Origin of the sequence: Pelagibius sp. (genome assembly GCF_965249265.1) — a bacterium.
Lineage (GTDB): Bacteria > Pseudomonadota > Alphaproteobacteria > Kiloniellales > Kiloniellaceae > Pelagibius.
Map to the genome: position 1 here is coordinate 1292689 of NZ_OZ252224.1, position 57245 is coordinate 1349933.

At 63.8% G+C, this 57245-nt stretch carries 47 protein-coding genes (2 of these 47 only partly in view); 27 read left to right on the forward strand and 20 right to left on the reverse strand.

Going from position 1 to position 57245, the window contains the following annotated elements; translation table 11 throughout:
- On the reverse strand, positions 1-533 hold the 5' portion of the coding sequence (locus tag ACP146_RS06255) for a transporter substrate-binding domain-containing protein (protein WP_422365907.1). Its footprint begins 301 nt before the window's first position; only the first 533 of its 834 coding nucleotides appear in the window; it begins with the start codon at positions 531-533; its stop codon lies beyond the left edge, outside the window.
- 275 nt (positions 534-808) lie between these two features.
- On the opposite strand from ACP146_RS06255, the gene putA reads away from it, so the two are divergent.
- Positions 809-3979, forward strand: a complete 3171-nt coding sequence (putA, locus tag ACP146_RS06260) for a bifunctional proline dehydrogenase/L-glutamate gamma-semialdehyde dehydrogenase PutA (RefSeq protein WP_422365908.1) — start codon at positions 809-811, stop codon at positions 3977-3979.
- Positions 3980-4013: 34 nt separating this feature from the next.
- Here the strand turns inward: putA and ACP146_RS06265 are convergent, their stop codons facing one another.
- A complete protein-coding gene (locus ACP146_RS06265) occupies positions 4014-5072 on the reverse strand; it encodes a Glu/Leu/Phe/Val dehydrogenase dimerization domain-containing protein (protein ID WP_422365909.1) in 1059 nt (352 codons plus the stop codon).
- Between the two features lie 217 nt (positions 5073-5289).
- Positions 5290-6483 (reverse strand): iron-containing alcohol dehydrogenase, encoded by a 1194-nt coding sequence (locus ACP146_RS06270; protein WP_422365910.1) that lies wholly within the window; start codon positions 6481-6483, stop codon positions 5290-5292.
- Between the two features lie 328 nt (positions 6484-6811).
- Here ACP146_RS06270 and ACP146_RS06275 point away from each other — a divergent pair, with 328 nt between their 5' ends.
- Positions 6812-7789 carry a hypothetical protein gene (locus ACP146_RS06275; protein ID WP_422365911.1) on the forward strand — a complete coding sequence of 326 codons (978 nt, stop codon included), beginning with the start codon at positions 6812-6814 and terminating at the stop codon, positions 7787-7789.
- A 174-nt stretch (positions 7790-7963) separates the two neighbouring features.
- Here ACP146_RS06275 and ACP146_RS06280 read toward each other — a convergent pair whose 3' ends face one another.
- On the reverse strand, positions 7964-8563 hold the full coding sequence (locus ACP146_RS06280) for a 2-hydroxychromene-2-carboxylate isomerase (protein WP_422365912.1): 600 nt from the start codon (positions 8561-8563) through the stop codon (positions 7964-7966).
- A 146-nt stretch (positions 8564-8709) separates the two neighbouring features.
- Between ACP146_RS06280 and ACP146_RS06285 the strand changes: the two genes are divergently transcribed.
- On the forward strand, positions 8710-9258 hold the full coding sequence (locus tag ACP146_RS06285) for an NMCC_0638 family (lipo)protein (RefSeq protein WP_422365913.1): 549 nt from the start codon (positions 8710-8712) through the stop codon (positions 9256-9258).
- On the opposite strand, the gene ACP146_RS06290 is transcribed toward ACP146_RS06285, so the two are convergent.
- A complete protein-coding gene (locus tag ACP146_RS06290) occupies positions 9255-10874 on the reverse strand; it encodes an acyl-CoA synthetase (RefSeq protein WP_422365914.1) in 1620 nt (539 codons plus the stop codon). The genes ACP146_RS06285 and ACP146_RS06290 overlap by 4 nt on opposite strands.
- Positions 10875-11021: 147 nt before the next feature.
- On the opposite strand from ACP146_RS06290, the gene ACP146_RS06295 reads away from it, so the two are divergent.
- From ACP146_RS06295 to pgmG, 11 genes are all read left to right on the forward strand, one after another.
- Positions 11022-11861, forward strand: coding sequence for an SDR family oxidoreductase (locus ACP146_RS06295; RefSeq protein WP_422365915.1), 840 nt, complete (start codon positions 11022-11024; stop codon positions 11859-11861).
- A gap of 19 nt (positions 11862-11880) precedes the next feature.
- The gene (locus tag ACP146_RS06300; RefSeq protein WP_422365916.1) at positions 11881-12471 is read left to right on the forward strand and encodes a hypothetical protein; all 591 of its coding nucleotides are present in this window, start codon (positions 11881-11883) and stop codon (positions 12469-12471) included.
- Positions 12472-12581: 110 nt separating this feature from the next.
- Entirely contained in the window at positions 12582-13628 is a 1047-nt protein-coding gene (locus tag ACP146_RS06305) for a hypothetical protein (RefSeq protein ID WP_422365917.1), read from the forward strand.
- Complete coding sequence (locus ACP146_RS06310) at positions 13625-14614, forward strand: lysylphosphatidylglycerol synthase transmembrane domain-containing protein (protein WP_422365918.1); 990 nt, start codon at positions 13625-13627, stop codon at positions 14612-14614. Before ACP146_RS06305 ends, ACP146_RS06310 begins: the two co-directional genes overlap by 4 nt.
- 24 nt (positions 14615-14638) lie before the next feature.
- Positions 14639-15844, forward strand: coding sequence for an acyltransferase family protein (locus ACP146_RS06315; RefSeq protein WP_422365919.1), 1206 nt, complete (start codon positions 14639-14641; stop codon positions 15842-15844).
- A 114-nt stretch (positions 15845-15958) separates the two neighbouring features.
- Positions 15959-18037: a molybdopterin oxidoreductase family protein gene (locus tag ACP146_RS06320; protein WP_422365920.1), complete on the forward strand. Its 2079-nt coding sequence runs from the start codon at positions 15959-15961 to the stop codon at positions 18035-18037.
- Between the two features lie 152 nt (positions 18038-18189).
- Positions 18190-18891 carry a VWA domain-containing protein gene (locus ACP146_RS06325; RefSeq protein ID WP_422365921.1) on the forward strand — a complete coding sequence of 234 codons (702 nt, stop codon included), beginning with the start codon at positions 18190-18192 and terminating at the stop codon, positions 18889-18891.
- Positions 18892-18903: 12 nt separating this feature from the next.
- Positions 18904-19626 carry a hypothetical protein gene (locus tag ACP146_RS06330; RefSeq protein ID WP_422365922.1) on the forward strand — a complete coding sequence of 241 codons (723 nt, stop codon included), beginning with the start codon at positions 18904-18906 and terminating at the stop codon, positions 19624-19626.
- A 111-nt stretch (positions 19627-19737) separates the two neighbouring features.
- Positions 19738-20619: a UTP--glucose-1-phosphate uridylyltransferase GalU gene (gene galU / locus ACP146_RS06335; RefSeq protein WP_422369624.1), complete on the forward strand. Its 882-nt coding sequence runs from the start codon at positions 19738-19740 to the stop codon at positions 20617-20619.
- A gap of 23 nt (positions 20620-20642) precedes the next feature.
- Positions 20643-21971, forward strand: a complete 1329-nt coding sequence (locus tag ACP146_RS06340) for a UDP-glucose dehydrogenase family protein (RefSeq protein WP_422365923.1) — start codon at positions 20643-20645, stop codon at positions 21969-21971.
- A complete protein-coding gene (pgmG, locus tag ACP146_RS06345; protein ID WP_422365924.1) occupies positions 21968-23374 on the forward strand; it encodes a phosphoglucomutase/phosphomannomutase PgmG in 1407 nt (468 codons plus the stop codon). The genes ACP146_RS06340 and pgmG overlap by 4 nt, the downstream gene beginning before the upstream one ends.
- A 25-nt stretch (positions 23375-23399) precedes the next feature.
- Here pgmG and ACP146_RS06350 read toward each other — a convergent pair whose 3' ends face one another.
- Positions 23400-24680: a D-alanyl-D-alanine carboxypeptidase family protein gene (locus ACP146_RS06350; RefSeq protein ID WP_422365925.1), complete on the reverse strand. Its 1281-nt coding sequence runs from the start codon at positions 24678-24680 to the stop codon at positions 23400-23402.
- 308 nt (positions 24681-24988) lie between these two features.
- Between ACP146_RS06350 and ACP146_RS06355 the strand changes: the two genes are divergently transcribed.
- Positions 24989-25702, forward strand: a complete 714-nt coding sequence (locus ACP146_RS06355; protein WP_422365926.1) for a hypothetical protein — start codon at positions 24989-24991, stop codon at positions 25700-25702.
- Here ACP146_RS06355 and ACP146_RS06360 read toward each other — a convergent pair.
- Positions 25699-26466, reverse strand: a complete 768-nt coding sequence (locus tag ACP146_RS06360; protein WP_422365927.1) for a peptidase — start codon at positions 26464-26466, stop codon at positions 25699-25701. The two genes, ACP146_RS06355 and ACP146_RS06360, sit on opposite strands and share 4 nt — an antisense overlap.
- Positions 26467-26929: 463 nt before the next feature.
- On the opposite strand from ACP146_RS06360, the gene ACP146_RS06365 reads away from it, so the two are divergent.
- From ACP146_RS06365 to clpA, 3 genes are all read left to right on the forward strand, one after another.
- Entirely contained in the window at positions 26930-27658 is a 729-nt protein-coding gene (locus ACP146_RS06365; RefSeq protein ID WP_422365928.1) for a phasin family protein, read from the forward strand.
- Positions 27659-28031: 373 nt separating this feature from the next.
- Complete coding sequence (gene clpS / locus ACP146_RS06370) at positions 28032-28355, forward strand: ATP-dependent Clp protease adapter ClpS (protein ID WP_422365929.1); 324 nt, start codon at positions 28032-28034, stop codon at positions 28353-28355.
- Positions 28356-28362: 7 nt separating this feature from the next.
- On the forward strand, positions 28363-30708 hold the full coding sequence (gene clpA / locus ACP146_RS06375; RefSeq protein ID WP_422365930.1) for an ATP-dependent Clp protease ATP-binding subunit ClpA: 2346 nt from the start codon (positions 28363-28365) through the stop codon (positions 30706-30708).
- Between the two features lie 69 nt (positions 30709-30777).
- Here the strand turns inward: clpA and ACP146_RS06380 are convergent, their stop codons facing one another.
- The 3 genes from ACP146_RS06380 to ACP146_RS06390 all read right to left on the reverse strand — a co-directional run bounded on the left by ACP146_RS06380 (position 30778) and on the right by ACP146_RS06390 (position 35203).
- Complete coding sequence (locus tag ACP146_RS06380; RefSeq protein WP_422365931.1) at positions 30778-32145, reverse strand: CoA transferase; 1368 nt, start codon at positions 32143-32145, stop codon at positions 30778-30780.
- 847 nt (positions 32146-32992) lie between these two features.
- Entirely contained in the window at positions 32993-33949 is a 957-nt protein-coding gene (locus ACP146_RS06385) for a carbon-nitrogen hydrolase family protein (RefSeq protein WP_422365932.1), read from the reverse strand.
- Positions 33950-34045: 96 nt separating this feature from the next.
- The gene (locus ACP146_RS06390) at positions 34046-35203 is read right to left on the reverse strand and encodes a GNAT family N-acetyltransferase (protein ID WP_422365933.1); all 1158 of its coding nucleotides are present in this window, start codon (positions 35201-35203) and stop codon (positions 34046-34048) included.
- 227 nt (positions 35204-35430) lie between these two features.
- Between ACP146_RS06390 and ACP146_RS06395 the strand changes: the two genes are divergently transcribed.
- Positions 35431-35991: a hypothetical protein gene (locus tag ACP146_RS06395; RefSeq protein ID WP_422365934.1), complete on the forward strand. Its 561-nt coding sequence runs from the start codon at positions 35431-35433 to the stop codon at positions 35989-35991.
- Positions 35992-35999: 8 nt separating this feature from the next.
- Here the strand turns inward: ACP146_RS06395 and ACP146_RS06400 are convergent, their stop codons facing one another.
- The 3 genes from ACP146_RS06400 to ACP146_RS06410 form a co-directional block, all read right to left on the reverse strand.
- Positions 36000-37376, reverse strand: a complete 1377-nt coding sequence (locus tag ACP146_RS06400) for a glutamine synthetase family protein (protein ID WP_422365935.1) — start codon at positions 37374-37376, stop codon at positions 36000-36002.
- 78 nt (positions 37377-37454) lie between these two features.
- Positions 37455-37922 carry a RidA family protein gene (locus tag ACP146_RS06405; protein WP_422365936.1) on the reverse strand — a complete coding sequence of 156 codons (468 nt, stop codon included), beginning with the start codon at positions 37920-37922 and terminating at the stop codon, positions 37455-37457.
- A gap of 129 nt (positions 37923-38051) precedes the next feature.
- Positions 38052-39839, reverse strand: a complete 1788-nt coding sequence (locus ACP146_RS06410) for a DUF4153 domain-containing protein (RefSeq protein ID WP_425032331.1) — start codon at positions 39837-39839, stop codon at positions 38052-38054.
- 435 nt (positions 39840-40274) lie between these two features.
- On the opposite strand from ACP146_RS06410, the gene ACP146_RS06415 reads away from it, so the two are divergent.
- Positions 40275-42074, forward strand: a complete 1800-nt coding sequence (locus ACP146_RS06415; RefSeq protein ID WP_422365938.1) for an SLC13 family permease — start codon at positions 40275-40277, stop codon at positions 42072-42074.
- 129 nt (positions 42075-42203) lie between these two features.
- Here ACP146_RS06415 and ACP146_RS06420 read toward each other — a convergent pair whose 3' ends face one another.
- The 5 genes from ACP146_RS06420 to ACP146_RS06440 all read right to left on the reverse strand — a co-directional run bounded on the left by ACP146_RS06420 (position 42204) and on the right by ACP146_RS06440 (position 50339).
- On the reverse strand, positions 42204-45917 hold the full coding sequence (locus ACP146_RS06420; protein WP_422365939.1) for a vitamin B12-dependent ribonucleotide reductase: 3714 nt from the start codon (positions 45915-45917) through the stop codon (positions 42204-42206).
- 374 nt (positions 45918-46291) lie between these two features.
- The gene (locus ACP146_RS06425; protein ID WP_422365940.1) at positions 46292-47308 is read right to left on the reverse strand and encodes a DUF6352 family protein; all 1017 of its coding nucleotides are present in this window, start codon (positions 47306-47308) and stop codon (positions 46292-46294) included.
- Between the two features lie 45 nt (positions 47309-47353).
- Entirely contained in the window at positions 47354-48169 is an 816-nt protein-coding gene (locus tag ACP146_RS06430) for a carbohydrate ABC transporter permease (protein WP_422365941.1), read from the reverse strand.
- Positions 48159-49031, reverse strand: coding sequence for a carbohydrate ABC transporter permease (locus ACP146_RS06435; RefSeq protein WP_422365942.1), 873 nt, complete (start codon positions 49029-49031; stop codon positions 48159-48161). Before ACP146_RS06435 ends, ACP146_RS06430 begins: the two co-directional genes overlap by 11 nt.
- 72 nt (positions 49032-49103) lie before the next feature.
- Positions 49104-50339 (reverse strand): ABC transporter substrate-binding protein, encoded by a 1236-nt coding sequence (locus ACP146_RS06440; protein ID WP_422365943.1) that lies wholly within the window; start codon positions 50337-50339, stop codon positions 49104-49106.
- A 186-nt stretch (positions 50340-50525) separates the two neighbouring features.
- On the opposite strand from ACP146_RS06440, the gene ACP146_RS06445 reads away from it, so the two are divergent.
- From ACP146_RS06445 to ACP146_RS06475, 7 genes are all read left to right on the forward strand, one after another.
- Positions 50526-51533: a LacI family DNA-binding transcriptional regulator gene (locus ACP146_RS06445; protein WP_422365944.1), complete on the forward strand. Its 1008-nt coding sequence runs from the start codon at positions 50526-50528 to the stop codon at positions 51531-51533.
- 199 nt (positions 51534-51732) lie between these two features.
- Positions 51733-53331 carry a SulP family inorganic anion transporter gene (locus ACP146_RS06450; RefSeq protein ID WP_422365945.1) on the forward strand — a complete coding sequence of 533 codons (1599 nt, stop codon included), beginning with the start codon at positions 51733-51735 and terminating at the stop codon, positions 53329-53331.
- 225 nt (positions 53332-53556) lie between these two features.
- The gene (locus ACP146_RS06455) at positions 53557-53934 is read left to right on the forward strand and encodes an NADH:ubiquinone oxidoreductase subunit NDUFA12 (protein WP_422365946.1); all 378 of its coding nucleotides are present in this window, start codon (positions 53557-53559) and stop codon (positions 53932-53934) included.
- 133 nt (positions 53935-54067) lie between these two features.
- Positions 54068-54544, forward strand: a complete 477-nt coding sequence (gene mlaD / locus ACP146_RS06460) for an outer membrane lipid asymmetry maintenance protein MlaD (protein WP_422365947.1) — start codon at positions 54068-54070, stop codon at positions 54542-54544.
- 14 nt (positions 54545-54558) lie between these two features.
- A complete protein-coding gene (locus ACP146_RS06465) occupies positions 54559-55335 on the forward strand; it encodes a class I SAM-dependent methyltransferase (protein WP_422365948.1) in 777 nt (258 codons plus the stop codon).
- 95 nt (positions 55336-55430) lie between these two features.
- Positions 55431-55670 (forward strand): hypothetical protein, encoded by a 240-nt coding sequence (locus tag ACP146_RS06470; protein WP_422365949.1) that lies wholly within the window; start codon positions 55431-55433, stop codon positions 55668-55670.
- 38 nt (positions 55671-55708) lie between these two features.
- Complete coding sequence (locus tag ACP146_RS06475; RefSeq protein ID WP_422365950.1) at positions 55709-56095, forward strand: DUF2155 domain-containing protein; 387 nt, start codon at positions 55709-55711, stop codon at positions 56093-56095.
- Here the strand turns inward: ACP146_RS06475 and aat are convergent.
- Both aat and accC read right to left on the reverse strand, forming a co-directional pair.
- Positions 56029-56679, reverse strand: coding sequence for a leucyl/phenylalanyl-tRNA--protein transferase (aat, locus tag ACP146_RS06480; protein WP_422365951.1), 651 nt, complete (start codon positions 56677-56679; stop codon positions 56029-56031). The two genes, ACP146_RS06475 and aat, sit on opposite strands and share 67 nt — an antisense overlap.
- A gap of 114 nt (positions 56680-56793) precedes the next feature.
- On the reverse strand, positions 56794-57245 hold the end of the coding sequence (gene accC / locus ACP146_RS06485) for an acetyl-CoA carboxylase biotin carboxylase subunit (RefSeq protein WP_422365952.1). It continues 892 nt past the right edge of the window; 452 of the gene's 1344 nt are visible here — the last part of the coding sequence; its start codon lies beyond the right edge, outside the window; the stop codon is at positions 56794-56796.

Here is a 57245-nt window from a genome sequence, read left to right on the forward strand (position 1 = left end):
GCGGTCAGGGCTTCCGCCGTGCCCTTGAAGGCGACGATGGTGGCGCCGAATTCCTCCGACGTCTTGCGGTTATAGAAAGCGCCCTGAATGCCGCAGACCGGCGCACCCTTCAGGTCTTCCCAATTGGCGAAGTTGCCCTTGGTCAGGATGTTGGTGCCGGAGGAGTAGTAGTTCGGATCGACGATCTGCACCACTTCGCGCCGGTCGTTGCGGTCGGTCATGGTGGCGATCATCAGGTCGATCTTGCCCTGCTCCAGAAACTGCATGCGGTTGGAGGACACAACCGGCACCAATTCCAGCTCGACACCCAGGGTGTCGGCGACATCCTGGGCCAGGTCGGGCTCCAGCCCGATGATCTTGCCGCTGCTGTCGAGGAAGCCGTAAGGCGCGTAGTCCGCCTTCACGCCGACGATCAGCTTGCCGCGTTCGCGGATGTCGTTGATCACGTCCGCCGAGGCGCCGGACACCGCGAAGCCGGAGGCCAGGGCCGCGATGCCGGCGGCGGCTGCTGTCGTCTTGATCCACTTTCTCATGAGACTCCCCTTTTCTTCATTCATGTTCTTGCAATTCGGCGACCACCCTAATGCGGCTTGATCGGGCTGTCCACGCATGGGGTTTGCCGGATCGGCAGCCGCAGGTTGCGCCCGCCGGGGCCCTCTTTGTTGCGCTGCAAGAAGTGCCGGTGACGTAAATGCCGGAAGCTTTGATCCACCGCCCCCTCCACTGTGCTTGACGCTGCCCGCAAAGGGCGAGACAGTCGCTAAAGTCAACCGGAGAACCGGAAGCCCGTCCGATGGAAAGCCCCGCCATGATCGTCGACAAAGAACCCGCCAGCCTGGACCCCCTGCGTCAGCGTCTGCGCGACCATCTGATGAAGGATGAAACGGCTGTCGTGAAAGCGCTGCTGGACGCCGCGGCGATTCCCCACGACGCCCAGGACCGGGTGGCCGAGCGCGCCCGTGCCCTGGTGGCCCAGGTGCGGCGGGAGCGGGTTGGCCAGGGCGGGCTCGATGCCTTCCTCCACGAGTTCGAGTTGTCGAGCAAGGAGGGCGTGGTGCTGATGTGCCTCGCCGAGGCGCTGCTGCGGGTGCCCGACGCGCTGACCGTCGACAAGCTGATCAAGGACAAGATCGCCGAAGCGGACTGGCAGGCCCATCTCGGCCAGAGCCAGTCGCTCTTCGTCAACGCCTCGACCTGGGCCCTGATGCTGACCGGCCGGGTCGTGAAGCTGGATGAAAACGACGTGCGGGATCTCGGCGGCTCCCTGCGCCGCCTGGTGCAGAAGTCCGGCGAGCCGGTGATCCGCAGCGCCGTTACCCAGGCGATGCGTATCCTCGGCAAGCAGTTCGTCATGGGCCGGACCATCGAGGAAGCGCTGGAGCGCGCGAAGGCGGTGGAGAAGAAAGGTTACCGCTATTCCTACGACATGCTGGGCGAGGCGGCCCACACCATGGCCGACGCCAAGCGCTATTTTCAGGCCTACCGCGACGCCATCGCCGCCCTCGGCAAGGCTGCGGCGGGAAGGGGCCCGATCGACGCGCCGGGCATCTCCATCAAGCTCTCCGCGCTGCATCCGCGCTATGCCTTCGCGCAGCGGGCAAGGGTGCTGCGTGAACTGGTGCCGCAGCTGAAAACCCTGGCGCTCGACGCCAAGGCCGCCGACATCGGCCTGACCGTGGATGCGGAGGAGGCAGAGCGTCTCGACCTTTCCCTCGATGTCATCGAGGCGGTTTCCGGCGATCCCGAGCTTGCCGGCTGGAACGGCTTCGGGCTGGCGATCCAGGCCTATCAGAAGCGCGCCCTGCCGCTGATCGACTGGCTGGCCGACATGGCCAAGCGTCACAAGCGCCGTCTCATGGTGCGCCTGGTGAAGGGCGCCTATTGGGACAGCGAAGTGAAGCACGCCCAGGAATTGGGTTTCGAGGGTTATCCGGTCTTCACCCGCAAGGCCTCGACCGATCTTTCCTATCTCGCCTGCGCCAAGCGCCTCTTGGCCGAGCCGGAAGCATTCTATCCGCAGTTCGCCACCCACAACGCCCACTCCCTGGCCTGGGTGCTGGAGGCGGCAGGCAACCGCCCATATGGCCCTGGGGATTTCGAATTCCAGCGCCTCCACGGCATGGGCGAAGCGCTCTACGACCAGGTGGTCGGCGCCGACAAGATGAACCGACCCTGCCGGATCTATGCCCCGGTCGGCAGTCATGAAGACCTGCTGGCCTATCTGGTACGCCGCCTGCTGGAGAACGGTGCGAACTCTTCCTTCGTCAATCGCATTCAGGATGAGAAGCTGCCGGTTGACGACATTGTCGCCGATCCCGCCGCCAAGCTGCGTGGCACCACGCAGATCCCGCATCCGGCGATCCCGCTGCCGGCGGACCTCTTCGGCAGGGAACGCAGGAACGCCGCCGGTATCGATCTCAACGATCCGCGGGCGGTCTCGGAGCTTCAGCAGGCCATGGTCTCCGCTTCGGCGGAGCCCTGGAGCGACGGGCCGCTGGTCGGTGGGGTCGAACAGACGGCGGGCAGCCGGCGTCCCGTGGTGAACCCGGCCGAACGCGGCGAGACCGTCGGCGACATTGCCTGGGCCACGCCGGCGGAAGCCGAAGATGCACTCGCCCGCGCGCACCGCGCCGCCTATGCCTGGAACGCCACGCCGGCCAACGAGCGGGCTGCCTGTCTGGAGCGCGCCGCCGATCTGATGACCGCCCAGACGCCGCGTCTGATGGCTTTTTGCCAGCGCGAGGCCGGCAAGCTGCTGAGTGATGGTATCGCGGAGGTGCGCGAGGCCGTCGACTTCCTGCGCTACTACGCGGCCCGTGCCAGGGCCGAATTTGGGGCCCCGCTGCCGCTGCCCGGCCCGACGGGGGAGCGCAATGAGATTTCGCTCCAGGGCCGCGGCGTCTTTCTCTGTATCTCGCCGTGGAACTTTCCCCTGGCGATCTTCACGGGACAGATTTCGGCGGCGCTGGCCGCCGGCAATGCAGTGATTGCAAAGCCGGCGGAGCAGACCGGCCTCGTGGCCGCCGCGGCGGTGCGCATTCTGCATCAGGCCGGCATCCCTGGCGATGTGCTGCACCTGCTGCCCGGCGACGGGCCGACCATCGCCGCACCCCTGGTGAACGATCCGCGGGTCGCCGGTGTGGCTTTTACAGGTTCCACAGAGACGGCACGCATCATCAATCAGGCGCTGGCGGCGCGGCCCGGACCCATCGTGCCGCTGATCGCCGAGACCGGCGGCCAGAACGCCATGCTGGTGGACTCCACCGCGCTGCCGGAGCAGGTGACCGAAGATGTCATCACCTCGGCCTTCCAATCCGCCGGCCAGCGCTGTTCGGCGCTGCGTGTTCTCTTCGTGCAGGAAGACGTGGCCGACAAGATGCTGACCATGCTGAAGGGGGCCATGGCGGAACTGGTGATCGGCGATCCGGCGGAACTTGCCACCGATGTCGGCCCGGTCATCGACGACGAGGCCAAGCAGATGCTGGAGGCGCACAAAGCCCGCATGGCCCGCGAGGCCAAGCTGATCTACGAACTGCCGCTGCCTGGCGCGTTGGCCGAGGGCAGCTTCGTCACCCCGGCTGCCTATGAAATCACCGGGATCGACGTTCTGGAGCGGGAGGTCTTCGGTCCGATCCTCCACGTCGTGCGCTACCGCGCCGACCGCCTGGATGACGTTCTGGACAGCATCGCCAACACCGGCTACGGCCTAACCCTTGGCGTTCACAGCCGCATCGACGCGACGGTGGAGCAGGTCTGCAACCGCCTGCCGGTGGGTAATGCCTATGTGAACCGTAACATCATCGGCGCGGTGGTCGGGGTGCAGCCCTTCGGCGGGCAGGGGCTCTCGGGCACCGGCCCGAAGGCCGGCGGCCCGCGCTACCTGCACCGCTTTGCAACCGAGAAGACGATCTCGGTCGACACCACGGCGGCCGGCGGCAACGCTTCCCTCATGTCGTTGCAAGAGGGGCTGTCGCGCTGACGCGATCGGACAGGCAGGCTTGGCTCGGTAGCGGCTAAGCCGCTTCGGTCGCCCTGGCTGCCGGTTTACGGAAGCGCTCCTCGGCCAGACGGTCTGCGGCGTCGGAGGTTGCGAGCGTCCGCGCGTCGGCGCGGCGGAAGATTTCCAGCAGGGTGTCGTGGATCTGGGCGACATGGGCGAAGGCCTTGGCCTCGTCGTAGTCCGGGCCTTCGTGGCTGATGTTCACGATGCCGCCGGCATTGATGACGTAATCCGGTGCATAGAGGATACCGCGCTGGCGCAGCGCCTCGCCGTGTTGGGCCTCGGCCAACTGGTTGTTGGAGGAGCCCGCCACGATCTTCGCTTTCAGAAGCGGCAGGGTGTCGTCGTTGATGACGGCGCCGAGAGCGCAGGGCGCGAAGATATCGACGTCCGCTGCATAGATGGCATCCGGCGCCACGACCTTGGCATCGAACTCCGAGGCCACCCGGTCCAGGGAGTCCTTGGCGATGTCGGTCACGATCAGTTGCGCGCCTTCATCGAAGAGATAACGGCAGAGGTAGTAGCCGACATGGCCGACGCCCTGCACGGCGATGCGCAGGCCGCGCAGATCGTCACTGCCAAGCTTGTGCTTGGCCGCCGCCTTGATGCCCATGTAGACACCGTAGGCCGTGGCCGGGGAGGGATCGCCGGCGCCGCCCTTGGTCGCGCCCGCCACATAGGCGGTCTCTTCGCCCATCAGATCGACGTCCGGCACCGAGATGCCGACATCCTCGGCCACCGTGTAGCGGCCGCCGAGGCTGCCGACGAAGCGTCCCATGGCGCGGAACAAGGCCTCTGATTTGTTCTTGCGGGGATCGCCGATGATCACCGACTTGCCGCCGCCCATGGCAAGGCCGGCCAGAGCCGACTTGTAGGTCATGCCGCGCGACAGGCGCAGCGCGTCGGTCAGCGCTTCGGCCTCGCTGGCATAGGGCCACATCCGGCAGCCGCCGAGGGCCGGGCCGCGGTTGGTGTTGTGGATGGCGATGATGGCCTTCAGGCCGCTGTCGGCGTCGTGACAGAAGACCACCTGTTCGTGGCCGTCGAATTCATGGTGCCCAAAAACAGACATGAGGACCCCTATTCGCTGTGCGCCAAATCGGCGGATCGCCTTCCCGGCGATTGCTTGTCTGCCTTAAATGTCAGGGGTTCTGCTTAAGTATTCAATAAGAAGCGCGGCGTTCCGCCGAAATAGACGGATCGTTAAACCGCAAGACCGCAGGCCCTTAGGAACGGCTGCAGGCTGCCGCAGTTCGCGAAATAATATTACCCGGCCGGCGGGGTCGGATTCAGGCGAGTCGGCCGCTCAGGGCCGCTTCGAACATCTGGCGTATCTCCGGCGCCCCGACCGGGATCGGGTTGGTGGGCGCGGTCGGGTCATCGGCGGCCATCTGCGCGATCTCCTCGATACGTTCGTCGCCGACGCCGATGCCTTCCAGGCGTTCGGGGATGCCGACCTCGGCCCTCAGCGCCAGGACCCAATCCTGAATTGCCGAGAAGGAGGGGGTGGGCAGACCGAGCCAGGCGGCGAGGCGGGTCATCTTGTCCTCGATGGCCGGGCGGTTGAAGCCCAGGACGTAGGGCATCATCACCGCGTTGGTCAGCCCGTGGTGAGTGTCGTAGAGCGCACCGATGGGATGGCTGATGGAGTGGATCGCCCCCAGGCCCTTCTGGAAGGCGGTGGAACCCATGGAGGCGGCGGCCAGCATATGGGCGCGGGCCGTCAGGTTGCCGCCGTCCTTCACCGCAACCGGCAGCCAGTCCTTCACCAGCCGCATGCCCTCCACGGCGATGCCCTCGGCCATGGGGTGATAGCCCGGCGCGCAATAGGCCTCCAGGCAGTGGGCCAGAGCGTCCATGCCGGTGGCCGCGGTGATGTGCGGCGGCAGGCCGACCGTCAGTTCCGGGTCGGAGACCACAGTGCCGGGCATCATCTTCGGATGGAAGATGATCTTCTTCACGTGATCGCTCTCGTCCAGGATGACCGAGGCGCGGCCGGTTTCCGAACCCGTGCCGGCGGTGGTGGGCACCGCAACGATGGGGGCGACGCCGTCAGGGTCGACGCGCTTCCAGTTGTCGCCCTTGTCCTCGAAATCCCAGAGCGGCCGGGTCTGGCCGGCCATCAGGGCGATGGCTTTGCCGCAGTCCAGGGCGGAGCCGCCGCCGAAAGCGATGATCCCGTCGTGGCCCCCCTCGCGATAGGCGGCAACGCCGTCCGCGACGTTCTGTCCGACCGGGTTCGGCTTTACGGCGCTGAAGAGGCCGCTGGGCAAGCCTGCGGCCTCGTTGGCCGCAATGGCCTCAGCCACCATCGGCAGCTTGGCCAGCCCCGGGTCCGTTACCAGCAGCGGCCTGGCCATGCCGAGACCCTGGCAGGCCTTGCCCAGGTTGCGGATGCGCCCGGGACCGAAGATCATCTGGGTCGGGAATCCCCAGCTTGCTTTCAGATTTGCGGGGTCTTCGCTGAGAGCATCGGTCGGCATGGATTGAAAACCTTGAATGATGGGTGAAGCTTCCGGCCGGACGGCCTGAACCGCTGTTCATCTTCTGATAACCGTATTGACCATCCGGATTCAATCGCTTGTTCGGCGGAACCCTGGATAGCTGCCATTCCCGCAGCGCAGACGTTGCCGGCAAGCCGCCCGGCGCCAAGGCCCGCCCGGCCGCGTTTACCATTCCGGCTAAGAGTTCCTTCACCCCGCTTATCTAAAATCCAAGGTAACGCGATCTTTCCGGCGCAGCGTTGGGCAGGCAACCCATCCGGGTCGGACCCTGGAAGTGGTCCGGCGCGCCCCTCAGGAGGAGCATCAGATGTTTTCCGCATTGCCAGACCTCTTGCCCGGCATTTTTCAACGGGAGCCCGAGGCCCTTGGCGGCCAGGGCCGGCAGGCTTTTCTGGACAATCCGACCACGGCGGGCCGTGACCCGATCCGCCTCTCGCCGGAGGCCCAGGCGGTCGACGGCACAGAGTCTGTCGGCGAGGGCGCTGCCGCAGAGACCGATGCCAAGTCCCTTCTGGGCGAGGCGGGCGGCTTCGTGCGCAAGGCGCTGGAGACCATGCGCCGCGACCTCGGCCAGGTGCTGAAGGCCTTCGGTTTTGACTCCGAGGCGGTTCAGGACTTCACGAAGGCCTTTGTCGAGCCGGTTCTGACGGCGCTGAAGGAAGGCGTGAATTTCACGGCCGAGCTTTCCTTTGCCGCCTTCAGTCAGGTGACCGCGGTTTCCGGCTCCAGCTTCAGCCAGTCGACCTCCATGGTCGCGAAATCTCTTTCCATTGAGGTGAACCAGGACACGGGTGAAGTCTCCGTTTCCATGGCCAGCCTCTCCTTCGAGCAGGACATCCAAATCGGCGGCGGCGTCTCAACCGGCCAGACCCCGATTATGGTGATCGATCCGGAGAAGCTGGGCGATCCGACGGCTTTGGCCGAAAAGATCCTGAGCAGCGGTACTCCGGCGAACGACGAAACCGGTGGCCCGGGCAAAGCCGGCGTCGTGGTGCCGACGGACGATGACGACGCGGTTGAAATCGATGACGAAGATGACACCGCCGGCGTCTCCGAGCCTCTGAAGGAAACCCTGGCCGAGGTGCGGGAGCGCCTGGCCGAGGATGCAATCGACTTCCAGACCCGTTTGACGATTTATTCGGTCAGCAGCTACCGCAACGAAAATGGCGAGACCATCACCAAGCTGCTGCTCGACGCGCAGATCCGCATCTCCGGTTTCGCCAACGACAACAGTCACGATGCATCGGTTCAGGAGGAGGCCCAAAGCCTCGATCTCAAAGCCTAAAGCTGCGAGAAACCGATTGTACGGTGAGGGGCCCTTCGGGGCCCCTTACTCGTTTTTAGGCTTTCGACCTATGTCGAAGCGGTTCCAGCCCGCTCCCCCTCCCGGCCACCCAATGAGATTATCCTACTGGGTGGCCGGGAGGGGGAGCGGGGCGGTGCCGTCGAACAGAGATTGCTAGCGCGCAAGCGCGCGGTCGAGGAAGTCGAGCCGGTCCTGACCCCAGAACAGTTCGTCTTTATAGACATAGCTTGGGGCGCCGAAGACCCCGCGGGCAATCGCGGCTTCGGACTGCTCGGCGTAGCGCTGGTGCATTGCCGGGTCCTGGGCGCGGGCCAGCAGGTCTGCCGCATCGTGACCGGTTTCACGGGCAACCTCTTCGCAGACCGCCTCCTCGGCAATGTTGCGTTCCTGCTCCCAGATCGCACGGCCGAAGGCCTGGGCCAGCTCCAGCGGCCGTCCGCCGGTGTCTCCGGCGGCCATCACCATGCAGGCGGCCGTCAGTTCGGGCGCCGGAAAAAAGGCCGGCTCCAGATTGATCGGGATGCCGAGATGGTCTTTCCAGCGCTTCAGCTCCATCATCCGATAGGCTTGCCGTTCCGGCGCCCGCTTGGCCAAAGGCAGGCCGCCGGTGCGGGGAAAGATCTCGCCGTAGTTGACCGGCAGGACCCGTACCTCCGCGCCGTGGCGCCCGGCAATCTCGGCCAGGCGTGCACTGCCCAGATAGGCCCAGGGGGAGATGAGCGTGAGATAGTAGTCGATGGTCTTGCTGGCCATGTGATCCGGCTCCCGGCGGATAAAGATGAGGCAAGCTGCTTAGCCTGTCCTGGCGTCTTGGTCCAGCCTGCCGGACCTGTTAGGGTCCCGGCCGTTACAAACGGGCCTGCCGCCGCGGGCGGGCCTTCGCCAACGGGTTAAAGACCATGTCGACAATTCTGCGCCGGTTTGGCGCTCTTGCCGCAGTCCTGGCGCTGCCCCTCCTGCTCGCGGCGCCGGCCGCCCGGGCCGCCGATCCGGCGCGGGAAGTGGTAGGCCTCTTCGTCCAGTCCTGCCTGAAGTATGTGGAAGACCCGCTGGACCTGCGGGCCTGGATCGATTCGGTGCCGCAGTTGCGCAAGCTCTCCCAAAGCCAGTCCCAGGCCTTTCTCAGCGGCAAGGGCGGCGATGTCTGGTCGGCCTCCAACGATGCAGGTCTCTTCGCTCTCGTGGTTTTCAACGACGATACCTGCTCGGTAATGGCTCAATTTGCCAACGCCACCGAGGTGTCGCAGGTCTTCTCGGAGTATCTGCGGCGCAAGCAACTGCCGATCGACAAGGTCGGCGACCAGACCAAGTACACCCGCGGCATCGACCAACGTGAGGAAACCTATCGCTCCAGCGATGGCAGCATCCTCTACGAGGTGGTGGTGCTGACCTCGCAATCGCCGCGCGCCGAAGTGCAGGCGGTGCTGACCACGCGGCCCAACCGCTAGTCGGCGGAGGGTCCTTCCCGCAAGGCCTTGCGGATGATCTTGCCGGTGGCGGTCATCGGCAGGCTGTCGACGAAGGCGACCTCGCGCGGATACTCATGCGCTGCCAGCCGGGTCTTCACGAAGCCCTGGATCTCGCGCACCAGGGCATCGTCGCCCTTGCTTCCCTCTTTCAGTACGATGAAGGCCTTGACCCTTTCGGTCCGCAACGGATCGGGCACGCCGACGGCGGCGGCCATGGAAACCGCGGGGTGTTTCAGCAGGCAGTCCTCGATCTCACCCGGCCCGATGCGATAGCCGCCGGAGGTGATGACGTCGTCATCACGCCCGACGAAGTGCAGGTAGCCGTCCTCGTCGCAGGCGCCGGTGTCGCCGGTCAGCAACCAGTCGCCGCGGAACTTGGCGGCGGTCGCTTCCGCGTTGCGCCAGTATTCCAGAAACATCACCGGGTCGGGCCGCCGCACGGCAACGGTACCGGTCTCGCCGGGCGGCAGCACCGCGCCCGTGGCGTCGACAACCGCGACGTCGTGGCCGGGTACCGGGCGGCCCATGCTGCCGGGCTTCACCACCATCAGCTCGGCGCAGTTGGCGACCACCAGATTGCATTCGGTCTGGCCGTAGAACTCGTTCACCGCGATGCCGAAAGTCTCCTGCGCCCAGTCGAGCAGGCCGGCGCCCAGGGTTTCGCCGCCGCTGCCGATGGATCTGAGCGCATAGTTCCAGCGCGCCGCCGGGCTTTCCACTCCGCGCAGCATCTTCAGCGCGGTGGGCGGCAGGAATGCGTTGCGCACCTGATGATCGGCGAGCAGGCGAAAGGCTGCCTCCGGATCGAACTTGGCGAAGCGGTGTGCCAGTACCGGCGCGCCGTGATGCCAGGCCGGCAACAGCACGTCCAGCAGCCCGCCGATCCAGGCCCAGTCCGCCGGAGTCCAGAACAGGTCGCCGGGCTGGGGGAAGAAGTTGTGCGGCAGTTCGACACCGGGCAGGTGGCCCAGCAGAACGCGATGGGCATGGAGCGCACCTTTGGGCGGGCCCGTGGTGCCGGAAGTATAGATGATGAGAGCCGGATCGTCGGCGAAGCTCGCCACCGGCAGATAGCTGTCCGAGGCGCGTTCGAGGAGCATCCGCCAGTCCAGCGCATCCCCGGCAGGGCCGTCGATGGAAATCAGGTTCTCCAGCGCCGGCAGGCGGTCGCGCAGCGGCAGCAGTTTCGCCAGCCCGGCCTGATCGGTGATGACCGTGGAAGCGCCGGAATCGTTCAGGCGGTATTCCAGCGCCTCCTCGCCGAAGAGGGTGAACAGCGGCACTGCGATGGCGCCGATTTTATAAGCCGCGAGGTGAGCGACTGCGGTTTCCGCGCCCTGGGCCAGCAGGATGGCGACCCGGTCGCCTTCGCCGACGTCATGGGCCTCCAGGGCGTTGGCGAGGCGATTGGAAAGACGGCTGAGGTCGCGAAAGCTGTAGCGGTCTTCGCGCCCGTCGCCTTTCAGGTCGATCAGCGCCAGGCGATCCGTATCCGCCCATTTGTCGCAGGCGTCGACGGCGATGTTGTAGCGTTCCGGGATCTGCCAGCGAAAGCCTTCCCGCAGCGCCCGGTAGCTTCCGGTTCTCGTCAGCATGGCTTCGGCATTGCCGCGACCTTCCTCCCCGCCTTTTCTTGTTTTTGGCCTTTGGTCGGCTAGCATAGTCAAACTCGCACAGCGGCGGTACATCTCAGCCTGTTTATCCCACCTGAACGCGCGACTGCGGAACCGAAAGGCCCGACCATGTTTCAAAGCGACCTTCTGCAAGACAAGCGGATCCTGATCACCGGCGGCGGCACCGGCCTGGGTAAGACCATGGGCAGGCGCTGCCTGGAACTGGGGGCGAAACTGGTGATCTGCGGCCGCCGCGAAGAGGTTCTGGCCGAAACCCGGGCGGAATTCGACCAGGATTACCCTGGCCGCACCCTGGCACTGCCCTGCGATCTGCGCGAGGCGGCGGCGGTGGAGGCGATGGTCGAGGCGGCCTGGGAAGAAGGGCCGCTTGATGCTTTGGTGAACAACGCCGCCGGCAATTTCCTCGCCAAGACCGAAACCCTCTCGCCGCGGGCCGTGGATGCGGTGCTCTCCATCGTGCTGCACGGTACGGCCTATGTGACGCTCGCCTGCGGCAAGCGCTGGCTGGCCGACAGGCATCCGGGCAACGTGCTTTCCATCGTCACCACCTATGCCTGGACCGGCTCGCCCTTCGTGGTGCCTTCCGCCATGGCCAAGGCCGGGGTGCTGGCCATGACCCGTTCCCTGGCGGTGGAGTGGGGGCGCCAGGGCATACGGCTCAATGCCATTGCCCCCGGACCCTTTCCGACCAAGGGCGCCTGGGACCGCCTGGTGCCCAATCCCGATCTGGATGCGGCCTGGAAAAACAAGATTCCCCTGGGCCGTGTCGGCGAACACATCGAACTGGCCAACCTCGCCGCCTATCTTTTGGCCGAACAGTCCGGCTACATCACCGGCGAGGTGGTCACCATCGACGGCGGCGAGTGGCTGAAGGGCGCCGGCCAGTTCAGCCTGATGGAGGCGCTGAGCGATGAGGACTGGAATGCCATGCGCGCCCGCAAGGACTGAGCAACGGACGGGCTGGCCTGTGCGCGATCTGCTGCCGGCACACCTGATGACGGACCTGCGGCGCCGCTACGGCGAGCCGCAGCGTCACTATCACACCTGGGCTCATATCGAAGTCCTGTTAAAGCTGTTCGATGAAGTGAAATCGGATCTGGCCGACCCGGTCGCGGTCCAGGCAGCGATCTACTACCACGATGCAATCTACGATCCGACGGCAGCCGATAACGAAACGCAGAGTGCAGCCCTGCTGCGCCGTGAAGGGGACGGTGTTCTGACAGATACCAGCCTAGAAGCGGCAGTCCAGTTGATCGAGGCGACGGCGCGTCATCGACCGCCGGAGGATCTTGATGCGCCGGCATTGGAAGACGCAAAGCTCTTTCTCGACATGGACCTCTCCATTCTCGCGGCCCCCTGGCCGGCTTTCTGCACCTACGAAGCAGCCATCCGGCGGGAGTATGCCCACGTCGAAGAAGCAGACTTCCGCGTCGGGCGCCGTAAGATTTTGGAAGCCTTGCTGCAGCGCGACCGGCTTTTCCTTTCGCGTCGCTTTGCCCCCCGGTGGGAGGCTCCGGCGCGCGCGAACCTCAGGCGCAGCCTCGCGAACCTGGGCTGACCACTCCGTTTGGCTTTTCACTCCAATTGTTCACAATTTGTTCGTACTGAGATTTTTTTTACCTCTCGCAGGCATCATGCCGAAGCAAGTGCTGAAAGCGGGAGTTTTCAATGGTTTCGATGGCGGAAGCGACAGCGGCGCCGGCCGGTTGGCTGCGCGGTCGTCCCTTTGATCTGACGTTTATCGTCGGCATTACCGCGGTCGCATTGCTGTCCGGGGCCGTTGTCGTGGCTGATCCCCGCCTGTTCGGACCGATCCTGTTTCTCGATCTCTGGTTGCTTGGCTATCACCACGTAATCTCCACTTACACGCGTCTTTGTTTCGACAAGGAAAGCCTGCGCCAGCATCGCTTTCTCTTGTTCGGTCTGCCGCCTTTGGTTCTTGCCGGAGTGGTGTTGATCTTTGTCGGGCTGGGCGCATGGGCTATCCCCACCATCTATCTCTACTGGCAGTGGTTCCACTACACCCGGCAGAGTTTCGGGGTCTCTCAGGTATACCGCCGCAAAGCAGGCGAGTTGATCGACGAGAGTCCATGGCTCACCAAGGCGGCGCTCTATCTGTTGCCGCTTTGGGGCATTCTCTATCGCTCATACCAAGAGCCAGAGACTTTCCTTTGGATGGAAGTACGGGTTCTGCCGGTACCCGGCTGGCTCGTGGACGGCGCCGCCCTTGCAGCCCTTGCCGTCATGGGTTTTTGGTTCGCTCAGCGCATTGCCGCCTGGATGCGTGGAAGGCTGCCGATTGCCCACACGCTCTACATGATAAGTCACTTTGTGGTTTTCTATACCGGCTACATCGCCATCGACGACATCACGCACGGCTGGCTGGTCATCAATATCTGGCACAACGCGCAGTACGTTCTTTTCGTCTGGCTGTTCAACAGCAACCGCTTCAAAAACGGAATCGACCCAAAGGCGCGCTTCCTCTCCACCATCAGTCAGGCCGATAAAGCCTGGCTGTATTTCGGGGTTTGTCTGGCGCTGACCAGTGTTTTCTACCTCTCGGTCGACCTGGCCATTGACCAGTTCAGCCATTGGGCCTTGCCGCTGGCTCTGATCGTGTATCAGACAATCAACTTTCACCACTACATCGTCGACAGCTTGATCTGGAAAGTCAGGAAGAAACCGATGCAGAAAACTCTGGGGATCGCCCCTTGATCTCCAAGGTACTCTCGTTTTCCAGCTTGCCGGGTGGCATGGCGTCGGCGAAGGTCCGCAAAGGCCGGTTGGCCTTCGTGGTGAAACTGCTTCTTTCGGGAACCCTTCTGGCGGCTGTTGCCTTGAGTGTCGATCTGCCGGCGGTTGGGCAATTGTTGACGGCGCTGTCGCCAATCTCCGGCGCGGGCGCAGTGATATGTCTGGTTGGCGTCACCCTGGTGTCCGCTTTGCGCTGGAGCTTGGTGGTAGACGCAATTGCCACGCCGCAACCGCTTCGGCGAATGCTGAGCCTGATGTTCGTCGGCAATTTCTTCACGCAGATGCTGCCAACTTCGGTCGGCGGCGACGCTGTACGCATCTGGCAGCTTTCGCAGCATGGCGTAACCGTGGAACGCGCTTTTGCCGGTGTCTTGCTGGAACGGATCAGCGGGCTCCTTGCCCTGGTCTTCATGGTCGCCGGCGGTGTCTTCTGGCTGGGCGAATCCTTATCGCCGCCGGCGCTCCGTTACCTGCTGTTCGCGGCGCTGCCCGCGCTGCTGGCGGGGCTGCTTGTGTTCTGTTTTTTGAACCGGTTGCCCCGCTCTTGGCGCGATCTTCCAATGCTGGGGCGAGGCCTGCATCTGCTTGCGATGATGGCCGGGGATGCGCGCCAGATCCTTCTGGCGCCGGGCCGGTCTCTGGTTCTGTTTCTGCTTTCGGCCGCAGCCCATGGGCTGGCGGTTTTGGCTTTCTTCTCTCTGGCCCATGGGCTGGGCTTACCACTCAGCCTCCCGGCCGCGACCGCCGTGGTTCCGGCAATCATCCTCATCACCTTTCTGCCGGTTTCCTTCGCCGGCTGGGGTGTGCGCGAAGGCGCCAGCATTATCATGTTCGCTGCGGTCGGCCTTGGGGCCGACCAAGCCGTCACACTCTCCGTGCTCTTCGGGGTGGCTTTGATACTGGCTGGTCTGCCGGGCTGTCTCTTATGGCTGAGAGGCGCGCGCTAGGCGCTGAGCGCCTGCGCAACGGTCATGACCAGCCTCGCGAGCGACAACCGGCCGGGCACCCGTGACGCCTTTGTGAATTACTTGGCTATGAGGCGCAGCAGCAGCGCCATTGCTGCCCTCGATGGTTTGCGGGCCTTTGCTATTCTTCTCGTGTTTGCCCGCCACGCCATCCGGCCGTTCTACGATGGAAACACGCCGCTGCTGCCGCTGTTCGGATGGGACCTTGCCGTACCGTTGATCAATGGCTGGATCGGGGTGGATCTGTTCTTTGTACTCAGTGGCTTCCTAATCGGGCAGAGCTTGCTGCGTGACGGTGGAAGGGTGCGCGGCCGGCAGTTCCGACTGTATGTCGCCAAGCGTGCCCTTAGGATCGTTCCCGCCTATTTCGCCGTCCTCCTCGTTGTCGCTGCGGGTCTTGTCCCTCTGTTTGATGTGGATGGCCGGGCGCTCGGCTTGCGTGTGGGTTATCACATGCTGTTTCTGCAGGACTACCTGCCTGCCGATATCGTAGTTGTTTTCTGGTCGCTTGGTGTGGAAGAGAAGTTTTACCTTCTGGCGCCGCTGGTGGTCATGCTCGCCCTCAAGATGCATCGGCGAAGCCTGCAGTATGGTTTGATCGTTGGTTTTGTCTTACTGGGTTTGGTTGCTCGCTGTCTGACAGCGGCTGCGTATCCCGATATTGCCACTTATGATGCGTTTTTTCCGGTGTTCCGCAGTCCGTTCCATCACTGTCTGGATGCGCTCTTTGTCGGCCTTTTGGCGGCTTTCATCTATCGTGACCGCCACTGTTGGGCTTGGGCGACCAACCGGCTCTGTCTGAATGGCCTCTTTCTTTTGGGTTTATCGATCATTCTTTGGTTGATTTCCGGGGAGGCCATGATGGGACGTATCGACTACTTCGATAAAACTCTGCAGCCTTTCGTGATCGCTATCGGCATGGGCTTGGTGCTCCTCGCCACGGCCTTGGGCGGCGGTCCGCTTACGTTTCTTGGTTCGCGTCCTTTGTTCTATCTCTCAAAACTCTCCTATTCGTTGTATCTGGTGCATCTGCCCTTGCTCCCTCTGGCACTGGCGCTCCTTGGGTTACCCGGCGGCGACATGGCAGCCGTGAGGGGCGAGATTCTGCTGCTTTTCTTCGCTACCTATACCGCCTTCAGCCTTGCTGCTTCCATGTTGGTTCACTATGGCATCGAGAAGCCTTTTCTGGTGATCAAGGGCCGCTTGAGCTAACGTCGCAAGCGCTGTTCAGAGAGTAGAGAACTCTTCGTTGATGGCATTGCTGCCCCAGCGGCAGTGAGGGTAAGCTACGCAACTCTGCAAGCTGGAAATGTCAGGCGCGATAGCATGCCACTCGATACCTCGCAGTCACCGGTTTTCGTCCATTCCACCTGCCCGCATGACTGCCCCAGCGTCTGCGCGCTGGAGGTCGAGCGCCTCTCGGAGACGAAAATCGGTAAGGTGCGCGGCGCCCGCGGCAACGACTACACGGCCGGCGTGGTCTGCGCCAAGGTGGCCCGCTATGCCGAGCGGGTGCACCACCCGGATCGCCTGACCCGGCCGTTGCGCCGGGTCGGCGCCAAGGGCGACGGGATCTCCGCCTTCGAGCCGATTTCCTGGGAAGCGGCCTTGGACGCGGTGGCCGAAGGCCTGTTGCAGGCCGAACAGCGCCACGGCAGCGAGGCGGTCTGGCCCTACTTCTACGCGGGCACCATGGGCCTCGTCCAACGTGACGGAATCCACCGGCTGCGCCATGCCAAACGCTATGCGCGCCAGCACTCGACGATCTGCACGACCCTGGTGGCGACCGGCTGGAACGCGGCCTGCGGCAGCCGGCGCGGGGTCGATGCGCGGGAGATGACCGAATCCGACCTGATCGTGGTCTGGGGCGGCAATCCGGTCAGCACCCAGGTGAACGTGATGACCCATATCGCCAAAGCGCGCAAAAGCCGCGGCGCTAAGCTGGTGGTGGTCGATCCCTACCGCACCGGCACGGCGGAGCAGGCCGACATGCATCTCGCGCTGAAACCGGGGACAGACGGCGCGCTGGCGGCGGCGGTGATCTCCATCCTTTTGGCCGAGGGCTGCGCCGACCGGGACTATATGGCCAAATTCAGCGACTGGGACGCGGAGCTGGAGGCGCACTTTGCCGGCTGTACGCCGGCCTGGGCGGCGCAGATCACCGGCCTGGGCGAGGACGAAATTCGCGCCTTCGCAGCGCTCTACGGCGGCACCCAGCGCAGCTATATCCGGGTTGGCTACGGCTTCTCCCGGGCCCGCAACGGCGCCAGCGCTGTTCACGCCGTCGCCTGCCTGCCCACGGTCACCGGGGCCTGGCAGTACCCGGGCGGGGGGGCGATGCAGGGCCAGTCGAGCATTTACGGCCTGAATGAGACGTTGATCGAGGGGCTCGACGTGGCGGACCCCACCACACGCAAACTGGATCAGTCGCGGATCGGCCCCATCCTGACCGGCGACCGGCGGGATCTGGGCGAGGGCCCCCCGGTCGCTGCGCTGTTCATCCAGAACACCAACCCCATGGTGGTCTGCCCGGACAGTGCCAGGGTGGCTGAGGGGTTCGCCCGCGACGATCTCTTCACCTGCGTACATGAACAGTTCATGACCGAAACCGCCGCCATGGCCGATATCGTCTTGCCGGCCACCACCTTTTTGGAACATGACGATGTCTACGTTGCCGGCGGGCACACCTATATCCAGGTCACCAAGGCGGTGATCGAGCCCCTGGGCGAATGCCGCAGCAATCACGCGGTGATCTGCGCCCTGGCCAAGCGTCTCGGCGCGGCGCACCCCGGCTTTGAGATGACCGCCTGGGAGATTATCGATCGTACGCTGAAGGCTTCCGGCCTGCCGGACGCGGAGACCATCCATGCCGCCCACTGGCATGACTGTGCACTGCCGTACGAAGACATGCACTTCCTGAACGGCTTCGGCCACGCCGACAAGCGATTCCACTTCAAGGCCGACTGGGCTGCCTTCGGGCCGGATTTTGCCGCCATGCCGGCGCTGCCCGGTTACAGCGACCGCTACGACCGGGCTTCGGAGAATCACCCCTTCCGCCTTGTGGCGGCCCCGGCCCGCACGTTCCTGAACACCAGCTTCACCGAGACCCCCGGTTCCCAAAAGCGTGAGGACAGGCCGACCGTCATGATTCATCCGGAAGCCGCGGCAGCTCTGGGGGTCGGTGACGGCGACCGCCTGCGCATCGGCAACGACCAGGGGTCGCTGGTGATCGCGGTCGAGGTTTTCGACGGCCTGCAGCCCGATGTCGTGGTGGTCGAAAGCGTCTGGCCGAACGCGGCTTTCGAGGAGGGGCAGGGGATCAATTTGCTGGTTTCGGCCGATCCCGGTCCGCCCGCCGGAGGCGCGGTGTTCCACGACACCGCCGTCTGGCTAAGGCCCGTTTAGGGCCCACAGGCCGGGCGAGGCCATTGAATTGCCTGGGCTGCCGCGACAGGATGCTACTCTTTGTGGCAAAATCGCTGAACGGCACTAGGTAGAAGGAAGGGAAGAGGCTGTTGTAGCCTTTTCGCACTGCCAGCAGGAAGCGCCGAGGAAGCATGGCAAAGGACCCCAAGCTGCCGAAGGTATCGTCTGGGTCGGAGGTCGATGCCTTTTTGCGCAAAGTCGCCGCGACAACGCCGCCCAGCGGCGATGCGCGGGGCCGGCTGATCTTTGCCATGGATGCCACCGCCAGCCGCGAACCGACCTGGGACCAGGCCTCGCATCTTCAGGCCGAAATGTTCAAGGAAACCGAGGGTCTCGGCGGCCTCGAGGTGCAATTGATCTTCTATCGCGGCTTCGGGGAGTGCAAAGCGAGCCCCTGGGTGCGCCGGTCTTCCGAACTGCTGCGCTTCATGACCGGGGTTTTCTGTCTGGCCGGCCGCACCCAGATCGGCAAGGTCCTGCAGCGTGCGATCAAGGAAACCAGGGCACAGAAGGTCTCGGCCCTGGTTTTCGTCGGCGATGCCATGGAAGAAGACATCGACCACCTTGGACATCTCGCCGGTGAACTGGGCCTGCTCGGGGTGCCCTGCTTCATGTTCCATGAAGGCCAGGACATGGTCTCCCGCAAGGCCTTTCAGCAGATCGCCCGGCTCAGCGGCGGCGCTTTCTGTACCTTCGATGCCAGTTCGGCGCGGCAGCTTCGCGAGCTGTTGTCGGCGGTTGCAGTGTTCGCCGCCGGCGGACGCCGGGCGCTGGCCGACTACAGCCGCAAGACCGGCGGCCTGGTTCCGCAGCTCACCCACCAGGTCAAGTAACGAGCGTTAAGGATGCCGTATTTCTTTCTGGGAATTGCTCTTCTCGCTGCGGCGCTGCTCCTGGCGCGCTGGTTCGTCAGCGCGGAGCCGCAGAAGGTTGCCAGCGGTCTGAAGATTGGGGGCACGATTCTGCTGGGCCTGGTTTGCCTGCTGCTCTTGGTGACCGGGCGCATCTCGCTCCTGATGATGCTTTTCGCCCTGCTTTTCTTCGCGCGCAGGGCGCTCAAGGCCGGGCGCCTCAACGCACGTGCCGCAAGCGGGCCCAGCCCGGGTCAGGCCTCGGAAGTGCGCACACGCTACCTGCAAATGATGCTCGATCACGACAGTGGCGAGATGGATGGTGAAATCCTGGACGGCCGCTTCATGGGGATGTGGCTGTCGCAACTCGGCTTGACGGAGTTGCTGCAGCTCCTGGCCGATTATCAGTACGAAGACCCGCAGTCGGCCTCTGTGCTGGAAGCATATCTTGACCGCACCCGCGATGAGGACTGGCGCAAGCACACCCAGGACGGCACCGATGAGGGCGCCAAAGAGGGGACGGCAGAGGCACGCCCGGGCGGTGCGATGAGCCGGGACGAAGCGCTGGAAATTCTCGGCCTCCGGGAGGGGGCGACGGCCGCCCAGATTCGCGAGGCGCATCGCCGGCTGATGCAGAAGATCCACCCGGATCACGGCGGCTCCAACTACCTCGCGGCCAAACTGAACGAAGCCAAGGATTTGTTGTTGGGCACATGAATTTGACGCGGCAGCCCTGATTAGGGACCATTTGTGTCACTTGTCGCCTGCCCGGGCCTGTGGCAATACAGCCGCGTCTTCATGACACCCACACGCGAGGTTCTTACCCCCATGCATGGCACCATTCGCAAGGCGGTTCTGCCCGTCGGCGGTCTTGGCACGCGCTTTCTTCCCGCCACCAAGGCGATCCCCAAGGAAATGCTTCCCGTCGTCGACAAACCGTTGATCCAATATGGTGTCGAGGAGGCGCGGGCGGCCGGGATCGAAGAGATCATCTTCGTCACCAGCCGCGGCAAGGCGGCCATTGAGGACCACTTCGATCATCATTGGGAGCTGATGGCCAGCCTGGAGGAACGGGGCAAGACCGCGGAGCTGGAACTGGCCCGCTCGATGATGACCACCGCCGGCAAGATCAGCTATACCCGGCAGCCCGAGGCGCTGGGCCTGGGCCACGCCGTCTGGTGTGCCCGTAATCTGGTGGGGCGGGAGCCCTTTGCGGTGATTCTGCCGGACGATCTTGTGCTCGGCCAACCCGGCTGTCTTGCCCAACTCGTTGAGGCTTACGACAAGGTCGGTGGCAACCTGGTCGCCGTGCAAGACGTGCCGCGCGAACAGACCAATCTCTACGGCATCCTGGATGTGGTCTCGGACGACGGCAGTCTGGCCGAAGCCAAGGGACTGGTCGAGAAACCCCAACCCGATGTGGCGCCCTCGACCCTCTCCATCATCGGGCGCTACATTCTTCAGCCAGAAATTTTCGATGAGCTGGACCGCCAGGAACGCGGCGCCGGCAACGAGATCCAGTTGACCGACGCGATGGCCCGGACCATCGGGCCACAGCCCTTCCATGGCCTGCGCTTCAAGGGACGGCGCTTCGACTGCGGTACCAAGGTTGGGTTTCTGGAGGCCAACCTCGCCTATGCCCTGGAACGCGATGACCTGGGGGCGGCGGCCCGTGATATCCTGAGACGTTACAGCGCCGATCTCACCTGATCGTGCTCTAGAGGGGACCCAAGATGCGTATTGCAATGGTTGGTACCGGCTATGTCGGGCTGGTTTCCGGTGCCTGTTTTTCCGAGTTCGGCACCGATGTGGTCTGCATCGACAAGGATGCCGCCAAGATCGCCCGGCTGGAGAAAGGCGAGATCCCGATCTTCGAGCCTGGCCTCGACGTCCTGGTGGCCAACAACCGCGCCGCCGGACGGCTCAGCTTTACCACCGACCTGGCCGCCGCGGTGGCCGAGGCCGATGCGGTCTTCATCGCCGTTGGCACGCCGACCGGGCGCACCGGCGGCGAGGCCGATCTCAGCTATGTCTACGACGCGGCGCGGGAGGTTGCGGGTGCCCTCCAGGGCTATACCGTGGTGGTGAACAAGTCGACCGTGCCGGTCGGTACGGGGCGGGAGGTTCAGCGCATCATCGCAGAAGCCAATCCGGAGGCCGATTTCGAGGTGGCTTCCAACCCCGAATTCCTGCGCGAGGGCGCGGCGATCAACGACTTCATGCGTCCTGACCGGGTGATCATCGGCGCGGAGAGCGAGCGGTCGCAGGAAGTGATGCGCGCCCTCTACCGGCCGCTTTATCTCATCGAGACGCCGATTCTTTTCACCACGCTGGAAACCGCCGAGCTGACGAAGTATGCCGGCAACGCCTTTCTGGCGACCAAGATCACCTTCATCAACGAGATTGCCGATCTCTGCGAGAAGGTCGGCGCCAATGTTCACGACGTGGCCCGCGGCATCGGCCTGGACGGACGAATCGGGCGCAAGTTCCTCCATGCCGGTCCGGGCTACGGCGGATCCTGTTTTCCCAAGGACACGGTCGCCCTGGTCCACACGGCGCAGAAGGCCGGCTCGCCGATGCGCATCGTCGAAACCGTCGCCGACATCAACGACCGCCGGAAAAAAGCCATGGCCGGGCGGGTGATCGAGGCCTGCGGCGGATCGGTCGCGGGCAAGACCATTGCGGTTCTGGGTCTGACCTTCAAGCCGAACACCGATGACATGCGCGAAGCGCCGAGCCTGGAGATGGTACCGGCCCTGCAGGCCGCCGGGGCGACGGTGCGGGCCTTCGATCCGGAGGGTATGGATCAGGCCGAGCCCATGTTGCCGGATGTCCAGTGGTGCCAGAATGCCTATGAGGCGATGACGGGCGCCGACGCCGTGGCTATTGTGACGGAATGGAACGAATTCCGCGGCCTGGATATGGAACGCGTAAAGGAAGCGCTGAAGGCGCCGGTGATGGTTGATCTGCGCAACATCTACAATCCTCAGGATATGGTCGGCGCCGGTTTCGACTACTTCTCGGTGGGGCGGCCGCTTTCCTCCTACGGACGGGGGCAATGACATCGGCCGCGGCTCCGGATAGCGCTCGACACCGCTTCGACCCGACCATACTGCGCGAGTATGACGTCCGCGGCGTCGTCGGGGAGACGCTGTTTCCCGCCGATGCCTACGCCCTGGGCCGCGCCTTTGGAACGGTTGCCAAGAGGCGCGGCGCAAAGGCCATTGCGGTCGGCTATGACGGCCGCCACTCCTCGCCGGACCTTGCCGCCGCTTTGTCCTCCGGCCTCAGCGACTGCGGCCTCCAGGTTATCGACATCGGGCGCGGCCCGACGCCGATGCTCTACTTCGCCGCCTACACGCTGGATGTCCAGGGCGGTGTCATGATCACCGGTTCCCATAACCCGCCGGACTACAACGGCTTCAAGATGGTGCTGGAGAAAGCGTCCTTCTTCGGGCCGGAGATCCAGGCACTGGGCGCGATCGCCGCCGCGGGGGACTATGAGAGCGGCGGCGGGACGGTCGAACAGCGTTCGATCTTCGATGCCTATATCGATCGGGTCCTAGCGGACCTGGGGCCGAAACAGACTCTCAGGGTCGCCTGGGATGCCGGAAACGGTGCCATGGGCGAGGCCATGGCTGCCGCCGTGGCCCGTCTTCCCGGACAGCACTTCCTGCTCAACGAAGTCATCGACGGCACCTTTCCCGCCCATCACCCCGACCCGACAGTTGCGGAGAACTTGGTACAGCTTCAGGAAACCGTCACCGCGCAGACCTGCGACCTCGGGATCGCCTTCGACGGCGACGGCGACCGGATCGGTTTGGTCGATGCTCGCGGGCGTATTCTCTGGGGGGACCAGATCCTGCTGTTCCTGGCCCGCGATATCCTGAAACGTCATCCCGGCGCGACCATCATTGCCGACGTGAAGTGCAGCGAGGCGCTGTTCGATGGGATCGCCGCGGCCGGCGGAGAACCGCTGATGTGGAAAACCGGCCACTCGGTCATCAAGGCCAAGATGAAGGAGGTCGACTCGCCCTTTGCCGGCGAGCTGGCCGCGCACTTTATCTTCGCCGATCATTTCTACGGTTATGATGACGGGCTCTATGCCGCCATCCGGGTGCTGGAGATCCTGAACCGGGAGGCGGGTGAGGCCCTGGCAGACTTCAGGGATTCGCTGCCCGATTTCAGCACCACGCCGGAAATCCGCATCCCCTGCGCCGAAGACCGCAAGAAAGCGGTGATCGGGGAGATCGAGGCGCGGTTGGCGGCAGAGGGGGCCGACGTCAACGACATCGACGGCGTCCGTGTGCGCGAGGGCGGCGGCTGGTGGCTGCTGCGGGCATCGAACACCCAGGATGTGCTGGTGGCCCGCTGTGAAGCCGGCAATGCGGCTGACCTGGAAAAGCTGGTTGCCAGACTGCGCGCCGAGTTGACGGCGAGCGGGTTGAATCTTCCCGAATTCTAAGCCTTAAGGCCGGCTCGCGGCCGCGTTACCTGGAGCCTTGCGCTTCAGGCTGAACGACGACACAACTGAAGTCGGCTGATATCAGCGTCTCACAAGCCTCGCGCGCCTGTTTCTCGTAAAGTCCCGTCAGTTGGGAGCGATAGAGAGTGCCGAGGCTGACGGAATCGATCCGCCGAATGGCAACCTTGGCGCCTTGAAGCGGCGTGGGGGCCACTTTCAGGGCCGACTGTGCTGAGCTGTGCGCCGCCCGGAAGCGGCTGAAAGCGCCGACCTGCACCGTCCAGTCGTTGGTCAGGCTCTCCACCTCGACCGATGATCCGAGGGCATCCGCGGCGGCGACCTGTGAAGAGGGCATGACCGGCTTGATCGCCCGGTTGCGGGCGGGCTGTGCCGCTGCAGTTTCGACCGGCGCTTTTTCAGCCTCGGCAATCTGCAGGGGCACCAGCGGCCGGAAGGGGTTGCGGCCGGGAACCTGTGGAATCTTGCGGACCCCTTGCGAGGCCAGCTTCTTGAAGCCCCGGTCCAGCAGTTTCACCATATGGCGGTCGCGGGACTTGGAGGTCTTGCCGCCGAAGACCACGGCGATGAGGCGCCGGCCCCTGCGCTCGACGGAGGCGACCAGATTGAACCCGGAAGCCCGGATGTAGCCGGTCTTGATGCCGTCGGTCCCCTTATAGGATTTCAGCAGCTTGTTGTGGCTGCGATGGGTGCGGCCCTTGTAGGTGAACTTGGTGGTCGAGAAGTAGTGATAGTACTGCGGAAAATCCGTCATCACCGCCTTGGCCAGGCGGGCCATGTCGCGCGCCGTGCTCTTTTGGCCGCGGTTGGGCAGGCCGGAGGCATTGCGGAAGGTGGTGCGGTTCATACCCAGCGCCCGGGCGCGTTTGGTCATCACCTGGGCAAAGGTGGTTTCCTTACCGGCCAGCGCCTCGGCGACAACAACCGCGACATCGTTTGCCGACTTTGTCGATAGCGCGCGGATCGCTTCCTCGACCGTAATCGTCTCGCCGACTTTCAGGCCCAGCTTCGACGGCGGCATACCGCTTGCGCGTTTGGAGACCTTCAGCTTCTGCTTCAGGGTCAGCTTGCCCTTCTCCAAGGCGTCGAAGACCATATAAAGGGTCATGATCTTGGTCAGGGAGGCCGGATAGTTGCGGGTGTCGGCATTCACCGAATGCAAAACCTGCCCGGTTTCCGCATCAACGACCATGGATGCATAGCGTGCCTGAGCCGAATGGGTGGTCAGCGTCGCCAGGATAGCGACGGCAGACAGCGCGATTGCGGCGAGGGATAGTTTGCGAATCATTTGGTCCCGTCATTTGTCCCTGCACGGGGCAGAGCGTCGCAGAGGTTTTTCATCAAGAACGGCCCGGAAAACCCTGAAATCAAATCCGATTCTAAGGCATTACCCGAATCTATGTCTAGTCTAATGGCTCAGCACTTTCAGCTTGGTTAAAATACGTTCAATACAGAGGCTTGCCGGCCCCGAAGCGGCCGGACAATCAGTCCCTGTTGGCATTTGGCTCGGCGTTCACCATCTTTCGGTGCGGTTTTCACGCCTCTGCGGGGCAGCCGCCGGCCTGAAATTCGGGCAACTTTTTGGAGGTAGATGAGATGTTTCCGCGTACCGTTTTCACGTTTGCAGCCGTCCTTTCCCTCGGACTGGCCGCCTGCACCTATCGTGGCGACATCGACAATCCGGCGACCATCAAGGCGACGTGGTTCAGCTATCTGAACGGCGACGATATCCGCGAAACCTGTGCCGAAGGGACCGCACCGCGTTACCGGCTGGTCTACAACGCCGACTACAACGAACAGATCCGCAGCTATGAGGTGACCGGTGACGGCGCCGGCGGCGCGGGTTTGACAGTGAGAGTGCAGGGACGCAGTGGCCTGAATGCAAGCCGGCTGACTCTGTCGGATCCCTTGGGCTGGGCGCGCTGGACCACCAGCCAGACGGCTCTGGACGGCGCGGCACTGGATCAGTTGGATACGGTTCTCGCGCAAAGCGGGGCCTTTGATGCGGCACCGACCGGTCTTCGCCTGTTTTCCAAGGAAACCTACTGGATCTCCAGCCTCTGCAAGGACGGCGTCTTCCATTTCAATGCCTGGCGTTTCCCCTCGGCCCGTTTCGATGCGATCACCTTCGACGCGCTGCTGTTCGAAAAGGATGCGACCGAGATTGCCGTACGGCCGCCGCGGGCGGTGACCCCGGGGGAGCGTTCCGACGCCCGGCTGCCGCGCAACCGGCAAAGCGGCGATGAAACCGGCAGCTTTTTCAACCTGCAGGTCGGTGAGAACGGTTTGGCCGGTAATCTGGCGCTCTAGCTCTCGTCTTCCGAGACGATGGTCAGGTGGGCGCTCTGGGCGCCGGGCCGCAGTTCCTTGACCCAGGGGCCGTCCGGCATCTTCACCGCCATCTGGGTCAGGTGCTCGTTCCACCAGATGCGCTGTTCGCGCAGGTCGTCGTAGTCGTAATGGGCCTTGCGCCAACGCCGCTCGGCCAGGCTGTAGGTCGCCAGATCGATGGGAAAGCCGACGTCGGCCGAGGAAAACCGCGACGAATCAAAAGACAGATAGGCGAGTTTCAGCGCCGTGGTCATGGCGCTGTCATAGGTGAGGGCGCGGTCCAGGATCGGTTTGCCGTAGGCGGTGGCGCCGATGGAAAGATAGGGCGTGCGCTGATCCACTTCGATCCAGTTGCCCTCGGGATAAACCAGGAAGATGCTGGACCCCTTATCCTCCGGCTGGGCGCCGGCGATGATGCTGTGCAGATTGAAGGTCAGATCGGCCCCCTCGATCTGCTCACGGTCCTCTTCGGCCACGCGGCGCAGGCAGCGGCAGTACGCATCCACGGCATCCAACAGAGTCGCGAAACCGGTGGCGTGATCCTTTCGCATATCCCGCTCGAGGTAGGCCAGGGTCTTGTCTCTCAAGGAGCGAAGACCCGAGGTCATGATGGCGAACTGGGCGCCTGCCGGCCCGTGCAATGACAGCTTTTGGGCGTTGGTGACCTGGTTGCCGCTGGTGATGCGCCCATCGGCGAGGCAGACGAGCCCTTCGCTTACCTTGATTCCCAAACAATAGGTCATACGCCATCCTGAAAAATGTGCCCTGAACACAGCCTTCGCGGCGGGGGGCTTGCAGACTGCTCACCCGGGGACTCCGGAGTCCCCGGGTGCTCCGGATACTGCCAAAGCCGTCTGGGCCCAGCAACCGGCCATTACCCCGGGTGAGGCCGCCGAGAGCCCCTGTTATCCACAGCGGGCAAACAACCCGCCCGGTTTTGTTGCGCTGCACAATTTATACTTGACTTCAGTATAAGGGTTAATAGATTGAGGCGATGTTGCGTTGCAGCAAAAAGGGTCCGTTCGAGCGCCGCTGCGGTGCGTTGAACGGGCGCGTTGAACGCCGGGTACGGTGGCCTTGAAGCCGCTTGCCTGAACCCGATTGCGCCCCCTAAGCCGACCATTTTTTTCAGCCGTCTGCCCAAGACACCCAGTCAAGACAGTTTCCAGGCGAGAGCCCAAGGAAAACGCCATAGGAGAGCCCGTAATGGCCACCAAGAAGACCACCGCCAAGACCGCCGCGGCGCGCAAGCCGGCGGCCCCCCGGACACCGACCAAGAAGACCGCCGCCAAGGCCACGGTATCTGCAACTGCCGCCGTGAAGAAGCCTGCGGCATCCAATCCGACGGCCGCCAAGCCGGAGCCTGTCGCATCGCTTTTTTCCGCTGCGCCTGCGGTTGACGCCGTCGAGACCATCGTGCCTTTGAGCGAAGAGGCGATGAAGCCGGTGGAAGCCGCCGTGGCAGCCGGCACCGAAACCCTGGAGGCTGTCGTCAAGGCAGGCACCCAGGCGGCCACCAAGAGCTATGAGCAGGCCGTCGCCATGACCCAGGAGCAGGTCGAGAAGGCAGCCTCCACGGTATTCCAGGGTTATGACGATGTCGCCAATCTGGGTAAGGACGGTGTGGATGCCTGTGTCCAGTCATCCACCGTCGTCGCCAAGGGTTTTGAGACCCTCGGTCTGGAGGTGATGACCTTCGCCCAGGGCACCATGGAGGCCGGTTTCTCCGCCATGCAGGCGCTTGCCGGCGTCACCACCTTTGCCGAGGTGATCGAGCTTCAGCGTGCCTACTCCCGCAGCAGCCTCGATTCGGCGGTTGCCGAGTCGGCCAAGTTGACCAAGCTTTCCATCACCCTGGCCAACGACGCCGCCGAGCCGCTGCAGTCGCAGCTGAATGTAACGGTCGAGAAGATGATGAAGCCCTTGGCCGCTTAGACCGCCCGCATAGCGTCCTCAGGGCCCGGCGCTTTGCGCCGGGCCCTTTGCGTTTCGGGGTCTGGGGTACGAAGAGTAGATCGATGAAAAGGAAATAAAACCTATGTCGATCTTTCTGTTCCGACGGCTGCGGGAGATCCACCGCCGCCGCTTCTTCCCGGACGCGACTCGGCCGTTGCCGTTAGGATCGGATTTCGCCGTTTAAGTGTGGCGGAGTTAACACCCCGAAGAATTCTTTGGGTTATTCTCGTCTGAGGGCTCTTGGGTCTTTTCCGAATGAAGTTCGACCCAATATGATGAGAGGGCCCTTTGGACGATGGGCCCGCTTTGGTGATGAGAACAAACTGAGCCTGATTAGACGTAGTGTACGATCATGAGTGACGACAAACAAAACGACGGCGGTACGTCGACGGGCATAATCGTCAAGAGCAAGCCCAAGACCAAGAAGCCGTCGATGTACAAGGTCCTGATGCTGAATGACGACTACACGCCCATGGAGTTTGTGGTCCATGTGCTGGAGCAGTTTTTCAGCAAGAACCGCGACGAGGCGACGCAGATCATGCTGCATGTCCATCAGCGCGGCGTCGGGGTCTGTGGAATTTTTACGTATGAGGTTGCCGAGACAAAAGTCACGCAGGTGATAGACTATGCCCGGCAGAATCAGCACCCTCTCCAGTGCACCCTAGAGAAGGAATAAGGCCCGGATGCTATCGGCAAACCTTGAGCAGACGCTCCATCGTGCTTTAGCCGGCGCTAACGAAAGGCGCCATGAATACGCAACGCTGGAACATCTGCTGCTCGCATTGATCGACGATACCGACGCGGTATCGGTGCTCCGTGCCTGTAGTGTGGACCTGGAGCGTCTGCGCGCCGACGTCCTGGACTACATCGACAACGAACTCTCCAGCCTGATCACCGCCCAATTGGGCGACGCCAAGCCGACCGCCGGTTTCCAGCGGGTTCTGCAGCGCGCCGCCATTCACGTGCAGTCCTCGGGGCGTGAGGAAGTCACCGGCGCCAATGTGCTGGTCGCCATGTTCTCCGAGCGCGAAAGCCACGCGGTCTATTATCTCCAGGAACAGGAGATGAGCCGCCTGGACGCGGTGAACTACATCAGCCACGGCATCGCCAAGGCCAAGGGCCACGAGGAAAGCCGCACCGTCGAGGGCGCCGATGAGGATGCGGACGCCGAGAAGGTGGTGCGCAAGGGCCGCGAGGCGCTGGACGCCTACTGCGTCGATCTGAACCGCAAAGCCCGCGATGGCCGTATCGACCCGCTGATCGGGCGCAGCGAGGAAATCGATCGCACGATCCAGGTGCTTTGCCGCCGCACCAAGAACAATCCGCTCTATGTCGGCGATCCCGGGGTCGGCAAGACCGCCATCGCCGAGGGGCTGGCGCGGCGCATCGTCGCCGGCGAGGTGCCGGAGGTGCTGCAGGAAGCGACCATCTTCGCCCTGGATATGGGGGCGCTGCTGGCCGGCACGCGCTACCGCGGCGACTTCGAGGAACGTTTGAAGGCCGTGGTCTCGGAAATCGAGGGCCAGGACAACGCCGTTCTCTTCATCGACGAGATTCACACCGTGATCGGCGCCGGGGCGACCTCCGGCGGCGCGATGGATGCGTCCAACCTCTTGAAGCCGGCGCTGCAGAGCGGGCTGCTGCGCTGCATCGGTTCGACCACCTACAAGGAATACCGCAGCTACTTCGAGAAGGACCGGGCCCTGGTTCGGCGTTTCCAGAAGATCGACATTATCGAGCCCTCGATCGAGGACGCGGTGAAGATCCTGCGCGGCCTGAAGCCCTACTACGAGGATCACCACAACGTGCGTTTCACCAACGAGGCGATCCGCACGGCGGTGGAACTCTCGGCACGCTACATCGGCGACCGCAAGCTTCCGGACAAGGCGATCGACGTGATCGACGAGGTCGGCGCGTCCCAGATGCTGCTGCCGGAATCCAAGCGCAAGAAAACCGTCGGCGTGAAGGATGTGGAATCCGTGGTGGCCAAGATGGCCCGCATTCCGCCAAAGACCGTCTCCAAGGACGACAAGACGGCGCTCAAGAACCTGGATCGCGACCTGAAGACCATGGTCTTCGGTCAGGATAAGGCGGTGGAGGCGCTGTCGGCCGCGATCAAGTTGGCGCGGGCCGGCCTGCGCGAGCCGGAAAAGCCCATCGGCAGTTATCTCTTCTCAGGCCCCACCGGCGTCGGCAAGACCGAGGTGGCGCGCCAGCTTGCCCATTCCCTGGGTGTCGAACTGACCCGCTTCGACATGTCGGAATACATGGAGCGGCATTCGATCTCCCGCCTCATCGGTGCGCCGCCGGGCTACGTCGGCTTCGACCAGGGTGGTCTGTTGACCGATGCGGTGGATCAGCATCCTCATTGCGTGCTCTTGCTGGACGAGATCGAAAAGGCCCACCCGGACCTCTTCAACATCCTGCTGCAGGTCATGGACTACGGGAAGATGACCGACCACAACGGCAAGACGGTCGACTTCCGCAACGTGATCCTGATCATGACCACCAATGCCGGTGCCGCCGACATGGCCAAGCAGGCCATCGGCTTCGGCCGCGACCTGCGGGTGAGCGAGGGCGAGGAAGCGATCAAGAAGCTTTTCACGCCGGAGTTCCGCAACCGCCTGGATGCGATCATTCCCTTCGACAGCCTGCAGCCCGAGGTCGTGGCCCGGGTCGTCGACAAGTTCGTGATCCAGTTGGAAACCCAGCTTGCCGACCGTCAGGTGACCATCGAACTGAGCGACGCAGCGCGCGAGTGGCTGGCCACCAAGGGCTACGACAAACAGTTCGGCGCCCGCCCCCTGGGCCGGGTGATCCAGGACCAGATCAAGAAGCCTCTCGCCGAGGAGCTGCTGTTCGGCAAGCTGGCCAAAGGCGGCGTCGTGCGTGTCGACATCGAGGACGGCATCCCGACCTTCACCTATCCCGAGGGTTCCGCGCCCAAGGGCAAGGGCACAGCGAAAAAGGGTGGGAAGCCGCCCAAAGGAAAAGGCAAGGGCAAGACCGAGACGGCTCTCGCCGACTGACCCCCATCGGTTTAGAAGGGACAAAGGCCCGGCCGCCTGATGGCGCCGGGCCTTTTCTTTGCTGCCTCTCTACCAGGCCGGTGCTGCTGTGCGCAGGTCGCTGGCCGGAAGAGTCCAGACGGGGGCGATACCGGTGATGGTGAGTGGAAAGCGGATGCGGCGGGCGGGGCCCCAGGTGGTTTTTTCGATCGCCGGATCGATGTCGGCCTCGGTCTCTACGGCCAGGCCGTCGTGCAGAGCTGCGCGCTTCGTTTCGCTGAGCAGCCCGGCCGTGGCGGCGAGCGAGAGCTTTGCGGAAATCACTCTCCCGGCAGCCGCGCGCTCCTGAAGCGCATGGAGCACCGCGGCGGCCATCAGATAGCCTGTTGCGTGATCCAGGGCCTGGACCGGCAGCGGCTGCGGCTTGTCGGCACCGCTCATTTCCATGCCATAGGCGGCGATGCCGCTGCTCATCTGCACCAGGCTGTCGAAACCCCGCCGTCCGGCCCAGGGCCCGGACCAGCCATAGGCGTTGAGGCAGACGTCGATTAGCCGTGGATTAAGGCGGCGCAGGGCATCTGCGTCATAGCCCAGTCCGGCCAGGGCATCGGGCCGGTAGCCGTGCAGCAGCACATCGGCCCCGGCCAGCAGGCTGTCGAAGATCTGCCGGTCCTCACGCTTTTTCAGGTCCAGGCCGGCGCAGCGCTTACCAAGCGTCACCTCCGGGATCACCCCCGGCTCGTTCCAGCCTGGCGGATCGATCCGCAACAGCTCGGCGCCGTAAGCCGCGAGAAAGCGGCCGGCCACCGGCCCGGCCAACACCCGCGTGAGGTCCAAAATTTTGATGCCGCGAAGGGGGCGGTCCGGGGGAGCGAGTTGAGGGAGCCTGTCGCGCCCCTCATGCGTTTGCCAATGGATCAGCGGCTCCTGCAGCACCGCAGCCCCCTGCGGATGTGCGGCCCAGGCTTCAAGACTGCGCATCACCGCCGCGCAGCCGCCGGCCGCAACCACGGCGGCTTCCAGATCGTCGGCTTCCCACTTGGCGACATGCGTTGCCAGGGTCTCCCGATCGTTGTGGTTTCCCAGCACCGACAGCGCGGCGGCACGGTGGTGCGGCGCGTTGGTGTGAAGCCGAATCCATCCGTCCTTGGTGGGATAGTCCCCGGCAATCGGGTCCCAGACCGGCGGCAGTTCCCAGCCTTGCGGCCGCAGGGTCATGCCGAACCAAAAGGAGGCCAGGCGGCGGTCTGCGGTAACGCGGGGGACCTCATCCCTTGTCGGGCTCGCAAGCCTTGCCACCATCAGGCCCGCCAGACCCATGGATGCGGCTGCCAGATCGGTGACCTCGAACCAGGAGGGCAGGTTGCCCTTGCCCGCTATGGTCAGGGTTGATGGATCGAGGCTGTTTTCTGCGGCAGGAAAGGCGGCGGCAATTTCTTCCAGGAAGGGCGGGGGCATGGCTGGGCTTTCAGCGAAGCTGGCGATGTTTGAATAAAGCTGGCAGAGACGGGACCGTCAATCACGACCGGGTCGGCACGCCGATGAACGCTTTACCGCTGAGGGGCGTCGTCGGATGACAAGAAGGGCCCGGCCGCTGCCTGCGGCCGAGCCCTTCTTTCTTTCACAGGCAGCCGTCCTGGCCGTCTGTGCCGCCCGGGCGTACTTGGGGCTGGCCCGGGGGTAGGGACTGCGCTGCGGTCGCGGTGAGGGAGGGGGAGGGTGCCTCGACCTGACAGCGTTTCTCAGCTCGTTTGATTTTCCTGAGCCTGAGAACTCTTTGCTCGTCCGCGATGGTGTCTGCACCGGTAATGCGGTGCCGCGTTTCGGTCGTTTCCGGAGGCGTTGGGTTGACAGGGCTTCCGCCGGAAACGGGATGGTTGGCTTTATGGTCCGAAACGTTTGGACGAGCGCTTCATGCAAATAGGACTGTTTGAAATAGCGTGGCGCATTCCCGTTCTTCAAAGGGTCTGCACAAGAATTGAGCTTTCCTTCCTCCTTTCCCGTTGCTTTGTGTTTGCGGGCGCGGCCTTCGAATGAAAATGCAGTTCGGCGCCGCGTTGTTGAGTGGCGCTGTGATACCGGCAAGCCGATCGCTTCGGAACCCGAGTTTGCGCAGAGGGCGGATGCAGCTTTGCATGAGCCGGAAATGTCACAGCGATGTGGCGCAGGTACTCATTCTGTGACCGGGTGATTTCAGAAGTTTTTCAATGACTTGCCAGCCGTTCGCCTGCGCCGGCGGTGCTCTGCCCTGGTTCCGGTTGTCGAATTCCATGGGCGGAAGACTTCGTCTGCATTGTGACTTTTCTCACTCTGGACTGTCCTGTTGCCCCTGCCCGGCCGCCCGTTTGCGCGCTTTGCTGAAACGGTAATGCAGACCGCCGAGGCTCTCGACCAGGCGCCACAGTGTCGTGAACCAAGGCATCGGCCGTGACCAATGGCCTGACAGTTTCGGCAGAGGTTGTTGATCCCGATCCGGTCTCAACCAAACATCGGCTATGGCTGTTCCCTCCGCTTCGCCGAGGCGCTTCAGCGTCCCTCCCTTCGCATCGAAGATGCCGGAGAGACCGCAATAGATGGTGTCCTCTGCCGGAAAGATGAAGGGTAGCGGGGTCTTCCAGGGGCCGGCCTTGTTCGCCATGACAACGGGAACGCCAAGTGTCTCTGCGAGCCAGGGTGGGCCCAGGCGCACGAGGTCGAGCATGCGCTCCACGTCGCTTTCAGTGAAGCCGCGCTGCGCGGTGGGCCGGGGTACCGAATGCGGCATGAGCAACAGATCGATCTTTGCGGCCTGGAGTTCCTGCACAACGGTGGAGAGCATTTGCTCGTAGCAGATGCTGACACCGATGCGTCCGAGCGGCGTATCGATGACATGCGGATCGCTGCCGGCCCGATAGAAGTAGGACTCCACCGCCGCCGGTGTCGATTTCCGGACGCGCCCTGCCAGTTCGCCGTCGGGCGCGGCGAGAACGAAGCTGTTATAGAAATGCCCGGCTTCGGCCTCCAGGAAACTGGTCCCGATCCAGACGCCCAGTCGTTGTGCTGTGGCCCGCAGCCACCGAACCGTGGGCCCTGCAGAAGTCTCCGCGGCCTCCCAGATCTCCGTCGTCATTCGAAAGCCGGTCGGGTAGAGCTCCGGCAGCAGGATCAATTCGGCGCCGTCTTTGGCGGCTTCGGCGACCAAGGGTTCGACATGGGAAAGGTTGCGGGCGATCTCGCCGTCCAGCGAGACGGCCTGCACCGCAGCAACCCGCAGCTTACGCACAGCGTTTTCCGTTCAATTTGAAGCGGCGTTACAAAGTGAAACGAATGCCGGCCGACTGTCAACGACCGGCAACCGGAAGAAGGGCTGAGTGTCGCTTTAGTCGCAGGCCTTGAAGGGGCTGTGGTGGCCGAGCAGGGCGATCTCGTGTTCCATGGCCTCGCGTTCGCGTTCCAGGAAGTGTTCGACGGCATCGCGGAAACCCGGATCGCCGATCCAGTGGGCGCTGTAAGTCGCCGTCGGTAGGTAGCCGCGCTGAATCTTGTGCTCGCCCTGGGCGCCCGCCTCGACCCAGCGCAGACCGTGACGGATGGCATAGTCGATGGCCTGGTAGTAGCAGGTTTCGAAGTGCAGAAAGTGGAAGCGGCCGAGGCAGCCCCAGTTGCGGCCGTAGAGCGTATCGCCTGATTTCAGGTTCAGCGCGCCGGCGACGAGCTCGCCCTCGTAGTCGGCCATGATCAGCACGACCTTGTCGCCGATGTCGCGGCCCAAGAGATGGAAGAACTCCCGCGTCAGATAGGCTTGGCCCCATTTGCGGTCGGCGGTCGCCATGTAGAATTCGAAGAAAGCGTCCCAATGACGCGGTTCGATCTCATCGCCGCTCAAAGCCTTTAGGACAATGCCGCTCTCGGCGACCTTGCGACGCTCTTTCTTGATCGCCTTGCGCTTACGCGATGCGAGCGCAGCGAGAAAGGCGTCGAAGTCGGCGTAGCCCTGGTTCTCCCAATGGTATTGGACGCCGATGCGCTGCAGCAGGCCCAGGTCACCGAAGTGATCGAACTGATCCTTAGGGGGAAAGGTGATGTGGAGGGAGGAGACCTGATGGCGCCGCGCCAGTTCGATCATGGCCGCGGTGAGGCCGGTCATGACCTCTTGTTTGTCGGCTTCGGGATGAACCAGCAGGCGCGGTCCCGTCGCCGGCGTGAAGGGTACCGAGCTTTGCAGTTTGGGATAGTACTGTCCGCCGGCGCGCTCGTAGGCATCGGCCCAGTTCCAGTCGAAGACGTACTCGCCGTAGGAATGGGATTTCAGATAGAGGGGCACGCAGCCGAAAAGGCCGCCGGCGGGATTGGGCAGTACCAGATGCTGTGGCAGCCAGCCGGTATCGGCGGTGACCGAACCGCTTTCCTCCAGGGCGTTTAGGAAGGCATGGCTGACAAAGGGGTTGCCGCCGGCGCAGGCGTCCCAGTCGGCGGCGGGTACCTCCGTGATTCGGCTGATTACCTGTACGGCTAGGGCGTCGCTTCCGTCCGGCATCTGTCCTGGCTGAGTTGAGAGCTTGATCCATAGGAGATGACATCGAAGCACGCCGCTGACAAGGGACGCCGTGTCTTTTCGCCGGTTGATCAGAGGGACCGCCGCTTCTTCTGCAGCATAGACATTGGCGGATTAGAGTCTTAGTTTTTCTACCAATGAATTTTTTAAGTCACCCGTTAAGTCATTCGGCAAAAACGGCTCATGCGCCGCCGTTCCTGGCCGCTTTGGTGGTCGTGCTCGTCGCCGCGGCGCCGGCGCGGGCCTCCGACATTCTACCGGCGCCCGAGGCTTCCTACAGCGCCGACACGCTGGTGCGCTATGCCGGCGAGACCCTGGAGATGAAGACCCTGAACAGAGGCTCCTGGGAGCGTCAGGAATTTGTCCTGGACGACCAGACCCAGGTGGCCATCCTGCGGCCGGACCGTAACCGGGCCTACGTGATGTTCGTGGAGAGCCGGCAGCTCTTTGAGCTGCCCTATGCCGAGGCGGCGCTGTTGCCGGCCTTTGCGGTGCTCCGCGGCCTGGAGACTGAGAAGCTCTCCGACCTCACCATCGAGGGCGAGGCGGTGGGGCACTTTCAGGTGACCCGCATGCCTGAGGAGGAAGCTGCTGAGGAAGACCCCGTGGTCCTCGACCTCTGGATAACCCCGGACGGCATCATCATGAAGGCGGAAGGGGAGATCCTGGTGGACGGCTATCGCGAGCCGCTTCAGTTGCTGCGCAAGAACATCCGGCGTCAGGAACTCGACCCCGATATCTTCGAACCGTCCCTGGCTTTGGAGCCCTAGACCGGGCCTTAGTCGGCCTGCAGGAACCAGCTGTACTCCAGCGGGCTGATCTGGGCCTCGAAACGCTCCAGCTCTTTTTCCTTACAGGCCCGATAGGCCCTCACGTAGTCGGCGCCGAGGTAACCGGCGAGGCCGCAGTCGGGAACCAGTTTTTCCAGGGCGCGGCGCGGCCGGAAGGGCAGGGTCTCGTCGTAGCTGGCCGAGGCGTTGCCCACCCAGGCTTCTCCGGGGTCGATCTTGCCGGTGATGCCCTGATGAATACCCGACAGTAGGGTGGCCAGGGCCAGATAGGGGTTGGCGTCGGCCCCGGCGACGCGGTGTTCGATACGCCGCGCGGCGCCCTTGCCGCCCGGCACGCGAAGGGCAACGGAGCGGTTCTCGAAACCCCAGGAGCGTTGCGTCGGCACAAAGATGTCCGGCACAAAGCGGCGGTAGGAATTCACGTTGGGTGCGAGGAAGGCCATGGCCTCGGGCAGTTGGGCCAGGGTACCGCCGATGGCGTGGCGCAGGGTATCGCTTGCGGGCTGCGCGCCGCCGTCGAAGACATTGTTGCCGGCCTGATCTAGCAGGCTGACGTGCATGTGGAGGCCGCTGCCCGCGCGCTCCACGTAAGGCTTGGCCATGAAACTGGCCTGGAAGCCGTGCTTGCGGGCAACGCCTTTGACGATGCGCTTGAACAGCACGCAATCGTCGGCCGCCTTCAGCGGGTTTTCGATGTGATGCAGGTTGATCTCGAACTGCCCGGCGGCGTATTCGGCGGTGATGGCGCCGGAGGGGACGCCTTGGGCGGTGCAGGCCTGGCTCATGTCATCGAGCATGCCGGCGAAGGCGTCCAGGGTGGACATGCCGTAGACCTGGGTGGAGCTGTCGCGCCGCCCGGTGACGGGCGACCGCGGCGGCTTGGGCGCCCCGTTGGGATGACGCTCCCGGTCGAGCAGGTAGAACTCCAGCTCGAAGGCGACCACAGGCCTTAGACCTAGATCGGAGAAGCGCTCCAGCACCCGGGCCAGAACGTTGCGCGGCTCGTAGTAGTAAGGCTCGCCGGTCTCGCTCTCCAGGGTGACCATGACCTGGGCCAGAGGCCGTTCGGCCCAGGGCACGGGCTTCAGGCTGCCGGGGATGACCTTTACGAGGCAGTCCGGATCGCCGTCGGAAAAGCCCAGGCCGTCCGGGTCGTTGCTCTCGCCCTGGGTGTCCAGCATGAAGACCGAGCCGGGGATGGCGAAGCCGGACTGCAGGATCTTGCCCATCTCCGCGACCGGGTAGCGCTTGCCGCGGACGATCCCGGAGAGATCGGCCAAAATGGCGTCCAGAGCCACCGTGTCCGGGTGGCGGGCGAGGAATTCGGCGGCCTCGGCGGGCAGCCCTGTCGTCGAATCAGGCATAGCGGCTATTTGTCCCGCCGCCCCGGCGGAAGGTCAAGCCTCACCGCCGGGGTGCTTGGGACTGAAATCCGGGTCCGCTCAGGCGATTTCCACCACCGCTTCCACCTCGACCGAGACGCCGAGGGGCAGGGATCCGGCGGAAACGGCGGCGCGGGCGTGGCGCCCCTTGTCGCCGAAGACCTCGACCATCAGGTCGGAGGCGCCGTTGATCACCTTCGGCTGGTCGGTGAAGTCCGCGGTGGAATTCACGAATCCGCCCAGCTTCACCACCCGCTGCACCCGGTCGAGATCGCCGCCGCAGGCCGCCTTCACCTGGGCGATGATGTTGATGGCGCAGAGCCGCGCCGCTGCCTGACCGTCTTCGACGGAGATCGTGTCGCCCAGCTTGCCGATGTACTGCGGGCTGCCGTCCTTCAACGTAACCTGGCCGGAAACGAAAACCAGATTCCCGGTCTGCACGAAGCCGACGTAGTTGGCGACAGGGGCAGCAGCCTCCGGCACGTCGATGCCGAGTTCTGCCAAGCGGGCGTCAATGGTTCCAGCCATCGGGCGGTTCCTCCAGATAAATCCAAGTGGGCGATTGCACTTCGGGCCGGGGCCTTGAAGTGTGGCCCCTTTCGTTCGGGGCGGGAGCATAGCCTCAGGCGGCGAGGCTTCACAAGCATTCAGGCACAGCTACGACCCGGAAGGTGTCGGGCGCAACCGCAGGACCTCGTCGCCGATCTTGAGGTCCCGGTGCGCCGGGGTGATGGCCTGGAGGTCGCCGTTCTGCAGGGCTGACCAGAAGGCCCCGGCCTCGGAATTCACAGCCAGCCAGGTCGCGTTCCAGCCGTTCTCCGCACTCTTCCGCTCCAGGAGGTGGAGGGTGAGGGTGCCGTCGTCGGTCCGGGTGGCGAACAGGAACTCGGGACCCGGCTGATCGGTCAGGTCGAGCGACGTCAGAATACATCCCGCATCGCCGCATTGCTTTGCCTGGTAGTGGATCCAGTCGGGTCCGATGTCTGCGGGCACGTCAAGGTCTGCGGGCACGCGCTGCACCCGTTGCCGGTCGGCCAGGATCGCCTGCACCTGCTGCGTCTGGTTTTCCGCGCGGTTCGCGCTGCGCCACTCCCACTCGTCGTCGACCAGCGCCAAGGCGGCGAGCCGTTCGGCGACGACGGCGGGATCGGCAATTCCGCTGTCTTCGGCCATGCGGGCCAGCACGTCCTGACCGGCATTGCCGAGCTCGAACTTCAGAAAGCCGTACTCGAACTTTGCCGGGTCGGCGCCGCCGCTGGCGAGGCGTTTGTATTGGCTTTCGGCGCTCAGCCTGTAAGGGTCGGCAAGCGGGCTCATTAGCGCCACCGTCGCCGCTGCCAATACCAAAATCAGGGCGATGTTGATCCGCCGGCAATAGACCATCCAGGACTCGCGTGCCAGGAGGGATGCGAGATAAGCCAAACTTGCGAGGGTCAGCAGTGCGGTGGCCACGGCGACGAAGATCCGTTCAGGCGTCAGGCCGTACTGGCCGATGCGCAGGCCGATGGCATAGGCGGCGAAACCGCAGAACAGCAGCAGACAGGGCAGCAACAACAGGGCGCTGACCCGCACCACGGTGGGTTGCTCGTCTTCCGAGGCGCCGTCGCGGACCACCGCGTTGACGAAGAGGATGCCGAAGCCGGCCAGCACAATGAGGGTCGCCGAGGCACTGACAAGGCCCTCCATTCGGGCGAGGCCGCCGGAGATCAAGACCACCACGAAGCTGACGGCGAGGACCAGGAAAACCGGTGTCAGGATGGCAAACAGCGCGAAAACGATGCTGCGCAGAGCTGCGATGATGCGCTCATGCTGGCGCGTAAAGAAAATGCTGAGGGCAAAGGCGCCGCAAGAGGCGGGCCATTCGAACAAAGGTTCGGCGATCAGGATTTCCAGGGCCTCGACGCCAACTTCGTGGAACAGCAATGCGAAGAGCCAGAGCACTGACCAGAACAGACCGAGAAAGCAGAGGCTGACGAGAACGACCAGGATGGTTTCCCAGAAATGGCCGAAGAGCCGCGCATAGGTAATGCCGTGCCATCCTTCGGTGTCGCCATTTGGTGTGGCCGCAGTCTTGCGGCCGCTTTGCCAAGCCTGAAAGAATGTCAGGGCGATCAGGGAGAAGAGCAGCGACTCGATGTACATGCTCAAGGTCAGAACATCACGGCCGTAGGGGTCTGGTTGGCCGTAGCGCAGCATCGCCGTCACGATGAGCAGGGCGTTGATCGCGCCCAGGACAAGGGCGAAGACAGAGGAGAACTGCCAGCGGCCCCGCGCGCCGGCGAGGGCAAAGGCCAATCCAGCCATCAATACACCCTGGCCGACTCCGAAGTCCCATGCCTGCAGCCAGCGCGCTTCCTCCAGGCCGTACATGAGAAAACCGACAGCCAGGCCGACACCCAGTATGACCAGGGCCCAACCGCGCGGCGGGTTTGTTTCGGTCGTCATCGTCGCATTCGAAAGTGTCACGGGGGGAAGCTCCCACTTCATGGATGATTTCTTACGACGGCGACGGTCAAAGGATCGCACAGAGCGTGGCCCCTGTCCCGCGAATCGCGGTGGGCATGCCCTGTTCTTCGGCACAATGTCGCCTCCTGCTGTAGTCGTAGAACCCGCCCGCAGGGTTCATCGTCCCTGCACATCAGAGGCAAAAGGCCCGTAGACGCGTGATCGATGGCTCAGTTTGCGGTCCCAAGACGGGCCGCCTGTCGGGCGCGGCGACACCAATTTGATCCCGTCCGGCCCCTGTCTTGGGATGGACGCTTTCGCGGCTCTAAGGGATAGTAAGTGACAGGCAGAACGCTTCGCAGCCGCCGATCGACGGGCGGGCGGAGGTTTTTCCAGTTTTTTGCGCTGTGGCGCGTGCTGCAAAGGCAGGCTCCCATGAACGCCATCGACTGGCCTACGCTGCAGATTGCCATCGTCCTCGTGCTCGTCGCCGTCGTCTTCGTCGGCTTCGTGCGTGAACGTATGGCGCCCGATGTCGTGGCGCTCTGTGCGGTGGGTGTCCTTCTGATCACCGGTATCCTAACGACCCGCGACGTGCTGGCGGTGTTCAGTAACAGCGCGCCGATCACCATTGCGGCGATGTTCGTGCTGAGCGCCGCTCTGGAGAGGACCGGGGTCATCGACACCCTCGGCCAGGCAGTGACCAGAACCGCCGGTCATTCGCCGCTGCTGGCAATCGCCGTGATGATGGCCAGCGTCATGGTGATGTCCGCCTTCATCAACAACACGCCGGTGGTGGTCATCCTGACGCCGGTTGTCATCAGCCTTGCCAAGACCCTGAACCTTTCGGCCTCCAAGCTTCTCATCCCGCTTTCCTTCGCGACCATTCTCGGCGGCACGACCACCCTGATCGGCACCTCGACCAACATACTGGTCGACGGGGTTGCCCAGCAGCAGGGTCTGGAGCCCTTCAGTATGTTCGAGATTACGGCGGCCGGTGCCGTCCTGGGCGTTGTCGGCGTCGTCTACCTGATCATTGCCGCGCCCTGGCTGCTGCCCGAGCGGGAGATCCTTGCCAGCCTGCTGCCGCTCGGCGAAGACCGCCACTTCATGGCCGACGTGCTGATCCCTCTGGACTCACCGCTGATCGGCAAACCCCTGAGCACCGCCGGCTTCACCGAGGAGCGCGGCCTGCGGGTCATCGACCTGATCCGGCGCGACAGCTCGCTGCGCGCCCATCTGGCGGAGCTGGTGCTGGAGCCGGGCGACCGGCTGGTCATCCGCAGCAAGGTCGGCGACATGCTGGGGCTCCGCGAGGCCGGCGATGTCGCCTTCGGCGCCCATGAGGTGCACGCCATCGAGCCCATCGGCACCCGGGAAACCGTGGTGATGGAAGGCGTGGTCGGACCACAGTCCCGTTTCGTCGGGCGGCCGGTCTCTAACCTCAGTCTCCGGCGCCTCTACGGCGCCTACATCCTGGCTATTCACCGCCAGGGCGCCAATCTTGCCGGCAACTTTGACGGCGTCTCCCTGCGCATGGGGGACACGTTGCTGCTTGAGGGGTCGGCGGAGAGCATGAAAAGGCTCTTCGACTACAAGGAACTGGTGAACCTCAGCCAGCCGAGCGCGCGGCCCCTGCGCCGCGACAAGGCGCCGATTGCCGTGGCGGCCGTGCTGATGGTCATGGTGCTCTCGGCTGTGGGGGTGCTGCCGATCGCGGCCCTGGCGCTGATCGCCGCGACGGCGGTGGTCGCGCTGCGCTGCCTGGATCCGGAGGAGGCCTACAGCTCGATCCGCTGGAGCATTCTGATGCTGATCTTCGGCATGCTGGCGGTCGGCTCCGCGCTGGAGAAAACCGGCGCGGCCTGGATGATCGTCCAGGGGCTGGCCGTCGTCGTTGCGGGTCTCGGCCCCATTGCGGTGCTGTCAGCGGTCTACTTCACCACCTCGGCGCTGACCGAAATCATGAGCAACAACGCGACGGCCATTCTGCTGACCCCCATCGTCATCGGCCTCGCCGAACAGCTCGGTGTCGATCCCCGACCCTTCGTCGTGGCGGTGATGTTCGCGGCCAGCGCCAGCTTTGCAACGCCGATCGGCTATCAGACCAACACCTTCGTTTACGGCGCCGGCGGCTATCGCTTCACCGACTTCATCAGGATCGGCCTGCCGCTGAACATCCTGCTCTGGGCGGCGGCGACGCTCATCATTCCGATGTTCTGGCCGCTGCAGTAGCGGGGGCTGCGCCCTGTCTGGAAAAGAGCGGGGTGCCGCCGCCGCGGGCACCCCTCAAGTTCACAGGGAGAACTCAGACGTGAGTCATACAGGTAGGAGGCTCTACCTGAGTTACTGTCGAGCCGCTCCTCATGAGCAGCCGCTGGTGCTGCCGCAGGTTGCGCACTTGAGGCACGTGCCATTGCGCACCAGCGTAAAGTTACCGCAGTCGCCGCAGGAATCGCCCTCGTAGCCCTTCATACGCGCCTCGCGGACGCGCTCCAGGCGAGTATCGACCTCGCGCACGATTGTGGTCTCGACGGCAACGGCTTCGGCGGTGCCTGCGGAGCCGACGAGCTCTTGGGTGGCGCCGTTGGAGGCGACAGGCTGCGAGACCGGGGCGCTTGCGCCCAGGCTGCTCGCCATGCCGGTCGTGCCGTTGGCGGCGCCGCCGTTCACGACCAGAAGCTGGCTGCGGACATAGCCCGTTGAGGCGTAGCGGCGGACGGTCTCCGCCACCGAGGCCTCCGGCAGGTCCCCCTGGCCGTCGCCCTGGCCCACGGCGTCCGGCTTGATGTCGGACGGTTCCACATGGGCCAGATCGTTACGGCCGAGGTAGGAGATTGCCAGCTCCCGGAAAATGTAATCGAGCACGGAGGTCGACATCTTGATGGCATCGTTGCCTTCGACCATGCCCGAGGGTTCGAAACGTGTGAAAGTGTAAGCCTCGACGAATTCCTCCAGCGGCACGCCGTACTGCAGGCCGATGGAGATCGCGATGGCGAAGTTGTTCATCAGGCTGCGGAAGGCGGCGCCCTCCTTGTGCATGTCGATGAAGATTTCGCCGGCGGTGCCGTCTTCGTATTCGCCGGTGCGCAGATAGACCTTGTGGCCGCCGACGATGGCTTTCTGGGTGTAGCCCTTGCGCCGCTGAGGCAGGCGCTTGCGCTCCTGATTGCGCTCCACAACCCGTTCGATAATGCGCTCGGCAACGATCTGCGCACGCTCCGGCGCGGAAGCCTCGGCGAGCTGTTCGGCCAGGGGCTCGGCATCCTCGTCGGCGATGTCCTCCAACAGGCTCGCCGCCAGAGGCTGGGACAGCTTGGAGCCGTCGCGGTAGAGCGCGTTGGCCTTCAGGCCGAGACGCCAGGACAGCATATAGGCGTCCTTGCAGTCCTCCACCGATGCCGAGGCGGGCATGTTGATGGTCTTCGAAATGGCGCCGGAGATGAAGGGCTGGGCCGCAGCCATCATGCGGATGTGGCTTTCGACCGAGAGGAAACGCTTGCCGTGGCGGCCGCAGGGATTGGCGCAGTCAAAGACCGGCAGATGCTCCTCCTGCAGGCCGGGGGCACCTTCCAGGGTCATGGCGCCGCAGCAGTAGGCATTGGCGGCATCGATTTCTTTCTTGGTGAATCCGAGGGCGGCCAGCATGTCGAAGGAGACGTCGTCCATCTCCGCCGCGGTGAGGCCCAGGGCCTTGACGCAGAACTCTTCGCCCAGCGTCCACTTGTTGAAAGCGAACTTGATATCGAAGGCCGAAGCCAGGCCGGCCTCCAGGGCCTGCAGGGCGGCCTCGGTGAAGCCCTTTTCCTTCAGGGCGTCGTGGTTGATGCCCGGCGCGTCGATCAGCGTGCCGTGGCCGACCGCATGGCGGATGATGGTTTCAATCTCCATCTCGCCGTAACCCAGGGTGCGCAGCGCTTCGGGCACAGTGCGGTTGATGATCTTGAAGTAGCCGCCGCCGGCCAGCTTCTTGAACTTCACGATGGCGAAGTCGGGTTCGATGCCGGTGGTGTCGCAGTCCATCACCAGGCCGATGGTGCCGGTCGGGGCGACCACCGTTGCCTGGGCGTTGCGGTAGCCGTGCTTGTTGCCCAGCTCCAGGGCCAGATCCCAGGCCTTCTTGGCAGACTTGATCAGGCTCTTGTCCGGGCAGGCGCGCGCCTCCAGCGGCACCGGCGCGATGGAAAGCTCTTCGTAGCTGGCGCGCTGGCCATAGGCGGCGCGGCGATGGTTGCGCATCACCCGCAGCATGTGTTCGGCGTTCTCCTCGTAGCGCGGGAAGGCGCCGAGTTCCTCGGCCATCTCAGCCGAGGTGGCGTAGGAAATGCCGGTCATGATCGCCGAGAGAGCGGCGGCAAGGGCGCGGCCCTCGTCGGAGTCATAGGAGATGCCGGAGGCCATCAGCAGGCCGCCCAGGTTGGCGTAGCCGAGGCCCAGGGTGCGGAAGTCGTAGGAGCGCTGGGCAATCGCCGCCGAGGGGAACTGCGCCATCAGCACGGCGATTTCCAGGGTGATGGTCCACAGCCGGGTGGCATGCTCATAGGCTTCGGTATCGAAGCTGTCGGCACCGCGGCGAAAAGCCATCAGGTTGAGCGAGGCCAGGTTGCAGGCCGTGTCGTCGAGGAACATGTACTCCGAGCAGGGGTTGGAGCCGTTGATCCGGCCGGAGACCGGGCAGGTATGCCACTCGTTGATCGTGGTGTCGTACTGCATGCCCGGGTCGGCGCAGGCCCAGGCGGCGTAGGAGATCTGGTCCCAGAGCTCGCGCGCCTTCAGCTTTTTGTGGGTCTTGCCGTCGGTGCGGCGGATCAGGCTCCAGGCGTCGTCGTTCAGCACCGCCTCGATGAAGCCGTTGGGCACCCGCACCGAGTTGTTGGAGTTCTGGCCGGAGACCGTCAGATAGGCCTCTGAATCCCAATCGGTGTCATAGGTCTTGAAGTCGATCGAGGTATAGCCCTGCTGCGCGAACTGGATGACGCGGGCGACGTAGTTTTCCGGCACCATGGAGGCGCGGGCGGCTTTGATCGCCGCTTTCAGGGCGAAGTTCTTCTTCGGGTCGAAGGCGTCGGCCTGCTCGCTGCCTTCACCACCTTTAAACGTGTTGCAGGCGCGCATGATGGCGTTCAGGTGCTTGTCGCAGAGCTTGGAGCCGGTGACCAGCGCGGCCACCTTCTGCTCTTCGACGACCTTCCAGTTGATGTAGTCCTCGATGTCCGGGTGGTCGAGGTCGACGGTGACCATCTTGGCGGCGCGCCGGGTGGTGCCGCCGGACTTGATGGCGCCGGCGGCGCGGTCGCCGATCTTCAGGAAGGACATCAGGCCGGAGGATTTGCCGCCGCCGGCCAGCGGCTCGCTGGCGCCGCGCAGCGCTGAAAAGTTGGTGCCGGTTCCGGAGCCGTATTTGAACAGCCGGGCCTCGCGTACCCAAAGGTCCATGATGCCGTTCTCGTTCACCAAGTCGTCGCCGACGGACTGGATGAAGCAGGCATGGGGTTGCGGATGCTCATAGGCGCTGGCGGCGCGGGTCAGCTCGCCGGTAGAGAAGTCGACATAGTGATGGCCCTGGCTCGGCCCGTCGATCCCGTAAGCCCAATGGAGGCCGGTGTTGAACCACTGCGGCGAATTGGGCGCGGCCATCTGCTTGGCGAGCATATAGCGCATCTCGTCGTAGTAGGCGCGGGCGTCTTCCTCGGCATCAAAGTAGCCGCCCTTCCAGCCCCAATAGGCCCAGGTGCCGGCGAGGCGGTGGAAGACCTGCTTGGCGGAAGTCTCGCCGATGAAGCGTTCGTCCTCGGCGATGTCGGCCATGGCCTCGTGGTCGGGCTCCGAGCGCCACAGCCAGGAGGGCACGTTGTCCTCTTCAATCCGCTTCGACTTCAGCGGCAGGCCGCGCTTGCGGAAATACTTCTGCGCCAGGATGTCGCAGGCCACCTGCGACCAGGCTGAGGGTACGTCGATGTCCTCTGCCCGGAACACCAGGGACCCGTCGGGATTGCGGATCTCGCTTGATGTCCGTCGGAACTCGATCTTGTCGTAAACGTCGGTGCCAGTTTCCGTAAAACGACGCGCAACCCGCATTCGGTATTCTCCAATCTCGCCTTGTCAGTTAGCCCTGCATTTCGTCGCAAGAGACGTCGGCTTCGAGGAGCGCCCCTGGAAGAGTCCTCGGACCAGACAGAAAGAGCGGCCCCAAGACCGCTGCTTCCCCCGAAACCCCCGCAAATCCTCAAGATTTGCCATATCTTGTGACGAGATGTCATTAAACCACAACATGTGGCCGAGGTCACCACATTTTGCGTTAAGAACAGGTTAAGACGCGTTCATTGGGGGTAGCGTCAGACCTGCAAGCCGCACTGCGCCGGGCTTTCGTCTTTCAGACCCGAGAGGAAAGAAAATATTCCGCCGTTTTCCCTGCCGCGAGTCCGGAACGGATTCGGGCAATCAGAGGGTGTTCACGCTCTTTCGGCGAGCGGCAGGTTGACCAGCAGATTCTGGGGTTTGAGGCGCAGTTGACCGCTCTCGGCCATCGCCAAGGCAAGGTAAACCGGTCGTCCGGCGATATCGGGGGCGACGACCGAAGGGTCCTGGAACTCCATGCGGAACAGCGACAGCAGACGCGCAAGCCGGCCTTCGCCGACATCGACTCCGTTGTAGAGGTCGTTCAGCAGCTTGCTGCCCTCCACGTCGAGGCCGATGTGCCAGATCCAACGCTCGTCGCTGATCTTCTGGACCGGCTGGATCGACACCCCCACGTCCAGAAAGTGCCTGACCCAGGCTTCGAGGACGCGGCAGAGGGCATCGAGACCCGCGCCGGCGAAGTTCAGGTTCAGAACCGTGTCATAACGGCTGGCGCGGTCCCAATAGATGTCGGCGTTATCTTCGTTGACGACGTCCAGTTCGACGGTGCGCAGCGGTGTCTGGGCCTCGGCCACCAGGCGCCCCAGGCTGCCGAAGCCGCCGGTGCTGGCGAACATCTCCACAGTTTCGGCATCCGCCGCCATGATGGCCCCGTCGTTGATGGTGACCTGCTGGGGCCGGAAGAAAAGTTCCGCCGCGCGGACGCGCAGCGCGTCCTCCGCGCCCTCCAGCATCGCCCGGGCGATGACATGGGCAAGCTGGTCGACGAAGAGCGGCGGCAGGGTGATGCCCTCCGGCTCCAGGAACAGTTTCAGATAACAGTCTTCCAGGCTCTCGGCCGTGATAAGGCGCTGGCGGAAGGCGAGGACGACCTCGTAGTTCTCGATGGCGTCCGGGTCGCCGATGGCCGCCAGGCGCTCCGCGCTGACCGCTTCTCGGGGGTTGTTCAGGAGGGCCGCATGCAGTGCCCGCTCGGACTCGTTGGATTCGGGAACGGGACGGACCTCGGGCCGCTGAAAGTAGGCCCGCAGATAGTCGTCGGTGACCGTCAGATGGCCTCGCCCGTTGCGCTGCAAGAGGTGATAGCCGGAGTCCTGCCAGAAATCGTGCATGGGCGCTTCTATAAGGCGCGGGCCCAGCGCTGTCCAGGTGGCCGGCTACTTGAGGCCGCCCGCAAAGCCGGCGGTCAGCCATTTCTGCACCAGGCTGACGAGTGCCAGGATCGGCAGAGATGCGAGGAAGCCTATAGCCGCCAACCGGCCCCAAAAGGTTTCGTCTTCGGTGATCAGGGTGGCGATGAATGTCGGCAGAGTGAACTTCGACGGCGTCTGGATGAACAGCAGTGCGTAAGCGAACTCGTTCCAACTGAGGATCATGAGGAACACCGCGGTGGCAGCCAGGCCGGGCGCCATGATCGGCAGCACGACCGTGGTCAGCCGTTGAATGAGCGAGGCGCCGTCGATCAGGGCGGCTTCTTCATAGCTTTTCGGCACGTCCCGCACGAAGCCGATCAGCATCCAGATGGCGAAGGGCAGGGCATAGACCTGGTAAACCAGCACCAACCCGGTCAGGCTGTCGAGCAGGCCCAGGCTGCGCAGCACTTGGTAGAGAGGGATCGCCAGAACGAGGGGCGGCGCGAGCTTTACAAGTAGCACGAAAACCAGAAAGGCGATATCGAGGCGATGCGGCAGATCCAGGCGCACCAAGGCATAGGCCGCAGGGAAGCCGGCAAGCAGCGCCAGGGCCGTGGCCCCGAAGGTGACATAGAGGCTGTTGGCGATCTTGCCGAGAATATCGTCGGCGAAGAGGGCGCGGTAATGCTCCAGCGTCAGGCTATTGGGGAGCAGGTCGACAGAGGTTGAGACGAACTCCAGCGGCGGCTTCACCGAAGTGCCGGCCATCCAGAGAATCGGCAGCAGCATGATAGCGGTTACGGCATAGGCCGCCGCGCTTCGATGGGCGTTACGCCACATGAGACTGCCCGCCGATGATCTTCAGGACGTAGATGGCGGCCAGGAGTCCGGCGACGACGACCATGATGACCGCCGCGGCCGAGGCAAGGCCGACGTCGAAGAAGCGGAAACCCAGACGGTAGACGTACATCGACAGGGTTTCCGTAGCGTTCCCCGGTCCGCCGCCGGTCAGGGCATAGACCTTGTCGAAGATCTTGAAGCTTTCGATGCAGCGCAGCAGGGCGGCCAGCAGGAGGTGGGGCGTCAGCAGCGGCAAAGTGATGGTGAACAGGATCTGGCGCGGCGAAGCGCCGTCCATGCGTGCGGCCTCGTAAACCTCCGGCTGGATTGACTGCAAGCCGGCCAGGAGGATCAGGAAGGTGAAGGGCGCGGTCTGCCAGAGGTCGACCAACACCAGCGAGAGCATTGCCAGATCCGGATCGAAGAGCCATTCCACCGGGTTCAGCGTCAGCGCCCTCAGCAGGTTGTTGAGAAACCCGAAGTCGTAGTGGAACCAGGCGCTCCAGATGGCGGTCACCACCATGGTCGAGAGAACGAAGGGTGCGATAAGCGCGGGTATGACGAAACGGCGTCCCGGGAATTGCCGGTTCATCATCAGCGCCAGCGCGAGCCCGAGGCTCACCTCGCTGATCGTTGCCGCCAGGGTGAAGACGACGGTGTTCCAGGTTGCCTGCCGGAAGAAGCGGTCGCCCAGCAAGTCGCCGTAGTTCTCGGTACCGACAAAGACGGCGCCGTCCAGACCGTAGTCGGTCGCGAAAAAGGACAGTAGCAGGCCGCGCCCCAAGGGGTAGATCGTCAGAAGGGCGAAGAGGGTGATGGCCGGCGCAAGCAGCAGGAGGGGAACATAGCGCGGGCCTTGCATCGAAGCTTCCTTCTTGGCCGGGCTGGGCGGGGATAGAGGCAGTGCCGCCTCTATCCCCTCAGCGTCGCCGGACTAGCGCCTGAGTGCGCGGGCAATCTTGCCGTTGGCTTCGACAAGTGCTTCCTGCGGTTTCATTTCGCCGATCATGGCAAGCTGCAGATAGTCGCCGAGAATGGCTTCGACCTTGCTCCACTGGGTGATGCGCGGCCTCGGCTGGGCGTTTTGCAGGGCCTCGACCTGGGCCGGATACCAGCGGTATTTGCCGATTACTTCCGGGTCCTCATAGACACTGGCGCGGGTCGGCGGGGTGCCCACCTCCAGAGCCAGTTTCTTCTGCATTTCCGGCGAGGTCAGGAAGTCGATGAAGTCGCGCGCACGCTCCGGGTTTTTGGCATCTGCGGGCACCGCTAGGAGCCAGGAGCCCAGCATCGGGGCCGGGCCCTGGACCTGGCCGGGGGCCGCCATGATCTCGATCTTGCCCGGTACCTTCGATTTCGCCGGGTCGTCCAGCGAGGGCGCCCAGGACGGCCAGAGTTCGATGGTCATGGCCGTGGTCCCCTGCATCAAGGCATCGCGCACTTCGGTCGAGTTGTAGGTCTCGACGCCTTTGGGGGCGTAGTTCTTGAGCGCCAGGAATAGCTCCAGCGCATCGAGCGCCGCAGCGCTGTCGAGGCTTGCCGTGCCCTCGGCGTCAACGACCCGGGCGCCATGCGCCCAGAGGATCGGCAGGAACCCGGTGACGATCGGATTGGCTTTCTTGCCCCGGAACACCGCCCCGGAAACGCCGTCCTCCGCCTTGCTGATGGTACGCGCGGCTTCCAGTACGTCCGTCCAGCTTTCCGGCCGGGTAAGCCCGTGCTTCTCGAAAAGATCCTTGCGATAGGCGAAGAGCTCGACGTTGCCGACGAAGGGCACAGCATAGAAGGGGCCGCTGCCGACCGGGTAACGCGATACATCGCGGGCGGGCTTGACGAAGTCCCTGTCGACGCCGCCGCCAAGCTTGTCGAGATCGTTCAGCCAGCCATTGGCCATGAACTCAACGGCCCAGGGGTCGTCCAGCATGATCACGTCATAGGCGCCGGATTTTTCCCGCATCGAAATGGTGACCTTTTCAAGCAGGCCGCCGCCGGGCAATTCCAGGCGTTCCGTCTTGAGCCCCGGGTTCTTGGCCTCGTACATCTCCACGGCGATTTTCAAAGCCTGGCCGTAGCCGCCGTCGCGGCCGGCGATGACCAGTGTTTCGGCCTGAACGGACGCGACGCCGAAGACGGCGGCCCCGGCCAGTATCGCGGTAACAAGTCGTTTCATCGCGGAATCTCCCTTTGCATCGTGCCGTGTTCCGGCCGCGACAGATGAAATTGCAAACGTTTGCGATATTGAGCTTATGATGAGCCGCAACTTCCTTCAAATTAAGGTTCAATGAAGCTTTCTGGGCCGGAACGTGAAAGAGAAAGCGTTTGCAAAATAGGCTTCTGGCGACAATATTGCAACCTGATGAACCGTATCACCATCAAGGATGTCGCCCGGGCGGCGGGGGTTTCGGCCTCTGCGGTATCCAGGGTCTTTACAGAGGGCGCCAGCGCGTCGGTCAAAACCCGCGAAAAGGTGCTGGCCGCTGCTGACCTGCTGGGATATCGGCCGTCGCTTCTGGCGCGGGGGCTGGTGAGCAACCGCACAAACATGGTCACACTGGTCATGGGGCGAATGACCGATCCCTTCGACGCTTTGTTCATGGACAGCTTTGCCGAAGCAATGGCCCGGCGCGGGACCCGTCTTATGCTTTCCCCAGTCAGGGCCGGGGCGTCGGAAGAGGACAGCCTGCTGCAGGCGCTCGACTATCAGTCGGATGCTGTGATCGTCTCCGCGGGCACCATGTCGTTGGCTCATTCGGAACGCTGTGTAAGGGCGGGCCTGCGGGTCATCCTGGCCGGGCGGGTGCTGGAGGCGCCGGGTGTCGACTGCGTGTTGGCCGACAACAGGGACGGTGGACGACAGGCCGCAGAGCTGCTGCTGCGGACCGGGTGCCGATCCCTGGCTTACCTCGGTCAGGGTGGTGCAACCTTCTCCGACCGCGAACGGCGCGACGGCTTTGGGATGGCGGTTGCCGAGGCTGGCGCGACCTTCACCGAACAGGGCGTGGGCGGCCGGGAACATGCCGAGGCCTTTTCGGCGGCGACCGAGCTGTTGTCCCGCTTGCCAAGGCCAGACGGCATTTTCTGCAGCAATGACAACATCGCCATTTGCGCTTTGGAGGCCTGCCGGGCCCTGGGCCTGGCGGTTCCCGGCGACGTGGCCATTGTCGGTTTCAACAACCTGCCCGATGCGGCGCGGCGCAGCTTTCAACTCACCACCTTGGATTATCCGGCCTCCAAGGTCGTTGCCGAGATCTGCAATCTGTTGGATCTCAGGGAAGGGGACTTCGGGCGTGAAAGTGAGATCCGCCGCATTCCGACGCAACTGGTCGTGCGCTCTTCGACGCGCGCGCGCGATGCCGTGGGGTAACGGCGTTCCCGGCAGTGTCTAAACCTCGGAACCGTGCCGTTTGAGCGCTCTTTACCATCCGCCGCCGGGCCGGCGAGCCATGCGCTAACTGAACATTTACAATGCAAAGTTATCTATATCGCACCGCAGCAAAACTGCGGTATGAAACCTTCGAATTGCTAACCCCCTAAATTTCCTAACTTTTTGCAGGATCAAGCCCATGCTTGCTGCCTTGGCCAGCCGCTTTTCCTTTGCCGATTCCCAGGGCTCCGGCCGCACAGCCTTTACCCCCGGCCGCATCAAGATCGAGGTTCTCTCGGGGCTGACGGTGGCCCTGGCGCTGGTGCCCGAGGCTGTGGCTTTTTCCTTCGTCGCCGGGGTGCACCCCCTGGTCGGACTCTATGCGGCCTTCATCGTCGGCCTGGTGACCGCCGTCATCGGCGGGCGTCCGGGCATGATTTCCGGGGCCACCGGGGCGCTGGCTGTGGTGATGGTGTCGCTGGTCGCCGCCCATGGGGTTCAGTACCTCTTCGCCACGGTGGTGCTGATGGGCATCCTGCAGGTTCTGGCCGGGGTCTTCCGGCTCGGCAAGTTCATCCGTCTGGTGCCCCATCCGGTGATGCTGGGGTTCGTCAACGGCCTCGCCATCGTCATCTTCATGGCCCAGCTCACCCAGTTCCAGGTCGCCGGCCCCGACGGCGCGAAGGTCTGGATGACCGGTTGGCCCCTGGTGGTGATGCTGGGCCTCGTCGCCCTGACCATGGCCATTATCTGGATCATGCCGAAGATCACCTCCGTCGTTCCGGCGCCGCTGGCAGGGATCGTCGTTGTCGCCGGTATCGTCATCGCTTTCGGCATCGAGGTGCCGCGGGTCGGCGATCTGGCATCCATCGAGGGCGGGCTGCCGCTGTTCCAGATCCCCATGGTCCCGATCAACCTGGAGACCTTGCAGATCATTCTCCCCTATGCGCTGATCCTCGCCGCCATCGGCCTGATCGAAAGCCTGCTGACCCTCAATCTTGTCGGCGAGATCACGGAAAAGCGCGGCGGCGCCTCGCAGGAGTGCATCGCCCAGGGGATCGCCAACACGGTGACCGGTTTCTTCGGCGGCATGGGCGGCTGCGCCATGATCGGCCAGTCGATGATCAACGTGAAGTCGGGCGGGCGCACCCGCCTCTCCGGCATCTCGGCCGCACTGTTCCTGTTGACCTTCATCCTGGTCGCCTCCAGCCTGATCGAGCAGATCCCTCTGGCCGCCCTGGTCGGGGTCATGATGATGGTGGTGGTCGGCACCTTTGCCTGGCAGAGCCTGAAGACCCTGCGGCGGATTCCCCTGACCGATGCCATGGTCATGTTCCTGGTGACGGTGGTGACGGTCATGAGTGACCTCGCCATTGCCGTCGTTGTCGGCGTCATCGTCTCGGCGCTTGCCTATGCCTGGAACAACGCGACGCGCATTCACGCCAAGGCGCATTTCACCCCGGAAGGTGCGCGGGTCTATCAGATCGAAGGGCCGCTGTTCTTCGGTTCGACGGACGGCTTTGCCGAAATCTTCAAGCCCCAGGACGACCCCGGTCTGGTCATCGTCGACTTCATGAACAGCCGGGTCGTCGATCAGTCGGCGCTGCAGGCGATCGAGGCGCTGGCATCGAAGTACGAGGTGCTCGGCAAGACACTCCAACTACGCCATCTCTCCCACGACTGTCACCGGCTGCTCAACCGGGCCGGTCAATTGATCGTCGATGCCGATGACGATCCCACCTATGGGCTGGCGGTGGATTATTCGGTCAAGACCGGCAGCCTGGGCGGCGGGCACTAGCCCGGCGGAGCCGTTGGATACGGTCCAGAGGAATCTCGGGTTCCCGACTGTATTTTCAGTATTTTTTGTTCCTTTGGCCCCATTCTGTGAGTGTCGGCGAAGGCTGGACTGTTGCTGGCCGGGGTGCGATAGTCTGGCCGCTGTCGCCGGGGCCTGCAGGCGGCGGAGTCCCAGGTTTTGTGCGGCAGGCAGGTTTTTCGGACGGTATAGGGAATCGGCTCGGATATGGGCACCACGATAGGCACAAGGCTCTTCACCTGGTTGCGCGGCGAAGAGGTCGGGCGCGACCAACAGGGCAACCGCTATTACCGGGCCAAGGGTGGTGGGCGTACCCACAAGGATTCGCTGCGCAAGGAGCAGCGCTGGGTGATCTACGACGGCGAAGTCGAAGCCAGCCGGGTTCCGGCGGAATGGCATGCCTGGTTGCACCATACCAGCGACGAGATCCCGCCGGAGGGCGGCCCGGAGCGGCGTCCCTGGCAGAAGGAACACAAGCCCAATATGACCGGGACGCAGCAGGCTTACCGCCCGCCGGGGCACACCCTGCAGGGTGGGCAGCGCGACAAAGCGACCGGAGACTACGAACCCTGGACGCCGAACTGATCTGAGCCTCCCAGACCCACCATGGGTGTTTGTTGATTAGGCGGTGTCGCTCTGTCGATTTGGACAGGGGCTTGGGCTTAAGACCCGTCAGCTCGCCGAACACAGAAAAGCCAGCAGTCAGAGGATTGGCAGCATGCGCAGAAATATGATCGAGACGATAATGGGCGCGGTGGTCCTTCTGGTGGCCGTCAGCTTTGTCGTTTTCGCGTTCCGCACCACCAGCATCGATTCGGCCAACGGCAGCGGTTACCAGTTGCTGGTCGAATTCGACGATGCATCGGGCCTGGTCACCGGCACCGATGTGCGCATGGCCGGTGTGAAAGTCGGTTCGGTGCTCAGTCAGCGCCTGAACCCCGAGACCTATTTTGCCGAGGTCAGCCTCAGCATCGACGAGACCATCAAGCTGCCGACGGACAGCTCCGCACGCATCATTCCCGAGGGACTGCTGGGCGGCAATTACGTGGCGCTGGAGCCGGGCGGCGCCGAGGATTATCTGAGCGACGGCGAGCAGATCCAGTTCACGCAGGGCTCGATCAACGTCGTTGATCTTCTGGGCCGTTTCATCTTCAGCGCCGCAGAGCTGTCGAGCCCCTCGGACAACGGACAGTAAGCGGAACGCGGCTTATGGCCGGAAACGATCAGGAAGGCACCGCCGCCCAGCATTGGGACCCGCAGCGCTACAACAAGAATGCCGGCTTTGTCGCCGAGCTCGGGGCGCCCCTGCTCGACCTTCTGCAGCTGCGCGCCGGCGAGCGGGTTCTTGACCTCGGCTGCGGGGAGGGCGCGCTGACCGCAAAGCTCGTCGATGCCGGTGCCGAGGTCGTCGGGGTCGACGCCTCGCCCGATCAGATTGCCGCCGCCAGGGCGCGGGGCCTTGATGCCCGGGTGATGAGCGGCGAGGCGCTTACCTTTGACGGGGACTTCGATGCGGTGCTTTCCAATGCCGCGCTGCACTGGATGCTGAAGCCCGATGCCGTTTTGCAGGGTGTCGCGAGAGCCTTGAAGCCCGGCGGCCGTTTCGTCGCCGAGATGGGCGGCCACGGCAACGTCGGCGCGATCCTGGATGCCCTGATGGTGGCGCTGGAGGCCCGCGGGCTGGACGCTCGGAGCGCCAATCCCTGGTACTTCCCGACGCCCGAGGCCTATCAGGCCAAGTTGGAAGCGGCCGGCTTCAGCGTCGATTCCATTGCCCTTATCCCGCGCCCGACGCCGCTGCCCGGCGCCATCGGCGGCTGGCTGGAGACCTTTGCCGAGGCATTTCTGAAGCAGGTACCGCCTGCCGAACGCGACGGCCTGATCGATGCGGTCGCCGAGCGCCTGCGGCCCCAGCTCTGCGATTCCGAGGGCAACTGGACGGCGGACTACGTCAGGTTGCGCTTCGCGGCCCGTCTGGCGGACTGAATTCACCAGCGGGGCCCGAATCCTCCATGGTTGCTTGCGCTGTTTGGGTTGCGCTCTTAAGTCTTTGACAGGAAAGTTTTGCTGAGGTGATGCGCGTGTCGGCACCCGTTGCAAAGAAATTCGAAATCCCGGTCTGGCTGCAGCCCGACGGCGCGCCGCTGTCGTGCCGGGAGAAGATCAAGGTGCTCAACGAGAACCTTGAGGAGATCCGCGAGATGGCCCAGGACGCCCTGGAAGACGGCATTCTGATGGGCGGGGACGAGGCCCAATTACGGGATGTCCTGATGGATCTCGTCCGCTCCCTGGAAAACCCTTACCGCGACCGAAAGCCCTGAGGCCCTCCTTGCTCCATCGCTTGAAGACTTCCCATCGTATGAAAGTTCTGCCGCTGCTGTGTCTTGCCGCTTGCCTCCTGATGCCGGCTGCGGCCCAGGCCGCCTCTGCCGTTTTGCAGGGGTTGGACAAGATCACGGCGCGGATTTCCACCTTCGAGGCACCCCTGGGCGAGGCCGTACGGTTCGGCTCCCTGCAGATCGTCGCCCGCGCCTGCGACAAGAAGCCGCCGGAGGAGCCGCCGGAAAGCGCCGCCTTCCTCGAGATCGTCGATGTCAGGCCGGATTCACCGGAGGTCGCGCTCTTCACCGGCTGGATGTTCGCGTCCAGCCCCGCCGTTTCGGCTCTGGAGCACCCGGTCTATGATGTCTGGGTGGTGGACTGCAAAAAAGACTCCAGCTCCGCCGCGGAAACCATCCCCGAATAGAACTCGGCCTTGGTCGAGACCGCCTGGGTCAGCAGTTTGCGGTAGTCCTCGCGTGGGATTTCGACCACCCCGAAGCGGCTGAGATGGGGGGTGTTGAACTGGGTGTCCAGCAGCACGAAGCCGCTGCGCCTGAGGCGCATGACCAGATGGACAAGGGCGAACTTGCTGGCATCGGTGGCGCGGCTGAACATGCTTTCGCCGAAGAAGGCGCCGCCCAGGGCCACGCCATAGAGACCGCCGACCAGACGCCCGTTCTGCCAGCATTCCACCGAGTGGGCGAAACCCATCTCGTTGAGTTCCGTATAGAGGCGTTCGATTACCGGATTGATCCAGGTGTCGGGCCGGTTTTCCGCCGGTTCGGCACAGCCCAGGATGACATCGTGAAAGGCGGTGTTGCAGCGTACCTGGTAGACGCCCTTGCGCAGCTTGGTGCGTAGTTTGCGCGGGATGTGCAGGCTGTCGAGCGGCAGGATGCCGCGCATGTCGGGGTCGATCCAGTGCAGCTCCGGGTCCAAGCGGCTTTCGGCCATGGGAAAGATCCCGATGGCATAGGCACGAAGCAGAAGGTCGGGCGTCAGCTGCATTTCGCCAAAATGATAGCCGCTCGACGGCGCGCCGATCAATCGGCCTTCTTATCAATTTTGGCTGGTCAATTTTGACTGGTTGATGAAGAAGCCGGGCCATTCCCGTCAGGCCCTTCAGATCTCCCCGGCGACGAATTTCTCGAGCCAGTGAATGTCATAATCGCCGTTGATGAAGTCCTGCGCGCCGATCAGACGCTGGTGCAGGGGAATGGAGGTGTCGACACCTTCGATAACGAACTCTTCCAGGGCGCGGCGGAGGCGCATCAGGCATTCGTTGCGGGTTTGCCCATGGACGATCAGCTTGGCGATCAGGCTGTCGTAAGCCGAGGGGATGCGATAACCGGCATAGAGCCCGGAGTCGACCCTGACCCCCAGACCACCAGGGGCGTGATAGTCGGTGACGCGGCCGGGGGAGGGCATGAAGGTTTCCGGATTCTCGGCGTTGATGCGGCACTCGATCGCGTGTCCGGAAAACTTGATGTCGCTTTGCGTGATGTCGAGCGGCAGGCCGGCGGCGACGCGAATCTGCTCGCGCACCAGGTCGACGCCGGTGATCGCCTCCGAGA

Bases quoted from the DNA above. Each gene is read 5' to 3' on its own strand.
- clpA (WP_422365930.1), top strand. From the start codon at position 28,363: ATGCTATCGGCAAACCTTGAGCAGACGCTCCATCGTGCTTTAGCCGGC.
- ACP146_RS06475 (WP_422365950.1), top strand. From the start codon at position 55,709: ATGAAAGTTCTGCCGCTGCTGTGTCTTGCCGCTTGCCTCCTGATGCCG.
- pgmG (WP_422365924.1), top strand. From the start codon at position 21,968: ATGACATCGGCCGCGGCTCCGGATAGCGCTCGACACCGCTTCGACCCG.
- ACP146_RS06425 (WP_422365940.1), bottom strand. From the start codon at position 47,308: ATGCACGATTTCTGGCAGGACTCCGGCTATCACCTCTTGCAGCGCAAC.
- ACP146_RS06365 (WP_422365928.1), top strand. From the start codon at position 26,930: ATGGCCACCAAGAAGACCACCGCCAAGACCGCCGCGGCGCGCAAGCCG.
- ACP146_RS06450 (WP_422365945.1), top strand. From the start codon at position 51,733: ATGCTTGCTGCCTTGGCCAGCCGCTTTTCCTTTGCCGATTCCCAGGGC.
- ACP146_RS06400 (WP_422365935.1), bottom strand. From the start codon at position 37,376: ATGCCTGATTCGACGACAGGGCTGCCCGCCGAGGCCGCCGAATTCCTC.
- ACP146_RS06285 (WP_422365913.1), top strand. From the start codon at position 8,710: ATGTCGACAATTCTGCGCCGGTTTGGCGCTCTTGCCGCAGTCCTGGCG.
- ACP146_RS06390 (WP_422365933.1), bottom strand. From the start codon at position 35,203: ATGCCGGACGGAAGCGACGCCCTAGCCGTACAGGTAATCAGCCGAATC.
- ACP146_RS06350 (WP_422365925.1), bottom strand. From the start codon at position 24,680: ATGATTCGCAAACTATCCCTCGCCGCAATCGCGCTGTCTGCCGTCGCT.
- ACP146_RS06430 (WP_422365941.1), bottom strand. From the start codon at position 48,169: ATGTGGCGTAACGCCCATCGAAGCGCGGCGGCCTATGCCGTAACCGCT.
- ACP146_RS06420 (WP_422365939.1), bottom strand. From the start codon at position 45,917: ATGCGGGTTGCGCGTCGTTTTACGGAAACTGGCACCGACGTTTACGAC.
- ACP146_RS06455 (WP_422365946.1), top strand. From the start codon at position 53,557: ATGGGCACCACGATAGGCACAAGGCTCTTCACCTGGTTGCGCGGCGAA.
- ACP146_RS06340 (WP_422365923.1), top strand. From the start codon at position 20,643: ATGCGTATTGCAATGGTTGGTACCGGCTATGTCGGGCTGGTTTCCGGT.
- ACP146_RS06445 (WP_422365944.1), top strand. From the start codon at position 50,526: ATGAACCGTATCACCATCAAGGATGTCGCCCGGGCGGCGGGGGTTTCG.
- ACP146_RS06410 (WP_425032331.1), bottom strand. From the start codon at position 39,839: ATGACGACCGAAACAAACCCGCCGCGCGGTTGGGCCCTGGTCATACTG.
- ACP146_RS06440 (WP_422365943.1), bottom strand. From the start codon at position 50,339: ATGAAACGACTTGTTACCGCGATACTGGCCGGGGCCGCCGTCTTCGGC.
- ACP146_RS06295 (WP_422365915.1), top strand. From the start codon at position 11,022: ATGTTTCAAAGCGACCTTCTGCAAGACAAGCGGATCCTGATCACCGGC.
- aat (WP_422365951.1), bottom strand. From the start codon at position 56,679: ATGCAGCTGACGCCCGACCTTCTGCTTCGTGCCTATGCCATCGGGATC.
- ACP146_RS06305 (WP_422365917.1), top strand. From the start codon at position 12,582: ATGGTTTCGATGGCGGAAGCGACAGCGGCGCCGGCCGGTTGGCTGCGC.
- ACP146_RS06270 (WP_422365910.1), bottom strand. From the start codon at position 6,483: ATGCCGACCGATGCTCTCAGCGAAGACCCCGCAAATCTGAAAGCAAGC.
- ACP146_RS06275 (WP_422365911.1), top strand. From the start codon at position 6,812: ATGTTTTCCGCATTGCCAGACCTCTTGCCCGGCATTTTTCAACGGGAG.
- ACP146_RS06405 (WP_422365936.1), bottom strand. From the start codon at position 37,922: ATGGCTGGAACCATTGACGCCCGCTTGGCAGAACTCGGCATCGACGTG.
- ACP146_RS06415 (WP_422365938.1), top strand. From the start codon at position 40,275: ATGAACGCCATCGACTGGCCTACGCTGCAGATTGCCATCGTCCTCGTG.
- ACP146_RS06265 (WP_422365909.1), bottom strand. From the start codon at position 5,072: ATGTCTGTTTTTGGGCACCATGAATTCGACGGCCACGAACAGGTGGTC.
- ACP146_RS06355 (WP_422365926.1), top strand. From the start codon at position 24,989: ATGTTTCCGCGTACCGTTTTCACGTTTGCAGCCGTCCTTTCCCTCGGA.
- clpS (WP_422365929.1), top strand. From the start codon at position 28,032: ATGAGTGACGACAAACAAAACGACGGCGGTACGTCGACGGGCATAATC.
- ACP146_RS06325 (WP_422365921.1), top strand. From the start codon at position 18,190: ATGGCAAAGGACCCCAAGCTGCCGAAGGTATCGTCTGGGTCGGAGGTC.
- ACP146_RS06380 (WP_422365931.1), bottom strand. From the start codon at position 32,145: ATGCCCCCGCCCTTCCTGGAAGAAATTGCCGCCGCCTTTCCTGCCGCA.
- galU (WP_422369624.1), top strand. From the start codon at position 19,738: ATGCATGGCACCATTCGCAAGGCGGTTCTGCCCGTCGGCGGTCTTGGC.
- ACP146_RS06330 (WP_422365922.1), top strand. From the start codon at position 18,904: ATGCCGTATTTCTTTCTGGGAATTGCTCTTCTCGCTGCGGCGCTGCTC.
- mlaD (WP_422365947.1), top strand. From the start codon at position 54,068: ATGCGCAGAAATATGATCGAGACGATAATGGGCGCGGTGGTCCTTCTG.
- ACP146_RS06320 (WP_422365920.1), top strand. From the start codon at position 15,959: ATGCCACTCGATACCTCGCAGTCACCGGTTTTCGTCCATTCCACCTGC.
- ACP146_RS06360 (WP_422365927.1), bottom strand. From the start codon at position 26,466: ATGACCTATTGTTTGGGAATCAAGGTAAGCGAAGGGCTCGTCTGCCTC.
- ACP146_RS06435 (WP_422365942.1), bottom strand. From the start codon at position 49,031: ATGCAAGGCCCGCGCTATGTTCCCCTCCTGCTGCTTGCGCCGGCCATC.
- ACP146_RS06465 (WP_422365948.1), top strand. From the start codon at position 54,559: ATGGCCGGAAACGATCAGGAAGGCACCGCCGCCCAGCATTGGGACCCG.
- ACP146_RS06280 (WP_422365912.1), bottom strand. From the start codon at position 8,563: ATGGCCAGCAAGACCATCGACTACTATCTCACGCTCATCTCCCCCTGG.
- ACP146_RS06290 (WP_422365914.1), bottom strand. From the start codon at position 10,874: ATGCTGACGAGAACCGGAAGCTACCGGGCGCTGCGGGAAGGCTTTCGC.
- ACP146_RS06315 (WP_422365919.1), top strand. From the start codon at position 14,639: ATGACCAGCCTCGCGAGCGACAACCGGCCGGGCACCCGTGACGCCTTT.
- putA (WP_422365908.1), top strand. From the start codon at position 809: ATGATCGTCGACAAAGAACCCGCCAGCCTGGACCCCCTGCGTCAGCGT.